The sequence below is a fragment of the Bacillus cereus group sp. BfR-BA-01356 genome (assembly GCF_022663635.1).
Lineage (GTDB): Bacteria > Bacillota > Bacilli > Bacillales > Bacillaceae_G > Bacillus_A > Bacillus_A cereus.
In genome coordinates, this window is record NZ_JAKUFX010000027.1 from 1 (window position 1) to 53,648 (window position 53,648).

Here is a 53,648-nt window from a genome sequence, read left to right on the forward strand (position 1 = left end):
ACTTTATGAAGACGTTTAGCCACTTCCTATCGAATCCAGTGGATTTATTTTCAAAATCCTCTAGCAATATTTTTTGAAAATGTCCCCTTGACTTTTCATAGTTGGTCTTTCAGATATAAAAAAGAAGCCGTTTATCGTCATGCTTAGGACGTTTTAGTTCTATATTTCTCTTCTACTAAACGATATTTGGCTTCAACTCGCTCTTTTTCATTTTCTATTTCATCTTCAAAGATTCCCATAATTTTCACATACAACCCTTGCTGCTCAAGATACCATTGAATTTCAGAATCTTTTATCTCCCCATTAGACCTCTTCCATTCAGCTTTAAAATAAATCCTTAAAAAGTCCCCTAACACCAGAACTTTATCATCAAGCTCTGTAAGACTATACAAATCATTATTTATATCTTTATCTTTTATCGACCTAAGGAGACTACTGATTAAATAAACAATAAGGTCGTTATTCTTATTCCCGTCCACGTTAGGACCAAAATAAAGAATTAATAACGTTCCATTTTTCTCGATTTCATTTTTTAATCCGATAAACTCTTTTTCTCTTTCCTCACTATATAATATACCATCACCATGAGCTTCAATATAATCGAACAAATTATAGCATGCAGACATAAAATCTACACTTTTCTTTCTAACCTCTTGAATCCATTCAATTCTCGATTTAGCGACTATATTCGCCTTAAAATTAGACTTATTTGTTTTATAACCGTTGAATATGTTTATTAGTGCTGCTATAAAAGCCACAATTGCGGCTATACTTGCCCATTGAAAATTTCCAGTAGACTGATCAAAAAAAATATCAAACCAATTTCCAGTAGACTTAGCATAAAGAATATTAAGCAAATACATTTATATCATCTCCTTTACTACATCATAGCAAAGAATATACAATAGAGCATACCAATTTATCTCTATCTATAAATATCATCTAAATATTCATCGTAATCTTCATCTGGAATAGCATCTTCCATCATATTCAATGTTTCTTTATGACCAATTAACATGGCCACAAACCCATCGATGTGCTCCGGTGATTTACGTTTTGATGGTGTTTTTAAATTATTTATGTTTGTTATTATTTTCGCATTGCTTGCACAAAAAATAAGTAAAGGATTATCCGTTTTAATTCGGTCCTGGAGCAATAAAATTTCAAAGTCATCAAACGGTTCATTCATATGAGTTGGATATTGCGGAACTTCGACACATTGAATACCAAGCATTTCCCACTTTTCAACAAGTTTTTCAGCGAGGGCTGGATCATAGTTTATTTGACGTAAATCAAAGTTCTCAAATACCCATTCCACATATTGATTTACCATTTCTTCATCAACTGTTTTCCCAGGGCAAATTGTAACGAATCCTTTTTCAGCTAATGATCGGTATGGAACATTCCTTTGCTGCTCTTTGTCTTCAATACCAAACTCCGGAATAAAATACATTTGCTTAACGTTTAAAATCGCATGACCATCATCATCGTATGTAGGGATGTTTATCGATACACAAGTTAAATCGGTACGCCTTGATAAGTCCACACCAATAACACAAGTTAACCCTTCCACATCTTTTAAATAATCCACGAGCATTTTATCCAATTGGTCCTTATCAAAATAAGTCTCTGCATAGTTAACGAAAACATCCAAATGCTTTGATAAGAACTCCGCCTTATTAAAGCTATTATTTTGAGCTTCTTTAAATGCATTTTCAAGAAACTCCATGTTAACTGATACATCCATATTCGGATTAACCATCCGCCAAACATCACGGTCTGTCCAATCGAACTTTTTGTTCGGCTTATAGATCATCATGAACCAAGAATCATCTTTATCATCTTTTAAAACTTCTTTTGCATAGGTATAAATTTGTGTTCCGAGCGAACCGGTATTTTTCCCTGCTGTGGAAGTGATGATATTGAGTGGTTCTTCTTGAGCTATTTGGGCTGAACGTAAGTTATCGTATTGTTCACGGTCCATTTGAGCATGAACTTCATCAAAATAATTGATATACGGGTTTTTACCTTCGTTACCAGCATTATCTTTTGTAAGAACCTTGATTACATTTGCATATTTAATATCTTCTTCCACAAATGTGTATTTTATTGACTTTATAGTATCCTCTTTACCTTTATAGATACGCGTATCCGGACGTAAATCAGGACTATTTTCAATCGTTAAAGCAATTGGCCCAGCTGCATTTTGACATTGTTCAAAAGTATTAGCGGAAATATAACAATCAGCGCCTTTTACACCTTCTCCGTACATCGCATAAATGACTGGTGAACCGCCCATAATTGTTTTCCCGTTTTTCTTTGGAACCTGCAAATAAGCCGTACGAATCACTCGCACCGCTTTACCATCTTCATTATATTTTTGCCATCCATAGATGTTAGCAAAGTAAAACTTTTGCCAGGATTCTAAAATTAATGGCTGCCCTGCCCATTTTCCTTTTGCATGTTTTAAGAATGTTTCTGTGAAATAAATCATTGCATTTGCTTTTTCAACATCGAACCAAATATCTTTTCGTTTCTTCCATTTCTTATATCGTTTGATTGCTAACTTAATAGAATCAGGATATAAGTGTGGGGCTGCATCTACTTCCGAAACGAATATATCAGCATAATTTGTTTCAGAATCAATCATCGGTTCATCCTTTGCCTAAACTGCAATAACTTGTTGGTATCAGTAGGCTCAATGGACTCTTTCTCTGCTTTTCCTTTTTCGAGAAGAACCCCACTTTTTTTAATTAAATCTTTGTTCTTTCCGTCCAGTCCTAATTGCCCCAAATACTTCGCTTTTTGTTTGGACCAAACTTCTACTTGTTGAGCTAACGGATGCTTTGATTCCTTCACATCACCATTTACATTCTTTGTTTTTTGGACTGTTGGAAAGTTGGAATTCTTCCACAACCCATATTTGACGCTGTATATCTCAACTGCATCAAGATAAACTTCAATCAATGGATCAAGCGCTGGCGAATAAGTTCCGGCTTCAACCAAAACATTCATAATACGCTGCGCTTCTAATTCTTTTTTCTTTTCAGCTTCAATTACGACCTTCGATTTTCTGGCCATTCCTTAAATCACCACCTAAAAAAACGAATTTTTTTCAAAAAATCAATTTGAGGTGCGCGTTTGCACCCCCACTCCCTATCCCCCCAGATGGATAAAGTCAACTTTTTTGATAGGGGGGCTTATAATTTCCAATCAAACTTTTTCTTCTTTTCATATTTTGCATTTGTTTCTTTTTCTACAATTGGATGACATTTAGAACATAGTGTCATGATATTAGTTGCTTCTAATCTCAATGAAGGATTGATTTTAATTGGAACAATATGATGATGGTGTGCTCGCTTACCAAAGACAAACTTCCCACATCGTTGACACAAACCTTTGTCTCGTTCATAACAGAATGACTTTAAATCTTCCCATGCTTTTGTACGATAGAATGATCTGTTCTTCGAATAAACGACTGTCTTCTTTTGTTTGCGCTTATGATTTAAACAGTACCGTCCTTTATCGATTAATGTCTTGCAGCCTTGTTCAGCACAGTACTTCATGATAGCAATTCAATGATGTCTTCTTTCTTTTTAACATCAGCTGGAATCTCAACATTAATCGATGCAGCATACTCATGTAATTGTTTCACTGTCATACCATTTAAATTGATTGCTGTTTTATCAGGTTCACTTGATAAGTCCATACCAAGGATCATACTCTCTGGATTAACAGTCACTTCGAATCCTGGTTCTTCACCAGTTGGTACAAATAGAGTCTTTTTCTTTTCATTATCCCAATACTCTGTACCTGATATTGTTTTTCTAATTTCAGTAATCATTTACTTAACACCACCTATGTAATTTTCATATAATAAAAAGCACTCCATAAGGAATGCTTCTAGCAACTACTTATAACTTATTAACCTAGTATTTCTACAAAGACTTCTTTTAAATACTCATTGAATACATCTTCTGTGAAAGTCACTCCACGTCCTGTGCAATACAATTCATTTTCTTGTAAGATGATTTCATCTAATTTAGAAGAGCCTGAGTTATCTTTCTTACTAACTTCAATTACATTTGTTTCTTTATTAAGATGTAATTCCAGCTTAACACCTTCAATTTCTACAAACTTCGTATCCGTAATCCAGTCAGTCTTAAAAGAGTTTTTCTCTGTCTCATTTAACTCTACATACATCTTGTGGAAAACTGAGTCAAACTCCTTAAACTTCCCTCGTAACATTCTTTCCTCAGCATCTTCACCCAAATATGCTTTGAATGTTTTAATAGTTTGATCTAAATTACTCACCTATGCAACAATCCTTTCTACAATTATTTTTGGAATTATTATCCTATATAATTATAGCATGCATAGAACGTACATTCCTACAATAAACTATAATAAAAGAGCAACCGTGCACCAGTTGCCCTTTCGTCAATTTCTTATGTTATTACTATAATCGATATTTTCAAGAGTTAACATTCATAAAGCTGGGTGTCAGTAAAGTGCAAGTTTTTCAGCAAACTTTATCCTCCTTACAATCTCAGCATGTTTCTTATAGATATAACTAGAACTATAATTCATATCCTCAGCTATTTCTTCTAATGTCATTCCGTCCACATACTTCATTTTTACAACCTTGTTTTCTAATCCTTTAAATTCACTAATCAACTTCAATAAATTATGCATTTCGTTCATCTTATATGCTAAGTTAAGCTCGATTACTTCAAGACGTTTTTCAACCTTAGCACCCTCTGATTCAGCAGTTAAACGTACATCTTGTAAATCACCACTGATCCAGCGTTTCAATTCAGCTTTTGTTCTATCCAAGTTATACTCTAATAATGAAATATCTTCTTCTAATTTCTGATAGTCTTTCAGCCAGTCAAACAAATGATGATTCACCTACTTTCTTTGGACCTTCCACAATCTAATTCACAATACCAGCTTTTACGAAGATGTTTCTCCATGCTTTATTAGTTTGGTATTTATCAACGACTTTTGCACGTTTAGCAAGACGTTTCTTTAATTTCTTTTTCTTATGATTATTCATTGCTATCACCATGCACTTTCAAATAGTTTTGAGCAAATCGTAATTGCTGACCAATATATTCATCGTTTTCTTCTCCACCACTTACGATCCAATCTCTTATGCGATTATTGATATCTTGTAGAATTGGTAAAGGTAATTTAGATGCTATTTCATTAATTTGTTGTAAATAAGTCATTCAATCACCTCACGCTTGAAGAACTTGTATTTTGCAATTGTTTTAAAGAACCAACTAGATCCATCCGCTTTTGAAAGTTCTTTATTTCCATTTTGGTAATAGATATTACTGATTTCACCCTTCAGGATTAACTCGAACACATCAGCTAGTGAAATTTCTTTATATCTTTCCATTTAAACTACCTACCTTTCTACTTAAAAACTCTAAATCTCGTAAAACACGTTTATTTTCGATTCTAAGATGTTTTAACTCTTGTACACCTATTTGTATTAAGAAAGAAATAAAACTTCAAATTACTACGATTCTGACAGTCATTTTTATGTCGAAACATGTCGACAAGATATGAAACAATGATTTTTAATTAATATTCACATTCTGGCAAATGAATTAGATATTCTTCTTCATCTTCAAAACACTCTAAGCATTTTTCACAGTGATACATAAGTCTCTCATCCTTTCAGATCCTGAGCCGAAGCCCAGGACAAATATTTATTTAGACACCGTCTCTTCATCAACAATTTTCAACTGACTAGGAGCAACTTCCGTTGTTCCATCGGGTTTAACACTGTACTCTACCCCTTCATGTGGCTCTTCAAAACTCATTTGTCCTTCTGGAACATCATCATTTTGTGGACGACTCTCCATTACTTCTTTAGGAGTTTGATAAGCGAAAGTTAAATCAATCAAGAAATACTGACCGTATTTGTTATATTTCTCTGCGATTTTGTGCATTTGAAGGTTGTCATTTTCTTTAGCAGCTGAAATAATTTCCTCCGCCTCTTCACGTGTATCTGCATAATGTTGTTCCTTTTGATTAAGTTGTACTTTTGCCATTAATAAATCCCCCTAATTAATAAACGTTTTTTGTTTTTCACGAGAATAAATCATTATTTATATGACGCCTTTTTTTAGATACTCACGAGCCATATATAAGAAATGATGATATATGTAATTACCTGTTGTAGCTGGCTCAATAAAAACTGTCGAAAATCCATATCGCACTTCAAATGTTTTTAAACTACCAAGTAATGCTTCTGGTTTGTATTGGCTTATATACTCGCCTTTTAATATTTTGTGATAGCCTTGTAGATCTTCCACAAGAAGAACAAATGGATGTTTAGCAGCACGAATCAATTCATTTTCAAATCTTGTACGATCTTTAATCGATTGAACCAATTCATCTACACCATTCTTACGTTCTACCCCAGCACTTAAATAAATATCTCGTGTAATTCCCATTTCAGGATTCTTAGGAATTACAGCTGAATAATCGGCTGTATCAATCTTTCTAAGTCTGAATGGAACATTCTTTTTGCGGAAATAATCAAGTACATGTTGGTTTTTCTGTTCCCTTGTATCTACCATGATTTCTAATGTATCCAGGATTTCTTTCAACTCTTTTTCTGAGTATCGATAATGTATAGCACTCATATTTATCGCTCCAATAACTCTGGGTTTTCGTATATATTTCCGATGACTTCAGAAACTGATTTAAACTGTCCAAGAGACTTGTATGCTACAAAGTCTGGACAATCAATATCCCAAGAACCAAACAAATCATTCCAAACAACTGGACCAATTTTATAAATATCTTTTTTGTAATGGAACTTAACAATATCCCCTTCATAAATCTCCTTGCCTTTCTCGTCTTGCAAGCTTGTATATTGTTGCGGTTCTAAACACGCCCACCATTCATCATCTTCATGATTTAATATCCGCCAAATGTCATTATCTTTTGATATACACTCGCTATAAATCCAGCTCTCCCCATTCCATGCACGAAACTCAATCTCTCTCATCTTCATGCTCCTTTCTTAAAGTGCGACATTGCACGATTGAATATTTCTTGTGAAAGCTCGTCCGTTAATTTATTTTCATAGTTGGCCACAGATTCTTTTACATATAACCAACCATTAAGCGAAAAGTTTAATGTTAATTCCATGACCAACCTTGCAGCGGCTTCATCCTGATTAAACCAATCATTTATTTTCAGATTTATGTCTTGCTCAACACTGATAAAAAAATTAATAATTTTATCTATCGTTTGTTTTACCGCATGATCTTGGTCCGAATAATTACCTTGCAAATATTTAATAATCCGTAGCTTGTATTCTTTAATAACTGATTCAATTTCAGGAGCAATCTTTTCATGGTTCTCAATATATAGGTCCTCGCCATCAAGAACGAGCTTCGCTCCCATTGATTGAACATCAGCACATATTTGTTTTGGATGCATATTACACCTCTTTTTTCTAAAAGGGTTATCGAGGGTTACTAAGTTTTTTATTCAGTAACCCACTACAAAACCAGTCGTATCAAGGGTTCAAGTTCAATTTGGGTTATCGGGGTTACTAAAGTTACCCGGTTTTCTATTAAAGTCCTATATATATATTATTTTTTTATTTATTTATTTTCTTATAGGCTGTTATAGGAAACTCAGTAACCTTAGTAACCCATAGGCTATAAACCCTTGATATAACAACATTTATATGGGTTATTAAAAAATAAGTTCAGTAACCCTTTAGTAACCCAACATCAAATCTTTTTCCTATTTATAGGAGTTATGTTACTTTCTTCTTTTTTATCGTCTGTTGAAAATAAACTTGCACTAGCGTGATTATTTAATGTCATGCCAATAATGAAGGTTCTATTCTTCGCACCCTTTTCTTTTTTAAAACCACGTATTTCTAATTGGCGATAAAAGGCACGATTCTTTAAATCCAATTCATTATTTTGAAAACACCACTTTGTATAATTTTCATATAGTAGCTTCGCTTCAATTTTCACTGAAGGATTCACTGTACAATTTTCATCAATAAAAGGTGCCAATATATCCATGTCCTCACGATATTCTGCAGTCGCTGCCTTCACAGCTTCAGGAGCACGCAACCCTTCGGCCTGCCACTTCATGCAACCCTCAACAGCCCACCGCAAAACACCTGGCATTTCTTTTGCTAATTTATCAGGCAGATCATAATCAATCTTGTCTTTCGGGATTGTTACAGTAAACGGAATAAGCATAATCCTTCTCCAAATACCTTCATCCGAACCTTTTACAATCGGCTTATGGTTGGTAGTGAAGAACACTTTAAACTCTGGTGTAAATTCAAAGTATTCCTGGCGTAAGAAACGAGCTGACATTTTCTCACCACCGGTAATTTGTTTAACCAGGGCTTCAGATAATTGTTGCCCTTCTTCACTCTCGACAGCTGATACAAAACGTGCTCCATCTAATCTGGCCACATCGTTATTAATACCTGAATCATTTCTCTTTTTTAAGAAAGTATCACTGTTCGTTTGCCTACCATAATCACCAAGTAGGTCTTGAATGATATTAATGAAAGTAGACTTACCATTACGACCATTACCGAATAAGAAAAACATTACTTGCTCTTTCGTTACACCGGTTAATGAATAACCAATTGCTTTCTGCAGGTAGTTAATTAGTTCATAATCCGGTTCACCTGCAGGTGTTTTAAAAATACTTTCTAAGAAAGCTTTCCAGTTTGGGCACTCGGCATTCCTGTCATACTTGATTGGAGAAATCTTTGTTAATAACAAGTCACGATCATGCGGTAATAATTCACCGGTCTTTAAATCAATAACTCCGTTATCACAATTAAATAAGAAGTTATGAGCATCTAATTCTTTCTTTTTCACTGATACCATCGGTCGCACATCCAAGATGCTATTTATCCGGATGGACCGTCTTTCGCATTTCTTTGCCCAATCATGTAGCAACTTTGATTGATATTTATCTTCTGTAGCCTTTGCTTCTCCATATATAGCTCTCAGTGTTTTAGCCGTGATAGCTTCAATCTGTCTCTTACTATCCTCATGCCAATGCTTACCGTTCCATATGAGCCATTCCAACTCATTACAATACCGAACATTCTCGCCATGATAATATGCAATCCGTTCTGCATTTCCTAACTCAGTTAAATGAAACTTTGGTGCTTCATCAATAATTTCCTCAGTATCTTCAATTGAGTTATCGGATATATAAACTTCATACTTTTTCTCTTCCGGCGGTTCATAATCAGCTATTGTGGAAGGCGTTGAAAGAATTGCTGTATCAATTGTCATTTGTCCATATGTACGACCATCACTTGAATGTGGCTTATCCCACTTCTCACGAAGTAAGGAGGACTCTCTAAACATTGAATCCATCTTTGCAACATCTTTATCTGTCCAGAATGCTAAATGATTACATAAGGCCATATCAGTTGAAGAATGATCACCGTTAATCAACATGCCCTGGAATAAATCTTTAATGGATGCACCGTTTTTACTGTCAAACATTCGCTCCCATAATTCTGCATTCGATAGACTAGTAATATCTTCTCGTTCAAATGAAGTAGCACTTTGTTTCTTTTCAGGCTTTGTCTTTTCTTTCAAATACTTCTCAAATAAAACTTTTAATTCATCCGTTCTATCTTCCACAGGAACTTGATCTAAGCAATCACCGGTGAAAGTGAAATACCTTCCATGCCTATATACTTCCAATCCGAGATCAACATTTTTCCTCCCTGTACCTGGTCCTTTTAATGGCAGCTTCCCTTTTGCAATAATGTGGATACCATCACCACTTGGTGAGTATTCGGTGTAGCTATTTACAGTTTCAATAACATCCTCAGCTAAACTTGTAAGAGCACCTTCCTGAATACAATGGTCAATATCTATCCCAATGAATGGATCATCCTTTGAAAACATGAATCCAATTCCGTCATAATCTCCTTGTTCATAGAATTTTATGATTGTCGGAAACGTTGACCAGCTACGCTTATTATTTGATTGAGCCATTTCCCCATTGATTTGATAAGGAACTTTTGTTTTCTTACCGTTTCTTACTTCTGACCGCCATAAGATCCAATGAGGAGTGTTTTTAAGCTCTGCCGGTATTTGATTAAATTTATATCTCATTTGATTTTCTCCCTTTGGAAAAGGGAGCCATTAGTAGCTCCCTCCTATTTGAATCTTGTTAATTAACTTTTAGAACGGAACATCCTCATCCGAAACTGTAAATCCAGTACTTGGAGCTGATGCTTCCGATTCTTTAAATCCATTTACTTGCGGATATTTTTTACCGTTGTATTCACGTTCACCTACAATTACACGAAGATGTTTATTTAAAAGTGTATCTGCCCATTCTTTGTAAGAAGCAAACTTCATTCCTGTTGGGAATGCTGCTGCCTTAGATATTGCTTGTAATCTCCACATTGATTTTTCAGTTACAACAAAATTATCAAATAAGAGCTTCTGTCCTTGGAATGCCTGGTCTACATCACTACGAATTTCATAATCTACAACAATCATGTTATTTCCTGATTCAGCTTGCTTTAAATCATAATTAACAACTGTTACCTCGTATTCTCCTGGTTTAATTTGTTCAAATCCTTTAGCTTGTTCATGATCTACTGTAAACATTATTTATTCCTCCAATTTTTTTAATATGGTATTACAGCAAGGATGTTGTGCGGATGGAGCGATTCTCCATGACCTACAACTAAAATCCCTCTGTATTTTTCATAATGATAAACATCAACTTTTTGCATAAATTGACCTGCTAACTTTTTTTGAATTTCAATAAGTTGCTCTGGTGTCATGCTTTTTCTCCAGATTTACTAAATGGTTGCAATCTCTCTAAAGCAACGCTTAAGAATTTCATATTGAAATCTTCAAGTTTTTGATTAGTTTTAAATTCAATTTCAGATAGCATCTTAGTTGCATCTTCACTCGTACTAGCAATCTCTTTAATTTGTGCAATAAGATTATTTCTTTCTTTTTCTTCCTCGCTTTTCACATCCACACCCAACTCAAGCCATTTGTACAATTTGCGGCCTACTTCAGCAGTAATCTTCTGTGGATGTCCTTCGAACATTTGCGTATTATCCTTTGAAGTATCCGCTATATGGTCAATATCGATTACAAAATTAAGCATGAATTCATATTCCATTTCATCCTTTTGTACCGGCTTAGTACCAACTTTACGTGGAGCCATTTTCCCTTTTGCATCTGGTTCTACTACATACTCAGTTTTAGTTCGTAAAGTTGCTAAAATATGAACATTATTCTGAGTTAACGTTTTTATTAATTTAGTAGTTTCAGATGAAAGCTTGCCCCAGTTTTGAAATGAGTTACCAGACATTTCACCATGTGTTTCTATAATGCCACCTTCACCTTGCCAGTTATGCGATAATGAATCGATGATAAGTACTTCAGCACCAGCATTCTTCATAACTCGAACAGCTTCGTTATATCTTTCAGTTGTGTACGGTGGAGTGAAATTAATATGAAGGAAGTTCCCTATTTTTGTTTCTCCATACACAAGACCTACATGAAGTTTTGAGCGTTCATGCTCTGTATCGATAACACCAATCTTCTTCCACAATTCTTCTTCTGATAAGTTAGGATATGCTTCTTGCATCATCCCAAAAGCTACAAGTAACGAACTACCTGTTTTACCAGAACCACTACAACCGATAAAACCAATTACAGCTTTCATCTTTTCGCGTTTTGCTTCTGTTACTTGAAACATCTTTATACCTCCACACTATAAGAAATAGATTCAGGTTTAACCGTAACCCCTGGGACAATTTGTCCATTTTCATCTACAACAACTTTTTCATCACCGATTTGAACGATTTTCAATGTTTTCTTTAAATCAGCCCATTTCACACTATTTTTGATGAACTCAGCAAGGTCATTTTGAATGACATAATCTAAAAGTAATGCTTCATCACCTTTATCCGGCGTTTCCTTACTCTTACGAGTTTTGGATTTACCGTAAGGCGTACTAATTGTTTTCTGTTTTGGATCCGCTGCAAGCTGTTCCGCGTGGTAACGTTGAACATGGCTTTCAAAGAAGGTAATACTATTGTGGACGGAAATTAATTCGCCTTTTTCCCATTCAGCAATGCGATCACGTTCAACATTTGCTAATTGATTGATTTCCTTTTCCTTTGCTTTAAGAGCTGTTAATTTACGGAATGCCCAATTTAATTGATTGATATCCGTAATTTCAAATTGTTGTTCCGCATCTTGCAATTGGTCCACTTCTAATAATTCATTTTGTTGTAATGCATTCATCGATATTACCTCCAAATGTATTTTTATATTTCTCTGCATTGTAAACAGCAAAGTATGTGAAGCTATTTTTTGTGAAATTAACTTGAATAGGATATTCCACACAATCGCGTTTCACTACTTCTAAATCTCCTTCTTCATTTAGAAGCTCTTCTAATAATTGATAATTCACATGCACTTTGTTGTTATATGAAAGACCTAGAATGCCGCTGGCATAAGCTAAATTCATAGCTTGTACATATTCTTCAATTGCGTTAATATCCATTAGAATTCCACCACCCTGGCATATTCCACTGTTTTGCGGATTACTTCTCCACCAACATCATTGGCTACTTGCTTTGACATTTCATATCCGAATTCCATTGCACTTTTGGGTAACCTCGTTACTACTAATGGTTTTGGATGACTAACAAATAAATTACCTACACTGACTAGATACGTAGTTTTAGCTTCTAATTGTTTATCCATTACGTTTCTCCTAATCTATGAATTTGGAATTATACGAGTAGCACTAGTAAAACGATGTACAAGGTGCAATTCCTCATTTACTTTTTTATAAATCAACCAATGTTCTGGATTTAAATTGAATGACTGAATATGAATCTTTTCACGTTTGTTTGGCTTTTTACCATTCTTCATGCTTGTCCTCCTTTATCATCATTGGAGTAAGTTCAAATGTCTTATCAACAATACTTTTTATATCAATCGTTGATTCACAAAATGTATTTTGCTTTTCATCATAAAAACCGACTACAATACTTAATGGTTTTACAGACTTAATAATGCAAGGCGTGCTGATTACTGAATATCTTCTATAGTCATATTTGTTTAACCAATATGCGGTACCACTTTTAATGTTTTCCGTATCAAATTGCGGTTTATTTACTATCATGTATTCCACTCCTTTACACGAAATCAATTCATGCTATAATGACCATGAACTATGTTTTTATTAGACCGTCAGCCCCAACTGGCGGTTTTTCTTGCATGTTCGCTTTCCTAAGAAAAATGTTCTTAAGTTTAACGGTTTATAATTAGGATTGATTTTGAGAAATGCTTCATTTTTCTTTTTATTCAATGTGGATCTACCCATCCCAAGTTTCACTGCAATTTCTCTTTCGGTATATCCCTCACCTACGTGCAGAATGATTACTTTTTCCTTTTCTTCCAGAACACTCGTAACCTCTTCAAATTCAACAGATAACAGTGCTTCTTCTTCCACATTAATAGGAGAAACTACATAAAATTCATTTACTGTTTCTTCATCTTTATGCAAATCAATCGAATGAATATTGATTTGATTTCTTTCCTCATGGCTCACTTTTCTGCTTACTTTAAAAGGCGTTCCTTTCATATGCAGCTCATCACTCATTGCCCATTTCATGCCTTTCATAACATAGGCATTGAAGGTTTCCGCCTTCTCTGCATCATATTTCACACAACAAGCCCATAAATGCATACGACCAACTTGAATTAAATCGTCCAACTCCATATTGTTCATTTCTGCAATTTGCGTGGCTCTTAGCATACTTCCAAACCTTTGTTTAATCGCAGCAAACACTAGATGTTGTTTTTCTTCAAACAAATCATTTGCCAACACTTTTTATCACCCTTTCCTTTTTATACAGCTCGAAAGCATTTAACATTTTGTTGCTCAATTAGGTATGCTGCTAAATTTTCTTCAAGTACGGCATACTGACCAAACATAAAATACTTATCATCCCACTTAATTTCACAACCATAGAAATCTTCAATTGGATGATCCGGTTCTTTAATGGATTCCTCTTCAGCAATGTCTTCCACAAATATTGCGTCGATATTACTTGAACAAATGTGAGTTGGCGCCTTTCCAATAGCACCTTCATATTCAATTCCCGATAAAAAACCAAAATTATTTTTAAATGTTTTAAATTGTTCAGCTGTAAAACTAACCTTTGCACCTGATTTAAAAACCATTGTTACTTCCTTCAATTAACTCACCTCCCTTCGAGCTGAAACCTTACGGTTCATTTTTTCTAATTGACGCTTTCTCCGCATGTCTTCCACAAACATTTGTGTAGGACTGTTCTTCGCTTCAGCACATCTTTTTCTTACTTCATGCCCTTTCATAATTCTTGTTGCCACAAATACTCCGTTCATGATTTTCACTCTCCTTAAGATTTATTGATCTAATGGATATATGTAAAACTTGCTTTTATTTACTCACAATCTGATTAAAATGTTTTTCAAGAAACTCTTGCATTCTATCAGCTATAAACAACCACTTTTTCCCTCTAGACTCTGGATAATAAACAAATCCACCATTATTAATATCTAAGATTCTTTTATAGCAAGGTTTATAAAGAATATTTTCCGTTAACCAGCCATAGCTATACCCTGTCGCCTCTTTTAAATCTTTCATTTCCCACCATGTTTTTTTCTTTTCCATTTAACTAACCTCCCTTATATTTTATTGTAGCGTTTTTGCGACTAAGCTACCAAAAAAAATTTCTGTAGCTTCCTCCATTGTCAAGGGTACTTCTTTCGCGATACTTCCGGCTTCTTCTATAGTAAATACACCACCCTTCTTCATCTTCCTATAAAAGGTACTTCTGTCCATTCCGATAGCATTTGCAACGGCTTGTTGGGTAGTCCCTCTTTCTACTATTAAACCTTTTAGTTTTTGGGTATTAACCATTATTAATTTCACCTCCTGTCGTCGCATTTTTGCGATTCCGTGAATTTAATATACAATAACAAAAAGTAAAGGTCAATAAAAAAGTTGCATTTATGCGATTTATTTTGTTGCAAAAATGCAACGATATATATATAATAAAAATACAAATTAAAGGAGATGAAACAAATGAACGTTGGTGAAAGAATCAAAAAAAGAAGAAAAGAATTGGGCTTGAGTGCCGATTTTGTTGCTGATAAACTAAACGTTTCCCGTTCAACTATATTTAGATATGAAAAGGGAGATATTGAAAAACTCCCTACTTCTATATTAGAGGACATATCTAATATTTTACAAACAACGCCCGCATTTCTAATGGGGTGGGAAAATGAACAAAAAGGTATTGGTATCGGTCATTACCAAAACGTTATCGGTCCAGCAATTAAATATGTAAGAGAATTTCACAAGATATCAATTTTCGAATTAAGTGTAGCAACTGGATACAATCAATTCACTATTAGCGGGCACGAAAATAGAACTATTCCTCTTGACGAAATTGATATCCGTAAATATGCTGAAACTTTAAAGGTATCGCCTCAAACATTTTTTACAATAGCTGAAAAACTCGAGAACAGGGCATCAATTACTGACGATGATGTTTCAGGGATTATTCCTGTAAACAAGGTTCAGAAAACAAAGGATGATTCTCATATGGTAATCGCAGCTCACATGGACGATAACTTAAGTGAAGACGAATTACAAGAAGTAATGGAATTTATTAATTTTGTTAAAAGTAAAAGAAAATAGGAGTGTTGATATGAACAAGTTGGAAACACTTATAACACAATTCCCAGAAATAACCTTCAACTTTAGTAATAAAATACCTAATTGCTTAAGTGGACTTTGTGTTGGTAATGAAATATATATCAATAATAATCTTAATCAAACCATTGCGGAAAAATATGTAACAGTTAGTGAGGAAATAGCACATTATGAGAAAGGTATCGGTAATATAATTAGACAAGAAACTATCACCGATCGTCAGCAAGAATTACAAGCAAGGAAATTAGGTTGCCTTCGAATAGTTACGATTGATAATCTAATACATTGCTATGAAAAAGGAATCCAAACACCTTGGGATATAGCGGACGAACTGGAAGTTACAACATCTTGCGTTATAGATGCATTTGAATATATCCGGATGACAAAAGGAATATCTTTTTACCATAAAAATTACCTGGTTCATTTCTTTACAGATACCCATATAAACATTCAAAAGTTCTAATGAATTTTATTTTGAATGGAGGAGAAAAACTTGGCAAGTTTTGAAAAAAGAGCAACTGGTTGGAGGTATCGCGTTTCTTATAAAGATGGTGGAAAATACAAAACAAAAACACAGGGTGGATTCTCAACCAAGAAAGAAGCAGCGATTGCGGCCAGTGAATTAGAAAAAAAAATAAGTCGTGGACATAATTTAAATGCGGAAGATAAATTGTTCTCAGAATACATGAGAGAATGGTTTGAGGTATATAAAAAAGGAAAACATAGTCTATCGCATGAAAAAAACCTTTTACAATCTGTAAAATTAGTCGAAGAGCATTTTATTGGTGTCCGTATGAAAGACTTAAATAGAGTTTTATATCAAAACTTTTTAAATGAATTATCTAAAAAACGTGCTAAAATGACCGTCAAGAAAAAACATAACTGTGTTAAAGCCTGTATAAAATATGCAATTGAAGATGGAATTTTGCATAGAGACCCTACTTACAAAGCTATTATACATGGAGAGAACGAAACTAAATCAGAAGAATTAAAGTTCATCAATCAAGAAGAGATGAAAAAAATAGTGGATGAATTACACACAAATTTGACATCGCAATACATTTCAAGATATATAATTCTTTTTGCCATAGCCACAGGGGCAAGATTTGGTGAAATAATGGGGATGACATGGGACTGTGTAGACTTAGAAGAAAGAACGATTACAATCAATAAGACATGGGATTATCGTGATAAGAATGACTTTGGTAATACTAAAAATTATCAATCTGTACGTACAATAACAATTGATAAGGAAACAGTTAGTATGTTAAAAGATTTACAAAAACACCAAAAAGAACATGCTCTGAAAACAGGTTTAAGGAATACTAAAAACTTGTGTTTTATTAATAATCAAATGGAAGTCATAACAAATAACGCTGTAAACAAAGTTCTTAAAAAGATTTGCACAAAATGCAATGTTAAACCTATAACATGTCATTCATTACGTCATACACACGCATCTATACTCTTATACAATGGCGTTAATATAAAATACATTTCAAGAAGACTTGGCCATAAAGATATTGTAATTACACTACAAACATATTCACATGTCTTAGATGAAATGGAACAAAAGGAATCTAGAATCGTTGATCAAACTATGTTGAATTTATTCCAATCAGTTATATAAAACGTGCAAAAATCGTGCAAAAAAATTTCTAAACGTATAAGTTTATTTGAAATAGATAGTTCCTACAAAATTATATAAGCCCAGTTATACCAAGGTTTCAAGAAAAAACATGTAATTATTTAAAAATCTAAAAGCGCGCCCAGAGGGATTCGAACCCCCGGCAGACGTGGTACCGGAAACCACCGCTCTATCCGACTGAGCTATGGGCGCATGAAGATTATGATAATATCAACGGTTTGCCTCCGTCTTGTTTCGATTTGTTCTTACCGAAAGTTTAACGTAGGACACGAACTCCATCGCTTAGGTGTTCGCTTCTTTACATATGGATATTATAGCCTGTCGTCTACCTAATACGCAAGCATAAAAATCTCTTCTATCCTATATATAATGCGCATTCTCTCGCTTTCTTCGTAGTCTTCGTACTCTGCATAAAACAGTATAGAGCGCATTTAGGTGCACGCTAATACGTTAACTTAATTCTAATCGCCTTGTAGTGCATTTCTCGGCGTAACCTTCTCGTTCATAGGCATAAAAAAGAGGTGTAGATACTAAGTCCACGCCTTCGCTTTTATTCTGCGCTCTACGTCGTTTTGCGCAGACTACGAAGAGCGCATTTGAATTTATTTAGCTATAGCTCACATTCTTGTTAAACAAAATTCCGTAAGTAACCTCTTAATCTCCCTATTATCTTTTGTAATTGCATCTATTATTTCATTTTGATAACTCGATAAATTCCCAGGAAAAATCTTTCCATTTTGAAGTATCCATGCTGGCTGCTCTTTACCATCAATCGTTACTGATAACGTTATACTTTTTCGGTCTGCGGGTTGCCCCATTACTCTCGCACTAATATTACTCATTTTTATTCACTCTCCCTCTAAGATCATTATAATCTGCACCATATTTCTCAAAAAAATCAAATAACGCAAGTTCAATGACGTCTTGTTTATGTACACGATACCTATTTGCAAAGTCGTCCAGAGCCGTTCCCACCCCTTTATTCATATTTATCGTCTTCCTAACCTTCATCTGCACTCCTACTTCATTCTTAATTCGATTATACAACTCATTAATTGAATGTACAGGCTCATCTTCCTTGAATAATGCAGGCTCATTGCCGTTAGATATAACATTTACAGCCCTTTTAATACTCTCCCATTCGATAAGTAAATTCCGTAGACTATTCTTTTCGTTTTCAGTTAATATGGTAGGTGCTTCTTGAAAGTTCATATAATCCCTCTTTCTTTTTTGTTCCCTTTTAATTATAATGTTTCGCAATTTGCGAAATGGGCATAAATTTAATATTTTTTCTTTCATGTATCCAACGAAAAAAAGAGAGTGCAACAAATACGCTACACCCTCACTTTCGCTTCTCGTTAAATCCCCCTTGCTCGTTGTTTTTGGCGCTGTAATCTCGCCAATTCCTCTGCGATTCTTTGTACATCGGCTTCCTCTCGAACTTGCATTCCGTTAATTTCGAAGTGGTTACTGATAGTAGTTCCGCCGCCTTCGATTTGGCTTTGCTCCTTAATTGCGCTCATAGCCTTACCACCGTTGAACGTTCGAATCATGTTGAATAGATTCGCTTGCTGCGCTTGTGTTAATACCATTTCGTTTTTGAGTAATCGTACGTCTACTTCATCGAATTTCGGACGGTTAGGACGTTGTGCGACAGGTGAACCTCCATTATGATACTTAGGTCTAATAGAGTTTACAGTACCGCCATTATGTCGCTTGTCTTTACTGCCGAATACGGATTCCCATACCTTAACGAATACGTTTTTCTCTTCCGATTTCGATGCTTGACGACTTAGCTCTAGTACCTTAGACATTGCGCCGCCTGTTTCCGCATCTACTTCCTTTACTTTCTTTTCCAGCGCTTTATAGTCCGCTTCTGAAATCTTTCCGAGCGCATTTGAGTTGTCGCCTAGAATTGGTTTAGTTTTCTTCTCTTCCGCCTTCCTGTTTGTCTCGTTAATCTTAGCGAAAGCGTCGATAGGATTGCCGAGAATTGGCTTAACCTTGCCCGTCTCTATATCTCTGTTAGTTTGTTGTATTTTAGCGTTTGCTAGCGTCGGGTTTCCGTCGATAGGCTTAACTTTCTTCTCTTGCGCCTTTAGGTTTGTGTCGATAATCTTAGCGTTAGCTAACGTTGGGTTAAGGTCTAGCGGCTTCGTCTTACCCTCTTCCGCCTTCGCATTCGTATTATCTATCTTCCCGTCGGCTGCCGACGTATCAGCGTTAACCTTTTTCGTTTTCTCTAGCTCTGCGAGTCGGTCTAAGATGCTGACCTCTTCTTTAGCACCTTCAGTCTCCGCATTAACCTTTTTATCAACAGGTTTATCTAAAACCTCTTGTAGTTCGCCCGCCTCTCGCTTACCATCACGTACTGTCATATTGAAGTTTTCTTGTTCGCTTTTATTTTGTTCGATAGCGCCCTTTAACTCTCCATACTTGCTTACATTTTGGTTAGCTGCGTCTAACTGCTTTTGTTGCTCTTCACTTAAACCACCATTCGCACTCTTAACTTCGTTGAGTTTGTTAATCTTTTCTTGCTCTCCCGCAATAGCTGCGTCGATTGCTTCGATTTCCTTACCCTTTTCGTAGTTAATGCCCGCTTGCGCCATTTTAATAGCTGAAATTTGGTCGAATGATGCGTTCCCCTTTTGTAACGCTTGTTCCGCTAAGCTTACTTCTGCTTGTTTCGAGTAGATTTTCGCCTTGTGTTCTTGTAGCTCTTGCTTAGATGTATTTAGCTGATCTTTGGCTTTATCTACGATTTGCTGCTGTAACGCTATCTGTCTTTCTGACCCGTTCTGTCGCACCTTTGCCAAGACTTCCTCACGAGTAGCAAGGTTAGATTGCGCCTCTTCTACTTTTTTAACTTTGTTTGGTGTATCGTCGATAAGGTCATTTACTGTCTTTATCGAATCCTTGTACGTTGTTAAGTCTTTATGTAGATTTTTCATAGCATTAGCTTTCTGTAGCTCTAACTCTGCTTCTTTCGCCTTGTTTAACTCCTCTACATACTGGCGTGCAGCCTCTGTACTTGTAGCAATGGCTTGCCCTCTATCGTTGAACGAGCGAGCTGTCCCCGGTGCTTGTTCTATAACCTTATCCGAAAGTTCGATAGTCTTTTGAATTTGGTCGTTATTTGCACCGCTCTTTTGTATAAGCGCATCTAGTGCCTGTTGGATTTCTTGTTTAGCTCTTGGGTCTGTTGCACGTTCTAAGTCCTGCTGTAAGCTGCGGTATTTTAAAAGCTCTTCGTTGCTTAGATTCACCTTACTTCGAAGATTGTCATACTCGTCTGCCGTACTTTTTAACCCTTCGCTCTGTTGGTCTAGCGATTTATAAGTATCGAAAGATACCTCTTTAAACTCTTCGGTTTCCTTTTTTACACCAACGAGAACACCCGTTAACGCACCTACTGCTACTGAGATACCCGCAATCCATGCTGTAGCTGGGTTACTTATTAGAGCCACACTAAGCGCACGTACCGCCGTAATAGCTTTAGTAACACCTACCGCAAACAACGCTACACCTGCTGCCGTGCCCGCTGCGGCTAAACCTGCGCTTACCATTTGCGGGTCTAATTTTGCTAGTACATCTACGAAACTAGTAGCACCCTTTACTAAACTAGTAAATGCTGGTAGCATTTTCTCACCGATTCCGATAGCTAAACCTTCTGCGGCACTCGTAAGCTCTGTCCACGCACCTTTTAAAGTGTCTTGCTGAATTTTCGCTACTCGTTCGGCTGTGCCTGCGCTGTTTTCTAAACCTTTCGAGTACTCACGTAAGCCCTCTTCGCCGACTTTTAATAAGGCTACGAATCCACTCGCTGCCTCTGTACCTACTAAGTGGGCTGCTGTAGCTGTCTTTTGTGAGTCCGTCATGTCCTTTGTCTTTTCGTTTACTCGCCCTATAATCTCGGGTAACGGAAGCATATTTCCGTTCGCATCTTTAACGCTAAGACCTAGCTTTTCGAACTCTTTCTCTGCTGCACCTACTGGGCTATTTAACTGTAGTAACGCTGTACCTGCCATCGAACCTTGAATACCTGCGTCGGACATCTTCGCTACTGCTGTCGCCGTATCTTCCATCGAAATACCTAAACTTGCTGCTACTGGCGCTACGTACTTCATAGCGTCACCTAACATTGGTAAGTCGGTGTTTGCGCTTGTCATTGTTTTTGTAAGTACGTCTACGGCGTGTCCTGTATCATTCGCCGAGATTCCGAACCCAGTCATGATATTGGAAACGATATCCGCACTTCGTCCTAAATCCAGTTGTCCCGCTGCCGCTAAGTTAAGTACTGCGGGTAATGCCGCTACGGAATCTTTCGCCTTGAATCCCGCCATTGATAAGAAGGAAAGACCTTCGGCTGCCTGTGTCGCACTAAATTGAGTGCTAGCCCCCAGTTGTTTAGCTGTATCAGATAGTAGCTTGAACTCTGAATCTGTCGCATTACTAATCGCCTTTACACGAGCCATACCTTGCTCAAAGTTCGCTGCTGCTCCGACACTTGCGCCGATAGCCGCTACCATTGTCGTACCTACTACGGCACTAGCTGTAGCTAACTGCGACATACCTTGCGCTGTTGATGTAGCACCTTGTCCTAACCCTCGCATATCGTTTCGGGCTTGTTGTACCCCTTGTCTAAACTGCGAGTTATCGAGGACGAGCCTAGCCCGTACCTCACCCGCATTTGCTGCTCCTGCCATTTAGTTTCCCCCCTGTTGTTATGTAAATTCCTCATAAAAAAGAGCGCTCACAGCGCCCTCTATTCGCATTAATCCGTTTTCAGTCTTGCAACTACTCCTTGTAACTCTCGAACTTTAGATAATGCCTTTAGTAGCACATCTTCTGTTACTGTTGCCCCTTCGTCATATAAGATGATTTCCGCAACATCTAGATAGTCACTATCGTCAATATACTCTCCACTAGACAACTTATGTCCGATTCTCTCGATAGTTACTGCGTTCTCTAAACTTAATAAGGTTTTCTTTACCTCTACCATTATTACTCATTCCTTTTCGTTAGTTATTTTTTATATTAAGTCGAGAACGCCGCCGATTAAGTGCGACGCTTCCCGCCTTTGCTTCCCTGTATTGTGATAAACATGTCGCATAAGTCGTCATGTGTTTTATGATCTTTTTTCATACTCGCTCGCCTCCCCCGTCTTATTCGCTAAATAAGTCGTGTCCGAATCGCTTATGATTCTCGATTTTCTTTTCGACTAATGCGGCTGTGTCTGCGTGGTCTTCGAAGTATTTAGCAGGTTCATTTACGTATTGCCCCGCAGTATGTCCAAGATTTTCCGTAATAGCCGTTTGTACTTGTCCGACTGCGAATGATGCTGAGCGCATATGATTAATATTATCTAGCTGCTCTTTAATTTGGTCGAAGTTCGGTACTTGCGATGCATTCGTTAGTTTTTGGCTCATACCTAATAAGAGCGGGCGAATATGTGGCAAGTTTTCACCTTTGCCGACTAGTTCCGCTAGTTGCCCCGTGAAATAGCCCTGTAATTCATGTGCTGTCTTGCCGTTCTTGCTCGCTACATCTACCATTCTCTCTAGGTATTTCATAGCTGTATCTTGATTAGGCGCTAGTAACACCTTTGTTTTTAAGTCGCTGATTTCAGCATCATATAAAATACGGTCGGCTTCGTTGAGGTCTTCGAATTGTGGCGTTAATAACGCTCGTGTTTGCTTCTCGGCTTCGTCTAATAGCGCATTATACTTGCTTCGGCGGTCTTTCATTTCATCTAAGAATACGTGTGTTGCTACTTTCTTAATTCGTCCTTTTCTTGCTGCCTTACCTTGCTCTGTCAGTTCTTGATTTTCCCCTGTCTTGCGAATTTGCTCGTTAACTCCGCCATCTGACATTAGTAACTCACGTACGTAACTCGCTGTACCTGCTTTAATATCTCGTGCCTCGTGCATTAGTTCTACCGCTGTTTTTGTATTTGTCATTTTTTTCATTTCTCCTTTGTTTGTTAGTTTAGTAGTTTATATAGCTTCTTTCCCATCGTTTTAAAGATTCGCTTTAACTTTTCTCGTGCCGATTTTTCTTGCTGCGTCGCTTTCCCCTCATCACTAAAAAACTTCGCATCTATGGTAGCTAGGTCATGTATAATTTCCTCGCATTCCTTACATTCAGATTCCATTTGTACTAATACATACGCACTGGAAAGTGCTTCTTTATAGATAATGTCACTACAGGTATGCAAGTCGTATGCGATTGGCTTTTCTCTCCCGCAGCTCCCTTCGACTATCTCTGTAATCTTTCCAGCCAGGTTCGTGATTTCTTCCACCAGTGTTACTACTTTTCCGACTGTACGTCCTTTGTCATGAACGTGCGTAACAAGTAAAGATACGCCTTTATAACTAATAATGTCCGCCCTTACTAGCGGTCGACTAGTTCGATTTATCTGCATACCTGTCTTTCCTTGTATCGTGTCTTGGATAACATCATTAATCATTGTTTAAATCCCTCCTTTCCCTTTGCACTACCGTCTTTCCTTGTATTTGTAGTTCGTACGGCTACTTGCGCCCTAACTGAATCTTTTAGCGCTTTTAGCTCCTGCTCGTACATGAATGCATCTATTTTCGCAAGAACCTCGTCACCTAATGCCGTTCGTATTCTTCTCACACTATCTTTATTTGGGCTTTGTAAATTATTCTCCCATCGAGTTACTGCGAGCTGATTGACTCCTACCATATCTCCGAACTCAGTTTGAGTTAAATCTAGTAGTTGTCGTGTAAATCGGATTGTTGCAGCGTTCATTCCTATCGCCTCCTATCTCTGCGTATAATTTATATGGTTAATATGTAAAAAAAGTAACTAGAGATGTCCCTCTACTTATTTGTAGATAACATAAGGTGGCGCCAACGAATTTAGTGTTAGCGCCCGAGTACTTTTGGCATAAAGCTGCTTTAGACAAGGGTACTATCTCCCTTCACTTATATGTACGGCTGCCAGTGGTTTTCTTGCATAGTGATATAAACTTTTTTAAGCTTTTTCGTAGTGATCCGCTTTGCCCTTACAAAGAGATAGGCGCAGCTAGTCGTTTATATTGGTCACTTTTCTGTAAATTGGCGGTATAATCTCTTAACCTCGCTTTCTAGCGGGTTATTTAATACGCCTCTATCACATACATACGGACTGATTACGTAACCTCGTCCCTTAACGCCAGTCTTCGCACCGCTTACCGATATCATCGCCCCGTCATTAATAAGCGTTGATAATAGATTGCGTGTCGAGTTGCTTGCGATTCCTAAAATCTTCGCTATATCACAAGAACTTAGAATCTCTACGTTTGACGGCTCGAACTCTTGCGGATTCTTGCATAATACATATGTATCCTTATGTGCGTATGGCATTAGTTTGAAGATAGCGCCCGCTTGTCGGTCTGATAGTTTCGATAGAAGTTGTTTTGCTTCTTCTTTGTACACCTTCGTAAAGTTGACGAATGCGCCGCCAGTGTTTCCGCATCTTACTAAATCCTCGTTTATATAGTAGAGCGTTGGGCGCTGCGAGTTATCACGAATGACCGCACCGATCTTTTCTAATTCTTCTAGCGCTTTAAGAGTCGATTTCTTACCTCGCTTTAGTAGTTTCTGCATGTCCTTTGTTGTTAACGGTCGAATGCCGTACTTACCTCGCCCAGTATCGTGCATTAATAAACCACCCGCATTCATTTGCAGGTATAATGATAATTTGAAGAAGACGCCTAGCTGATTAAGTGTTACATGATTGTATCGCTCTCCTTCGTTACCATTAACCATTACGAAGCGGCGTGTGTCTTCCTTACGTGACTCTTTGTATCGAATCGCATCTAGTTCGGCTTGTGTGCGTACTCTTTGAGCCTCTGCAATCGCTACCGCCTGTTTTAGTACTGTTTGCTGCGCTTCTGTTAGTCCTTCGATTGAGCTGCCGTGTACAATGGCGCTTACTTCTTCGAATAGATTGCCTGTTTTCTTCATTGTGTTTCCCCTCTCTCGTTGTAATTGAATGTAAACTTGTCACTTATTTGACACCTTCGCCATTGAATTTGTCACTTATTTGACTCCTTCAAAAATCGACTTCAACCTTAGAGCCGCAAGCGATGTAAACAGATTCGCCTATCAAAGTACTCTGTTATCTGTGTGGATAACGAAACATCTTTTGACGCAGCAAATACATAGCGTCACGGCTCCTTAACGTCGCCGATTAACGTTGTGGGTAATGCGTTTAATTAAAAAAAGATCCTACGCAGTAATAATTGATGTGAGAGCTAATGCGAATCACTCGGAGCGAAGCGCCGATATATCTTTTATCGTTTTAACCCTTACACCGAAATAGGCGCACTAAAGTCGCTGTATTGGTATCTTGCTGCGATAATATAGACACATTGAGTTTAGAATTTTGCATACGAATTTTTTAGATGTGAGGATTACGGCATTATAGAGAGACTCAGGTAAACGTGAGGACGGCACTAATGACTGCGCTGAGATTCGAAGTGCTTCGATAGGTAATGTGCTAGAGGCATGCGTTAGGTGTTAGCGACTGTTACGCCCTGAGTTCAATTTTTGTATTCGTAGTTTTAGTACGGCTGCTGCTGGGGTTGTTGGTGGCAGCATGGGGAGATGAAGCTTTTTCGATTGGGTGTGACACCGTGACGCCGTGGCTTGTCTTCGCTCAAACTAAACGCTAGCCACCACAAACAAGCGCTACTTTCCTTCCCTTCAATTTCAGACGCAGAAAACAAACAAAGGAAAACAACTTCGATAACATTTAATAACTTTCAATGCGTTTCAATCAAATGAAGCACAACGAAGAAACAACTTTAATTATCTTTTATTTAATTACAATTAACTTCGCTAGACTTCGCAGCTCAATCGAAACAAAGAACGAATCAAGAAAGACAACGAAAAACTTCACGAACTAAATGCGATTCAATTAAAGAATTAAAGAAAGATCATAAAATGAAAGAGCGCAGCAATACTGCATGACTACATACCATACGATACCTATAGCGATGCTGTGTGCCGTACTGGTACACCGTGACGTGTTAGCCTGCTGGTATATAAATGTGTCTCCTGTATCCTGTGACGTGCCTAGCGTTGTGACTATACGCATTAAGTAACATTGATAGAATAGAAGTAGCGTGACATATAACGTCTGTGTATGTCAGTATAGTGCGGGCTGTTACGTCGGCTATGGTATCGGGCTATTGGTCTATAGTGCGGTGTGTTGGTCGAATAGGTGCGGCTATGTGTGGCGGTGTATTAATGAGAAGACATGTACAAGGGTATTCGTATTCAAGTGTAATAGTGGGTATTGTCCTAGGTCATAAAGCTCTATTTATCGAATGTATGAATTTAAATAAAAACTTACATTCATTTCATTGGATTTATTGACTTTATGTAAAAATAGCGGTAATCTATAAATAACTTAAAAAAACGTACATTCAAAACACTGATTTTACTGAGATTATAAAGGGCGGGATTTTGATGAATCAAATTAAAGATGTGCAACCTATTCGCAGCAAAGAACAAATAGAGGATATGAAGTGGTCACTTAAGCGTCACTGTTCGGAACGTGACTACATTATGTTCCTAATCGGATTAAATACAGGGCTGCGTGTCGGTGATTTATTAAAATTAAAAACTAGCGATGTTAAACGTAAGAAAAAAATTATCATTCAAGAAGGAAAAACGAAGAAATCCCGCACAATTAGCCTTGCAAATATTTACGATGATGTGCAGACATATGCGAATACAGTCGATTCAGAATGGCTATTTCCTAGCCGCAAAGGCGATAAGCCTATCACAACAACGCAAGCCTACAGACAGCTAAATAAGGCGGCTGAAATGGCAGATATTACGGAAGGTATCGGTACTCATACAATGCGTAAAACGTTCGGGTATTGGTTCTATAAACAAACGAAAGACATTGCGAAACTGCAAGCAATCTTAAATCATTCACACCCACAAATTACGCTTACTTACATCGGGATTACCGAAGAAGAGATAGAGGATAGCTTAAATCAGTTCGTACTATAAACAACAGGGCGCTAAATAAGGCGCTCTTTTTTGTTGTATCTGCGTGACCCCATGAGTTTCAAACCCCCCCTCCAGCAGAACGAGCAGCAGGTGTAGCCGCCATTCACAGCGCCACACACACGCCAATCTGACGATATTTCCCCCGTGGTATCGCTTATTTTGTAAATAGATGTAACTATTTATGTTACATAAAAATCAGCGTAAACACTACAGTCGCAAGGAATTCGCTATTTCATCGAAAAAAATCACACGAGTTTACATTGAGGTTAGCGCCAACGAAATGTTTAAGCATAGTTAATAAACGTCGATACTATGCGACATACCTTCCGCCTTTTCTTATTCTTAGACTTTGCTTCTACTACCGCTTTTCCATGTCTCTTTTCTCGTATAATTAACAAAATTGAACAAATAGGCGTATTCTCAACGTTATACACTACATATCACCAGCGGAACGTCCCCTTCGAAACAGGAATTATGTCGGAAGTTTACAAAAGTACAAGTGATTAAGACATATTTTATCAAAGAAGTACTAGGCTCGCTGTTCTGTTTTCTTTAAAGATGTTAAAATTAGGATATGTTAATGAGGGTATTTGGAGGGATTTATGTCATGGGAACTAAAATGAAAAATGATGTAATAAAGCTACTTGAAGATTCTCTAGATCAATTAGAGAATCAAAAAGGAAGTGTTTTAACAGGAGTGCAAAAACTCTCTCGTGCTGCTAAGATTTTAGATGATAAGGATACTGTTATTTGGTGTGAAATCCAGTTAGGAAATAAACAATATACAACAGATTTAATAAAACTTGTAACATTATTTAGAGAACACGGAGAGGATGGAAGCCTCTCAGATGATTCATTAGAAGAATCTTACAGAATTATGGATGACTTAGAGGCAAAAGGATTAAAAGATGAACTCCATTTCTCTATAGAGGAACTAAATATAAAATTGAATAAACGTGGAGGCGGTTATAAAGGAATCGGTTTTATTGAGGAAAGATATAATGACTTAGTTCGATTAAAGCGTTGGAACGATGGTATATTTTATAAAAGTAACTTAATTACTCATATTAGTTATGTTAAGAGAGTGGCGCATGAAAAAGTGACGGCACTTTACACAAAAATTGCTTACACAGACAGTGCGCAAACGGCTTTTGATATTTTAAAAAATGAAGTAGACGATAGATTACTTGATTTAAACCCAGAATTAGCTGAACAATTAATGCTCACATTTAAGTCTGTATCAACTGATAGCCCCGAAGCATGGTCACAAGCACTAACTACATGTAGAAGGTTTATCGAGGGTTTAGCAGATGAATTATTTCCACCAATAGATGAAGAAGTAAACGGAAGAAAATTAGGTAAAACTCAATATATCAACAGATTATGGGCGTTCATGGATAAATCTATTGAAAGCAAATCCAACAAGGACTTAGCGAAGGCACATGTCGATATTCTAGGGATTTATCTTCAGCGTGTACACAAGTTGAGTAATAAAGGAGTTCATGCAGGCTTAGAAAGAGAAGAAGCCGTTAAAACTGTATTTCATACATATTTAATGGTGGCTGATATTTTGAAATACCTTGACCCTTCAATACAAACTAAACATGATAAGTTAAACATTAACACAGCAAGTTTAGATGAACTCGAAAGCTTACTAGGAATTTCACGTAATACAGCAAAAGAGATAATAAAATTGAGAGTCAAAGAAGGAGAATTAACACTAGAACTTCTAAGCAATATTAAAGGAGTAGGTCCTAAGACAGTAGCTTTAGCACAAGAAGAGTTTGCTTTTGAGACAATAGCTTAAAAGTGACATAAAAATCGAAGCACTACGAAAGGCATACCAGACTTACAATATAGCGAAAGAATTATAAACGAGGCTACTCGTTAAGGTAGCCTCGTTTTTTAATGCCCGTACTTCTAGCGAACTCTATTACGCTTTTAAATTAGTAGAGAAAATTACAAATCTATTAAATTATGATTTTTATGGCAAATCGCCCAAATAAATGTAGCCTTGAACTCTATAAATCGGTATAATAGAGTCATGATTTAACGACAAAAAGCCTAATACGTATTGGTAGTACGTAATAAGCTCATCATCTAAGAAAGGTGGTGAGAGAATGGATTTACAAACAGTTATCGCTTTGTGTGCAGTTTTAACTGTGATCTTTACTGTAGTGTTTGGAATTCTTAACCTACTAGTAAATATTCTCACCAAAAAATAGCATTTATTATTTATTAGCTTCTCAGTGTTGGTAGCACCGAGGAGCTTTTTCTATGGTTTATGTTTTTTAAATATGGAGTAAACACATCGTTTACTTTACGGGCATAAATTGCCTTCAATTTTAACTTATTAGCAAAGTTTCCTCTCAGGAAACCTATAAGTAAAAAAATAATACAATTCACTTTACTGAAACCTACCTAAAGTTTACTCTAAGTAGCCTTCTATTGAAAAAAAATATTTGTAGAATCCGTAAAAGTTCTCTTTTTGCGAACATCTAGCTTAAAATTTTTTTCCGATAAGAAACTTTAACATCAAAATTTATCAATTTGACAAAACTAATAGTAAAAAAAATTGACTATTAGTCAAGTTATTAACAAAACGATACAAGTTGTATCACTATAACGATAACTTTATTATACGTAACTCACCTCTCTAACACAACCATTTTGTGCACATTTCTCCGTTTCATTTTCAGCGCATCTCCTGCGTATCTTTTTTCGTTCATCTTCTGAAAAACTTTTTTCGTTCATTTTTTACAAAATGTTTTTTGACGTATTTCTCATTCACAAAAAAACAGCTTCTCTACGTTACAATTTTTCGCGCTATTTAACAGCACTCATTTTCGCTTCTTTGTAGTCACTTAATTACCGACTGTACTCTCGATAATTCATGTTAACTCTCATCCAACTTACCCGCTTTCTCACTTATCGTGTATTCTTTCTGCGTTTCCTACGACGTTCTGTTAGAATCGCTGCACCTATCGCGGTAGATATCAATAGGAATAATACGGCGATAATATCAACGATAATGCTATCGAACTTAGACGAGACACCAACAAATACCAGAGCTATTGTTAATACCGCTAACATGATTAAAGATACCGTATCTTCGCTCATACAAATTCCCCGCTTTCTGATATATCTTATTTTACCGTATATCGTAGCCTTTAGGATATCGCTCTCTTACTCTTATGTTTAATAAATTCCTTCGCTAATTCTTCCATGACATCGTCGAGTGTTCTGTAAGCATCTCTATTCATATCATTGTAATTTGCACCCACGCCCTCCTTACTAAGTAACTTAGCATTCTCTTCTAATATCGTATTAATATCATACTTCTCCTCGGTAAGTGGCGACATCTTCACTAGTACTGATGATAACGAACAAATAACCGCTAGTTGCTGTTTTCGATTTAATTTCAATTTCAATGTAATTTCTTTCATTTCGTACTCCTCCAATTATTAGATAAATAGTGCGTTTCCTTTATGATCTTACTCTTTCGTTTTATTTTCGTTTATCCCTATTTGCACTTTCATTGCAATATTATTTAAGTTATATACCTTCAAATCAGCCCTACACCTCTTATAACGCCTGTGTTATCCTCCGATATTCAACTAACTTCCGCTAGTGACGTTCATACCGAATTTATGCTATTGACAATCGGTGACACATCGACTAGCAGAGGCGAGGCAGTCGTAGGAAGCTGGGCGCAGTTTGAACCCCTATTTTGCATAGATAAAAAAAATAACGAAGCGTTTAAACTTCGTCATAATTTCGTAGTTTCTATGCGAATAGAGGTAAGGCGTTAACAACTAGCGTCGGCTCGTTGTGTGAGGTTTTCAGTAACGCATTCCCCGTCCTTGTGCTTTCGCACATATCGACTTTCTACACTACAAAACGTCCCATAGTGCGTAAATCTTTCGATACACCCTGTTACCGTAGTAACAACGTATTTCCACCCTGACCTTTAACGGCAGTCACCACCTAGACCTATACGACGCACGGGGAATGATATGCGTTGAGTTGTATAGCGCTAGTGGTTGCGGCGGTCTAGCTACCCTTTTACGTTTTTATAGCGGTACGGCTTCCGCTTTTTGACTTACCACAGCTGCCTAAAAAAGGCATCACTAAAGACAACTTGCACCCTTCGAATTTTTTCGATAGAATGAAGCTAGCGGCGGTCTAATATTAAATTGTTAGATAGCAAACAGTTTGTTTTGAGTCTCCAGTTGGCGCTGGGGACTTTTTATTTATCTCTATATTCCGTAGTCGTTCTTAGCGGCTACTTTTTCATATTGCTCTTTTACTGCCTCATCGTTCAATCGGACATATCGCATAGTCGTCGTGATGTCTGCATGTCCCATAATCCGCATTAATGCGTTAACACTTCCACCATTCCGTAAGAAATTCGTAGCAAAGGTATGGCGCAAACTATGAGGAGACGGACGGCATTCTTTTAAAAGCCCCGCTAACGTACCATAGCGATACATACGCTTACGTAGTAAATCATTATCTATCACTTTGCCTTCCTGCGTTAGAAAGACGTTTGTAATATCTTCAAAGTACTCTCGACTTTCGTCTATAAGCATTCGTAGCTCTTCAGCCACCTTCTTCGTCATAGGTACAGCCCTAGTTTTACGGTTCTTATTCTTAGCGCCTGCTAACATAATCGTAAGGTTATCAAAATCTATATCGTTAGCCTCTAGCTGGTTTACTTCATTCACACGCAACCCGCAGTGCAGCATAAGCAACATGGCGCAGTAATCTCTATAGCCTGCGTAAGTCGTCTTATCTACCACACGAAAGAGACGCTTTATTTGATTGTTATTTAGCGTGAAAATCGGCGCTTCATCGGTACGTAACTTCACAAAATCTACAGCAGGATTGCTTTTAATGTAGCCCTGTTCATTCAATCGCTTAAAGACCGATTTCAATGCCGATATACGAATATTTACAGTAGCAGGTGCTAACTCTCGTTTAAGCAGCTTATTAATATACTTTTGTACATGTGCCGCCGTAATGATCTCGACGTTCTCAATGTTCAATTCTCGCATGAAATAACGAAAGAACTTGCTATAATCATCTATAGTACGATTCCTAAAGCCCTCTGCTCGGAATGCCTGCGCAGCAATAGTTATCGCCACTTCTGTATTTAGCGCTTCCGCAGTACCGAGAAAATCGACTACTTCTTTTCGTCTTTTTACTACTCGTCTACTTTTAGACATAATAAAAAAGAGCCCCCTATCTGAAATAAATTCCAGACGGAAGCTCTCCGCATATGTACTATCATTATCTTCATTTGGTTACACGTAGCATCTTCTTACTATGCGACAATAATTCGCCAATGCCTACGTAGGACGTTTGCGGTTTGTTCCCGCTCAAGTTAAGCGTTAAAAACCCCCGACAAACAGCTTTATACCGCACCCTAAAGCGTATTTAGTTTCCTTTGTCATGGCAGACGTGGTACCGGAAACCACCGCTCTATCCGACTGAGCTATGGGCGCATGATTATAGAAAACACTTCATTTTCTTCTCATAATAATAGCAATAAAATCCATCTAAATCAATAAAAATATCCCCATAATACCTTATGCACCTTAGCTAAAAGCATATAAAATCTATTCCACTCCTAAATTTTCCAATCATAAATTCACCCCAACTCACAAATTATAATCTTTGAATTGATATTCCAAAGGGGGCTTCATTCAATGACTGTAATTACAAAATTAAAGCAAACTGTTTCTGGATTAAAAAGTGCACAAGCTAGCTTAGAGGGATTCGCTCTTGATACGGATAACCAACAAGCGAAGCAACTTTTCCAAACAGCTGCGCAGCAAACACAAACGATTATCGATTCTTTAAACCCACGCGTTGAAGAAGTCCAACAAGAAGAACCACAATACTCACAGCAATAACGAATCGGTCTTGCTGTGAAATAGAAAAAGGATGATATGCAGTCATCCTTTTTCTATCACATTACATATTGCAATAGAAATGGAATGATAATTATGCGAAAACTCGGCCTCATAACCGCATTATTTGCACTTCTATTTAGCTCTTTTACCGGATGTGATAATAGTCCTTTAGATAAAAAAGTAAAAGAAGAAGCAAAACGAACGGAGAAAGAAAAAGGTCCAAAGTTAACAAAGACGAGTACGGAATCCTTTAATCAATCTATATCACAAGGAGCGAAAAAAAGAGCTCTCGCTATGGATGAAATTATAAAAAGCACAGCAGTGAATTCAAATTTAGATCTCTACATAGCAGTTACACCTGAGCATCACGAAAGGTTTGGATTAAAGCCGCTGCGTAAAAAGCTTCAAAAGCAACTAAGTGATGAGCACCCTACTTTCGATGTTCGTGTCAGTACAGATAAAAAAATCTTTATGTTACTCGAAAAACTCGAAAGAAAAATTAAGGAAAAAGAAGTATCTAAAGATGAAATTAATAAACAATTAAAATTCATTGGTAAAAAAATGGAGTCTAACACTTAACGCTTTTTAAAAGAAAAGGAAGGATTGCAATGGCTAGTAAAGATAAAAACTTAACCCCTGTACAACAGGAGTATAAAAAATTCGAACAAGAACGCGAACCGAAACGACCTGTCTTAAAAAATTGTATAAAAGCCTTTTTCGTCGGTGGTTTTATTTGCTTCATCGGACAACTCATTTCTACTTTTTACATCACATATTTTGATTTCACTGAACGCTCAGCAGGCAATCCAACAGTCGCAACTCTCATTTTCATCTCCATGTTACTAACTGGATTTGGTATATACGATCGTTTTGGACAGTTTGCCGGAGCAGGTACAGCTGTACCTGTTACTGGATTTGGTAACTCTGTTATTGCCGCATGTATTGAGCATCGAACGGAAGGATTTGTCCTTGGCGTTGGCGGCAATATGTTTAAACTAGCTGGTTCTGTTATTTTATTTGGTGTATTTTCCGCTTTCGTCATCGCACTTATTAAAACTATTCTCGTTCAATGGGGAGGGCTATAAATGTTACAAGGACACCGAACGTGGGTATTTGAAAACAAACCAGTCATTATCTCAACAGGGGTTGTCGGTGGACCATTTGAAGCAAAGGGGAACATCCCAGAAGACTTCGATATCCTTCATGAAGATTTATGGCTCGGACAAGATTCCTATGAAAAAGCACATAAAATTTTATTCGAAGAAGCTTGTAGTCGCGCTACTGAAAAAGCAGAGCTTCGTAAAGATGATATTCAATTCATACTCGCAGGAGATTTAATTAATCAAATTACTCCAACAAGCTTTGCTTGCCGCACACTGGGTACTCCTTATCTCGGATTATTCGGGGCTTGCTCTACTTCTATGGAAGGTTTAGCACTTGGGGCAAGTATCGTAAATGCAAAAGGTGCAAAATATTTATTAACTGGAGCTTCAAGCCATAATACTGCTGTAGAAAAACAATTCCGCTACCCTACCGAATACGGTGGACAAAAGCCGCCTACTGCACAGTGGACAGTAACCGGAGCAGGAGCCGCTATTTTAAGCGATACTGGCCATGGTCCAAGAGTAACATCTGCAACGATTGGGCGAGTTGTTGATATGGGATTAACGGATCCGTTTAATATGGGAGGCGCAATGGCTCCAGCTGCAGTTGATACAATTGAAGCCCATTTACGTGAACGCCAAATTGATGCCTCTTACTACGATTTAATCGTAACAGGCGATCTCGGACATGTAGGACGCGAAATTGCTTATGACTTACTACATAAACACGGAACGAAAGTAACGAGCGAACAATTTCAAGATTGCGGAATTATCATTTATAGAGAAGGACAACCTGTCATAGCTGGTGCTAGTGGGCCTGGATGTTCCGCAACAGTCGTGTACGGTCATTTATTAAACCGAATGAAAAGAGGAGAGTTCAAAAAAATACTTGTCGTTGCGACAGGCGCTTTACTATCTCCACTTACATTCCAACAAGAAGAAACGATTCCGTGTATCGCTCATGCCGTTTCGATTGAATTTGGAGGTGCAACGCAATGATTTTTTTCTGGGCTTTCGTCATTGGCGGACTCATATGTGTAATCGGCCAACTTATGTTTGATGTCGGCAAACTAACACCCGCTCATACAATGGCAACACTCGTTGTTGCTGGAGCTATATTAGATGGATTTAATTTGTATGAGCCATTAATTGATTTCGCTGGAGCCGGGGCAACTGTACCTATTACAAGCTTTGGTAATGCCCTCGTTCATGGCGCAATGGAAGAAGCTGCAAAACATGGCATCGTTGGCGTTATTACCGGCATGTTTAAAGTAACGAGCGCCGGTGTATCAGCAGCTATTATTTTCGGCTTCATTGGAGCATTATTATTCAAACCGAAAGGATAAAAGGTGTTTATATGACTGTTATCGCTAGCGTAAAAACTTGCCTTGCTAGTGTAAGGGGCGCCCAAGCAAGTTTAAGCTCCCTTTCATTAAATTCACAAGACGAAGAATCAAAACGCGTATTTCATGAATGTATGTTAGAAATGGACAGCATCATCGCTGATTTAAAGGATAGAATTTCAGTATTAGAACGTGAAGAACCTCAATATAAAGGGTTTTAAGTAGACTGGAGGAAACGACTATGTCTCACCTGCCGGAATGGACACTTGTCATTCTTCGCTCTGTATTCATATTAATTATTTTATTCGCTATTACGAAATGGTTAGGGAAAAGACAAATCTCTCAGCTTTCCTTTTTTGAATACATAGCCGGAATGACGATTGGTGACATCGCTGCCCAAGTATCTACAGGGCTCGATTCAAAATTTTTTCACGGCGTCTTTGCGATACTCATTTTCGCTGTGGTACCTTTTTTAACAGGAATCCTCTCTTTAAAGAACAAAACAGCTCGGGACTTCTTTGAAGGGAAATCTACCGTATTAATAAAAGACGGAAAGATACTCGAAGATAACTTGAAGAAAGAAAAATATACGAGTGACGAATTACTGGAACTTCTCCGTGGAAAAAGTGCGTTCAGCGTAGCTGAAGTCGAATTTGCTGTCTTAGAACCAAGCGGAGAATTAAATGTATTATTAAAGAAAGATTCCCAGCCACTTACAGCAAAAGACATCGGTTTAAAAGTACCAAACGAGAAAGAACCACAAACTGTTATTATGGATGGAAATGTACTAGATGAACCTCTTTCAGCAAGCGGACATAACCGCGCTTGGCTACATTCAGAATTAGAAAAACTCGGTGTTGTTATTGAAAATGTCTTCCTCGGTCAAGTGGATTCATACGGACAACTTACTATCGACATTTACAATGACAAACTCCAGATGCCTTCTCCTCAAAACAAACCTTTATTATTAGCATCTTTAAAAAAATGTCATGCTGATCTTGAACTATTTTCCTTAGAAACAAAGTCGAAATCAGCAAGCGAAATGTATAGTAAAAACGCGAAACAAATCGAAAAGATTTTAAATAAAGTAACCTATCTTTTAAAAGACTAATTATCGAAAGAACGCTTCAGTTAAAAGGCGTTCTTTTCTTTTTTCTCCAGTTTTCATAACGTTTAAATTTATGTAATTCGGTTATGATGTTGAAGATACATAAGCAGGGAATTTCGAAAACATAGCGAATATTTCATGGTACAACTACATATTTTTTTGATTTAAAGTGGTTTCGTTTGACCTTTATTGACCATAATTGTATTATAAGACTAAGAAAGCTTTATAAGGAGGAAATAACAGATGAATTTAATTCCTACAGTAATTGAACAAACAAATCGTGGAGAACGCGCTTACGATATTTACTCTCGACTATTAAAAGACCGCATCATTATGCTTGGTAGTGCAATTGATGACAACGTAGCTAACTCAATCGTTTCCCAGCTTTTATTCTTGGAATCTCAAGATCCAGAAAAAGATATTCACATCTACATCAACAGCCCTGGTGGTTCTATCACAGCGGGTATGGCAATCTATGATACAATGCAGTTTATTAAACCACAAGTATCAACAATCTGTATCGGTATGGCTGCATCTATGGGTGCATTCTTACTTGCAGCAGGTGAAAAAGGAAAACGTTATGCACTTCCAAACAGTGAAGTAATGATTCACCAACCACTTGGTGGAGCACAAGGTCAAGCGACTGAAATCGAAATCGCTGCAAAACGTATCCTATTCTTACGTGAAAAACTAAACCAAATTCTTGCTGACCGCACTGGTCAACCACTTGAAGTACTACAACGCGACACAGACCGCGACAACTTCATGACAGCAGAAAAAGCTTTAGAATACGGTTTAATCGATAAGATCTTTACAAATCGTTAATAACTAAAAGCGAAAGCGGCTTGTTTAGAATCGCAGGGCGATGGAGTCCCTGATTCCGAGGCGCTTTTTGCCTCGAATGAAGGGGCGAAGCGACCGGAGATTCTAGCCGCTGGAGCTGGATACATAAAAAAGCGCCCTATTACAGGGCGCTTTTTTATTATCATGCACCTCCGTCTGGATACCCACCCTGGTATTCACCTAAATATATCAACGATTTTTCAATTATATCGAACAAAACTTAAATTATATCAACGATTTTTTTAATATATCAACGGTTCGACACAACATATCGATTTACCGACAATCTACGACAAGGACAAACCACCTACATACCCCCTATCCCAAAAACTCCCTTTAAGTAAACCGCAAAAACAAAAAGCTATCGCATATACGCGATAGCTTCTTATTGTACATATGCAGCTAATGCTTCTAAAGCCTCTTCTGCATCTGAACCTTCTGTTGTAATTGTTATCATGCTTCCAGTTCCAATTGCTAAGCTCATAATCCCCATTATGCTCTTTGCATTTACTGTCTTTCCATCTTTCTCGATGAAGATATCTGCATGAAAGCGATTTGCCTCTTGTACAAACAACGCAGCCGGACGTGCTTGTAAACCGTTTTTTAATGAAACCTGAACTCGTTTTTGAACCACAGCTCCATTTCCCCTTTAACCTCTTATTTTTTTACTAACGTTTCCCCCGCGCGTAATTTCTCTGCGATTTCATCGATTTTACGCAAACGATGATTAATACCCGACTTACTAATCTTCCCCCCGGATACCATCTCACCTAACTCTTTCAATGTTACATCTTGATAATCTCTTCGTAATTGTGCAATCTCTTGTAATTTATCCGGCAAAATATCAAGACCAACTGTCTCATCAATATAACGAATATTTTCAATCTGTCTTAGTGCTGCACCAATTGTTTTATTTAAATTAGCTGTTTCGCAGTTCACTAAACGATTTACAGAATTACGCATATCACGTACGATTCGAATATCTTCAAATCTTAAAAGTGCATTATGAGCACCTATAATATTTAAAAACTCTGTAATTTTTTCTGCTTCTTTCAAATACGTAATGTACCCTTTTCTTCTTTCCAACGTCTTACTATTTAAATCAAATCCGTTCATCAGTTCACATATAGCATCATTATGTTCCTTATATAACGAAAAGATTTCTAAATGATAAGATGATGTTTCTGGGTTATTTACTGAACCACCTGCTAAAAATGCGCCACGTAAGTACGATCGTTTACAACATTTCTTCTCAATCAATTCTTGTGATATATTTCGAATAAATGAAAAGTCATCTCGAACGATATGAAGATCAGCTAATATTTCGCGAGACTTCTCAACAAGCCGCACAATATATACATTATTTTTCTTCAAGCGCATTTTTTTACGGACAAGCAATTCTACCGTCACGTCATATCCTTTTTTCAAAAGCGTATAAATCCTTCTTGCAATTGCCGCATTTTCCGTTTGAATATCGATAGATAGACGACGGTTTGAAAAAGAAAGCGACCCGTTCATTCGAAGTAACGCTGATAATTCTGCTTTCTCACAGCATTCCTTCATCTCAAGATTCGTCAACTCTTTCTTTGTTTCTGATGCAAATGACACAGTCAACACCTCCTTATACGATTATTATGGAACAAAATTCTTGTCCTATATGAATGAGGAGCGCTACCTCAAACGAGGCAACGCATATTTATAACAATGAATATAAAATGGACGCTAACTTTAACGTATCATGCCTTACAACATGATCATCATACTTCGCTAATCCCTCTTGAATAACATCAATATTATTTTCAACAAAACGTTCTTCATCCACTACAACTGGTGTAGACATTTCTTCCTCATATGACTTGCGTAATTCACAAGGAATCTCACGGTTATTTACAATTGCAGTATTGATAAATGGTTGCCCTAAATGATCGTGTAACGCCTGCACATGATCAAAAGCAGTATATCCCATCGTTTCACCCGCTTGTGTCATAACGTTACATACATATACCTTCTTCGCCTTTGCAGCAAGAACAGCGTCTCCAATTTTGTTAACAACTAAATTGGGCAATATACTCGTATACAAACTTCCAGGACCGAAAACAAGTAAATCAGCTCGTTTAATCTCAGCCAACGTTTCATGCAATGGCTCTACATCTTCTGGAGTTAAAAAGACACGATTAATCTTCTTTCCGTAATAAGGAATCTTTGATTCACCTGTTACAATTTCCCCATCTTCAAGTTCCGCATGAAGTACCGCACTTTGATTCGCTGCTGGTAATACACGTCCTCTGACATTTAATACTTTACTTGTTTCTGTAATTGCATGGAAAAAGTCTCCTGTAATCGAGGTCATACCTGCCAACAATAGATTTCCTAACGCATGACCTTTCAGTCCGTCTCCTGTTGTGAAACGGTGCTGAAATAAAGCTTCCACCAGTGGCTCTACATCCGATAACGCAACAAGTACGTTACGGATGTCACCTGGAGGTGGAATTTCTAGCTCATCACGTAATCTACCCGAACTGCCACCATCATCAGCAATTGTAACAACTGCTGTAATATCAACAGGATATTGCTTTAATCCTCTTAATAAAACAGAGAGTCCAGTTCCGCCTCCCATGATGACAATTTTAGGCTTTCTCTCTTTTTTCATCCCTTAATGGCCCTTTCTCTTCTCCACATCACGATGAGATACATGAACACTATACTCTGGTTTCAAATGTTTCCCAAGGTATTCTGTAAGCGTAACAGAACGATGCTGTCCACCTGTACATCCAATTGCAATTACAAGTTGACTTTTGCCTTCTCTTTTATAATGAGGCAGCATGAAAGTAATCAGATCCGTCAACTTCTCTAAAAACTTATGTGTCTCATTAAATTTCAGTACATACGAAGAAACTTCTTCATCTAGTCCTGTTAATGGCTTCATGTGTGGAATGTAATATGGATTTGGTAAAAAACGAACATCAAATACTAAATCTGCATCAATTGGAATACCGTACTTAAATCCAAATGACATAACATTTACACGAAATGCTTGCTCAGTTTCTGTTGAGAACAAGTGAACAATTTTTTCACGTAATTCTTTCGGTTTTAAATCCGATGTATCAAGCACAATATTCGCTCGCGCCTTCATATCTGTTAATAAATTACGCTCTGCTTCGATTCCCTTTAACGGCAAACCAGTTGGTGCAAGTGGATGCGAACGTCTCGTTTCTTTATAACGAGTTACAAGCGTACTATCTTTCGCATCTAAAAATAAAATATGAGGAATAATCCATGTACGTTCTGATAAATCATCAAGTGCTCCCCATAAATGTTCAAAAAACTCGCGGCCACGTAAATCAATACCAAGTGCCACTTTATTCATTTTCCCTTTTGAATCCGCCATAAGCTCAATAAACTTCGGCAATAACATCGGTGGTAAATTATCCACACAAAAATATCCTAAATCTTCAAAACTTTGTAAAGCTACTGTTTTTCCAGCTCCAGACATCCCTGTAATAATTACCATTTTTATATCATTATTCTCTGTCATTGTATCCTCTCCTTGACGGTTTAACTCGGATCTAATCGATATGAAAGCAACTCAAAATCTGGGGTATATACAAATGTACCGTAGATTATGCCATTTCCTTTAATTAAATAATCAATAATGTGATAATCTCCTGGCGCCATTGCTAAATCATCAATTTTATCAAATGTATGCCAACCAATGATGCCTTCTTCGCTCTCTAGTTTGTTTTCTCCTGCAAAATCTGTCGCTAAAAAGGAGAACATCATCCATTCAGAAACAACTTTATCACCTTCTTGGATGACAAAGGTGAAGACCCCCTTTAACGCTGGGTTTTTCAAATAAATACCTGTTTCTTCACGATACTCGCGAACAACGGAATCTCTTACAGTCTCACCACGCTCCATTTTCCCGCCTGGTGCAACCCACCAATTTCGGCGAGGTTTTTGGAGTAAGAGTACTTCATTATCTCTAATTAACACACAGTTTGTCACTCTTTGCATGTTTCTTCACCTCAGCTACTTGCAGTAAAATTCCTCACTGCATACTTCTTTCATTATACTATCAAAAACAGTTTGCTACAACGAAGGAGCCAGTCCTCTTTCGCTAAGCATATGCTACTCAGCAATTTTAAAAAAGCTTTCTATAACAAGCAATGTAAATGCTTAGACTTTTAATGAATAGAATGAAAAATCCCCTTAACGCTTTTTATCGCCAAGGGGATTAAAGTACTTATTTCTTACCGAAATAAGTAACAATCGCAAATCCTAAAACAAAGGTAATAATTGAACTTATAATTGAAAATCCGCCAGTCGGAATCCCAGGGAATACAATTACAATCGAACCGATTACAAGTCCAATAATTGCCGCAAATGTCATACTTTTATAACGATCTAATAAAAAACTAATGCCTTTACTACTTACAACAAATCCAACCATAACACCAGCACCGATAACCACGATTAAAGGTAAGTTAAGTGTAGTTAAAGCGTTAATTGCTGTTGGATACACACCAATAATTAATAAAATAAACGATCCACTAATTCCAGGAAGCAGCATGGCCATACTAGCCATCCATCCTGCGAAAAATAAACCAATTGCATTTAAAATTGTTAACGTCGTAATTGGATCTACTGCCTTATCTGGTTTAAAGAAAGCTGTAATCGCAACAAGAATTGCTGCAACTATTAATAAAACGATGTGCTTACCTTTAAACGACGACTTTGCATCAGCTTCCCTCATTAACATCGGTAATATACTAATAATTAAACCGAGAAAGAAAAATTGAGTCGGTTCATAATGATTTGCAAGTAAATATTTAATAACGTGACTTAACGTTAAAAATGCCGCTGCCACACCAGCTGCAAGTGGAATTAAAAATCCTAAATGTTTTTTCCATTCACGACTAAAGAATCCACTAATTGCCGTAAGCAATTGTTCATAAATCCCTAACACAACAGCGATTGTACCGCCGCTCACACCAGGAATTAAATCACTAACGCCCATACAAAATCCACGATATATATTACGCCATTCCATACTGAATAAATTCCTCATTTCTTATAGTGATTTTTTCCGTAAAGTCCAGTATATCAATAAGAAAGCTTATAATCCTTATATTTTTTGACAAAACTTTGACATTTTCACACAAAAAAAGAAGAAAGCTCCTGTCGGTAGCTTTCTTCTCACAAGGTATATTATCCCTTATTTTTCTGATACAGTTTTTAATTCCTCTAATAATTCTTCTACGTAATGTTGTGCACTTTGCGCTGCAATACTACCGTCACCTGTTGCAGTTACAATTTGACGAAGCATTTTTTCACGAACATCACCAGCTGCGAAAATACCAGGAATTTTCGTTTCCATACGCTCGTTCGTTTCAAGGTAACCATTTTCATTTGTAATACCTAGTTCAACAAATGGTTTTGATAAAGGTAACATACCGATGTATACGAATACGCCGTCAGTTTTGACTTCTTTCTCTTCTCCACTATTTACGTCCACAAGTGTTACACTTCCTACTTTACCACTTGCTTCGTTGATTTCTTTTATCGTGTGGTTCCAAATGAAATCTACTTTTTCGTTTTGGAAAGCACGGTCTTGTAAAATTTTCTGTGCACGAAGCGTGTCACGACGGTGAACGATCGTTACTTTTGATGCGAAGCGCGTTAAGAACACACCCTCTTCAACAGCAGAATCTCCACCGCCAATTACGATAAGTTCTTTTCCTTTAAAGAATGCTCCGTCACATACTGCACAATATGATACACCGCGGCCGCCAAGTTCTGTTTCACCCGGTACACCAATTTTTTTATACTCTGCACCGCTTGCAACGATAATTGCACGTGCTTTATATTCTTTTTTACCAGCAATAATTGTTTTGTATTCCTTACCATCGATGACTTCTTTCACATCACCGTATGCATATTCAGCACCAAATTTCTTCGCATGCTCGAACATTTTATTTGATAAATCTGGTCCTAAAATAGACTCATAACCTGGGTAGTTTTCTACATCTTCCGTGTTTGCCATTTGGCCACCTGGAATACCACGCTCAAGCATTAATGTGCTTAAATTTGCACGAGATGTATATACTGCAGCTGTCATACCAGCTGGTCCTGCACCAATAATAACGACATCATAAATTTTTTCTTCTGACACACTATTCACTCCTATCCATTCCTACACAATTAAGTTACCCTCATTATACTGTTAGCATCATTTTTTTCCCAATGATTTGCTTATCTTATGTGTGCGTACGCTTAACAGCTTGCACATACTTTCGGACAGTCGCTACAGATACATTATATACATCTCCAAGCTCCGACTGTGTCATTTTATTTCCTTGTTCGCCGCGTACAATGTATTCAATCGCAGCTGACCAGCCGTACACATTTGTAAATATGTCTCCAGATGTATATAAACGTATGAACGTACAAAACCAAAAGTGTAAACACTCTTCAATTAATTCATCATCTTTTTTCGTATAATTGTATAATGCATCCGCGATTCTCGCGCACTGCTCAAATTGCTGTAAATCAGCTGGAATACTCTTATGACTATTAAGTAAAAAGAAGTACTTTGCAAGTTGTGATACGATGGGAACACCGTTCTTCGCTTGCGTTATATCAAAGAAGAATCCCACCTTCTCCGGCGTTGACAATTCATTCATTAAATATAAAGCTAGCATTTGTTCTTCTAGCGTCGCACTTTGCTGAAATGATTTTCGTAATTCTTCAAATAACACGTTTTGTCCTTCATCTGCTAAATTCAGCGCATTCCACGGTTCTTTTCCCTTTTTATCAGGATGCAATTCCACGACATATTGCCACATTTTTTCAGCTAGTTGCTGATCTTTCACCATATAAGCAGAATATGCAAACCAATAATAAAAACTAACGTCCCCCTCATATCCTTGACGCTTTAATAGTTTGAACCATTTATATGCATGCTCGAAATAACCAATTGTTGCAAGTGTAGTTCCCAGTTTCAAACGATGTTCAAATGAAATCGGATATACCGAAACTAGCTGTCCCGCTAACGCTTCTACTTGTTTATGCTCTCCAATTGAATATAGAAAAATAAGCGTATTACAAAGCGCATGTATATTACCAGGATTTTTCTCTAAAATCATTTCTGTTAACTTCAGTGCTTTGTCTACATTACCAGATTGAAAATGTGCAATGGCTAAATTATTATGACCTGACCAAAATTCCGGATAATCTTTCGTAACAATTTCTAATGTAGCAATTGCTTCTTCCAATTGTCCATTACGAATATAACGATTCGCTTCTTCCTGCATAACAATTAAATCATCTTCATCTTCAATCTCTTCCGCACCCATTGCTTCTTCTTCCATAATCTCAAGAAGTTCTAATGTATCTTCTACGAATTCCTTCTCTTTTGCAACTTCTAAATAGCGATCCGCATATTTCTTCGCCTGTTGAAATAACCCCATATATGCATAATTATTTGCAATAAAATAATAGCACTGTTCAAGTTCTGGATTAGATCTAACTAACTTTAAGAAGATTTGATTCGATTCTTGATATTCACCAGCCTCAGATAATACTGATGCTAATTGACATAAAATAAACGGCTCCTTCTCACTTTGTGCCGCTCTTCGAAAATATTTAATTGCATCTTGCAATTTTTGTCCTTTGTAAGCTCTCATCCCTTTTTTATAAAAGAAGTCCGCTAATTGATTAAAAGAGATAACTTGTCCGTTCTCCTTATATATCCTTTGATTTTTCCCCATATATCCTCCAGTTTTTTGTTTTCTTCGTTCACACATTCTTCTATCTATAAGTATAAACGATTCCGTAAAAAACAAAACAGTATATTATACTCAATTATTTCCTTTTTATTCATAAAAAAAGAGGAGAAATGTTACATTTTCACCATGAACCTTCTCTGGCGGTCATTTGCTCTTTCGTATAAATAATACGCATTGGATTTCCACCTACGAAAGCACCGCTCGGTACATCTCTATGAACAAGTGTGCCAGCTGAGACAGTTGCACCGTCTCCAATTTTCACACCTGGTAATATTGTTACATTCGCTCCAATCATCACTTCATTTCCAATAACGATTTCCCCAAGTCGATATTCACGAATTAAATATTCATGTGCTAAAAGCGTTGTGTTATAGCCAATAATCGAATTCTCTCCCACAGTTATCTTTTCTGGGAACATAATATCCGGCATTACCATAAGCGCAAATGATGTTTTCTTTCCTACTTTCATCCGTAAAAAAGTGCGGTACAACCAATTCTTCACAGATAAAAATGGCGTGTAACGTGCAATTTGGATAATAATAAAGTTTTTCATTACCTTCCAAAAAGACACTGTTTTATACACATTCCATAATGAATTTTCTCCTGAAACAGGATAGCGCGTTGTCCGTCGCAATTAGCTCGCTCCTCTACTAACTTACTTGGACCTTTATGAACGGTTCATATTAGACAAAATCGGTAGCAAATCACTCATTTTATCTAGCATAAAGTCTGGCTTGTAAGCTTCTAAATAAGCTCTACCTTTCAACGTCCATGAAACCGCAGCTGTTTTCGTCCCCGCATTTTGACCACCGACAATATCATGATGATTATCCCCAACCATCAATGCTTCTTCTGGTTTAGCATCTAATAATTCAAGCGCTTTTTGAAGTGGCTCTGGATGTGGTTTCACATGCTCTACATCATCAATTGTCACGACAACATCAAAAAATTCATCAAGCTTTGACAACTGTAATCCCATCTCAACGGTTTGTCTCGCTTTCGTTGTAACAATACCCACTTTATAACCTTGCTTCTTCAACTCTCGAACTGTTTCATATACAGTTTCATATTCTTCTACTAATTCATCATGATGATCATGGTTAAATTTACGATAGCTTGTAATCATCTCTTCAACCTTATTTTCATCAATCTTACTGAAAGTATCATGCAAAGATGGACCGATAAATGGCAACACATCTTCACGCTTATATTGATTTGGATAATATGTATTTAAAGTATGTAAAAAAGAAGAAATAATAAGTTCGTTTGTATTAATTAAAGTTCCATCTAAATCAAATAACACTGTATTTATTCTCATCGCCTTAGTCCTTTCGCCTTCCTGAATATGAAAGAAGCAGCATCTTATAATAAGATGCTACTTGTCTCTAATTTTCTAAATATCTTTTATCAGCTTGCCCCATTTTTCGTCTCACAATAATGAAAATAATAGAAATAACAACAAGTCCAATTGACATTACTTGTGCAATACGAAGTGGTCCTAGCATTAAACTATCTGTACGTAAGCCTTCTACGAAGAAGCGTCCTACTGAATACCAAATTAAATATGTGAAGAATAACTCCCCGCGACGTAAATTCACTTTTCTTAATGCAAGTAGTAAAATTACGCCTGCAAAATTCCATAATGATTCATATAAAAACGTCGGATGGTAGTACACACCCTCAATATACATTTGATTAATAATGAAATCTGGTAAATGAAGACCTTCTAAAAACTGTCTCGTTACTTCATCACCATGCGCCTCTTGGTTCATAAAGTTTCCCCATCGGCCAATTGCTTGTCCTAGTAAAATACTTGGTGCAGCAATATCTGCCAACTTCCAGAAAGAAACCCCGCGTCGCTTCGCAAAAAGAACACCGGTAATAACAGCCCCGATCAAACCACCATGAATCGCCAAACCACCTTGACGAATATTAATAATTTGACTCGGATTTTGTGCGTAATATTCCCATTCAAAAATAACATAGTACATTCTCGCAAAAAGAATAGCGATCGGCACTGCAATTAATACAAGGTCAACAAATGTATCTTTTGGAATACCTAGCCTTTCTCCCTCGCGAGTTGCCAGCCAAAGGCCTAATAGCACACCTGTACCGATAATAATCCCATACCAATACACAGGAAACGGCCCAAGTTGGATAGCTACACGGTCAAGCTGTGGTACAGAAGCTAACAGCATATGTATATGACCTCCCTCTCCAAAGTTTACTCCTGATTTCCTAACTCAATTGCACTCATTAATCGTTCAGAGAACTGCTGTGCTGCATTGACTCCCATACGTTTTAAACGGAAGTTCATCGCTGCTACTTCAATAATAACAGCCAAGTTTCGACCAGGACGAACTGGAAGTGTAATCTTCGTAAGTTCTGTATCAATAATCTTCATCTTCTCTTCATCAAGACCTAAGCGATCGTAATTTTTCTTTTGATCCCAAATTTCAAGATTAATAACAAGTGTAATACGCTTATAATTTCGCACTGCCCCTGCACCGAATAACGTCATAACGTTAATAATACCTAGACCACGAATTTCTAATAAATGCTCAATTAAATCTGGTGAACTTCCGACTAACATGTCTTCATCTTCTTGACGAATTTCTACACTATCATCCGCAACAAGGCGGTGACCACGCTTTACAAGCTCAAGAGCTGTCTCACTTTTACCAACACCACTTTGACCTGTAATTAAAACACCAACGCCGTAAATATCTACTAACACACCATGAACAGCAGTTGTTGGTGCTAACTTACCTTCTAAATAGTTTGTTAAACGACTTGATAATCTAGTTGTCGTTTGAGAAGAACGTAATAAAGGCATACCTGATTCACGTGATGCTTGTAATAACTCATCTGGTACATCTTGATTACGAGTCACAATAATACATGGCGTCTCCTCAGTACAAAGCGCTTTCATTCTCTCTTGTTTTTGCTCTGATGTTAACGTGTCAAAGAACGTAAGCTCCGTCTTTCCAAGAAGCTGCACACGATCTGCTGGATAATATGTAAAAAATCCTGCCATTTCAATTCCAGGTCGTGATAAATCACTTGTATCAATCGGACGATGAATGCCTTCTTCACCACTGATTAACTCCAATTGAAATTGTTCAATTAAATCTTTTGTCCTTACTTTCGGCATATGTATAAACCTCCACTCCGCTGCGGGTTCAGTCTCGTTTGATGTAAAATTCCATTCTATCGGATATTGTACCATTTTTTTCTGGAAACAAGAAATACGGTTTCTAATAAATAGAAAAAAACATTTCATACGAATAATGAAATGTTTTTCTTTTTGTCACTTTCTCTTTTTTTCATATAGAGGTTCAACAATTGCCTTTTCAATTATCATATTAAAAATCGAAATACAAATTGCCGCAACAATCGCTACACCAAATCCTGATATATTAAAAGCATCTCCTAATAATGAATCTGCTATTTTTAACGTAATCGCATTAATAACAATTAAGAAGAAGCCGAAAGTTACAACAGTAATTGGTAGCGTAATTAAAATTAAAAACGGCTTTACGAACACATTTAAAACCGCCAATATAATACTAGCAATAATTGCAGTTTGTATATTTGCTACGTAAAATGCATCTGGTGCAATCCCTTTTAAAAGTCCCGATACAGCGATTAACACAACGCTATTTACAAGAAGTGATACAATCCATCTCATTTCGTCACACATCCTTTTAAACATATATATTTCATCATACGCTAATAGATAATAAACGCAAGTATGATACGAACACTTATATCAACTTATTCTATCTTTCATGCTTGTATACCTACTAACACTTCCTCGCAAAATAAGGACCACACCATCTATGCTCATGTGTTTTTACAAAAGTCCAAGTGAAATCTTTATCTACAATATAGATATCGCCTTTATACATATCGTCTGTCTCCCGTAATATATCATCCATATGTAATAAACTCGCATCTTTTATTAGCAGTACATCTTCACAATGTTGATAGAATATATAGCAATCCTTTTTCACTTCATTATGAAACGCGTTTTCCGCTTCTTTACCCTCTAAACACTTCTTTTTCTCATAACTAAATATGTGCCATAGATAACCACATGCATACTTATCTCCATAAAGAAAAATATCTTCTTTTTCTTTATCACTTAAATGATTTGCAAAGTGATCCTCCCAGCGCTTGCGAAAATATACACCCCAACTTTGAAACTCTCTTACCTTCATATGTTTCTTCCTTAACACCTCTAAAAACTCCATCTTCTCCCCCTATACAATAAAAACCGAGCGTCATTTCCACTCGGTTTTCATCAATAAACTTATTGCGATAACTCTACTTCTTTTATTTTCTCTTTCATTCTTGCTTTATCACGATTTAAAATCTCTTTTAAATACTTACCTGTGTATGAGCGCTCTTCTTTCACTACTTGCTCTGGCGTTCCGGAAGCAACGATTTGTCCACCTTTATCTCCGCCCTCTGGTCCAAGGTCAACGATATAATCAGCTGTTTTAATTACATCTAAATTATGTTCAATTACAAGTACCGTCTCACCGCTCTCAACAAGACGTTGCAGCACTTCTAGAAGACGTGCAATATCATGCGCATGCAAACCAGTCGTTGGCTCATCTAAAATGTATAACGTACGACCTGTAGAACGACGGTGTAATTCAGAAGCTAATTTCACACGCTGTGCTTCCCCACCAGATAATGTTGTTGCTGGTTGACCTAATTTCATATAACCAAGCCCAACATCTACAAGCGTTTGAAGTTTACGCTTAATTTTAGGAATATTGGCGAAGAATTCTACTCCATCTTCAATTGTCATCCCTAACACTTCAGAAATATTCTTATCTTTATATTTCACTTCTAACGTTTCACGATTATATCGTTTACCGTGACAAACTTCACACGGAACATACACATCTGGTAGGAAATGCATTTCGATTTTAATAATTCCATCACCACGGCACGCTTCACAACGGCCACCTTTTACGTTAAAGCTGAAACGTCCTTTTTGATATCCGCGCACTTTTGCTTCATTCGTTTGTGCAAACACATCACGAATATCATCGAATACACCTGTGTACGTCGCTGGATTAGAACGTGGTGTACGACCAATTGGTGATTGATCAATATCAATTACCTTATCTAAATGTTCAAGACCTTTAATCTCTTTATGCGTACCTGGCTTCGCTTTCGCTTTATATAACTTTTGAGCTAACGATTTATATAGTACTTCATTAATCATCGTACTTTTACCAGAACCAGATACCCCTGTTACCGCTACAAACGTACCGAGTGGGAATGACATTTTCGCATTCTTTAAGTTATTCTCTTTTGCGCCGACAATCTCTACTTTACGTCCATCACCTTTACGTCTTTCAAGTGGAACTGGAATAAACTCTTTACCACTTAAATACTTCCCTGTTAATGAATTCTCATCTTGCATAACTTCAGCCGGCGTCCCCGCTGAAACGACCTGTCCACCATGAATACCTGCACCAGGCCCTATATCAAGTAAATAGTCAGCAGCCATCATCGTATCTTCATCATGTTCAACAACAATTAACGTATTGCCTAAATCACGCATTTCTTGCAATGTACGAATAAGACGATCGTTATCACGCTGGTGTAAACCAATTGAAGGCTCATCAAGAATATAAAGTACGCCAGTTAGACGAGAACCAATTTGCGTCGCTAAACGAATACGCTGCGCCTCACCACCTGATAAAGTTCCTGCGGCACGACTTAACGTTAAATAATCTAAACCAACGTTCACTAAGAACCCAACGCGCTCCTGAATTTCTCTTAAAATTAAATGAGCTATTTTTTGTTGCTTCTCCGTTAGCTCTACATTCGAGAAGAATTCTTGTACTTCTTGAACTGAATACTTCGTTACGTCAGCAATCGTTTTATTGCCAACAAATACAGCTAAACTCTCAGGCTTTAAGCGTCCACCTTTACACTTTGGACAAGCTTGTTCTGCCATATACTTTTCCATTTGCTCACGAATGTAATCAGAACTCGTTTCACGATAACGACGTTCAATGTTTGGAATAACACCTTCAAATAAAATCTCATTTTCCTTTACTTGACCAAATTCATTTACATAGCGGAAATAAACTTTCTCTTCCCCGCTTCCGTACAACACTTTATCAAATAAATCTTTCGGTATATCTTTTACAGGCATATCCATATCAACGCCGTAGTGATTACATACAGATTGTAAAAGTTGTGGATAGTATTGTGAACTTGTCGGTTCCCAAGGTGCAATCGCATGTTCATTTAATGATAAATCCCAGTTCGGGATAACAAGCTCTAAATCTACCTCTAGCTTTGAACCAAGTCCATCACAAGAAGGACATGCTCCGAACGGACTATTGAATGAGAACATACGCGGCTCTAATTCTCCAATTGAAAAACCACAATGCGGACAAGCGTGATGTTCACTAAACAGAAGTTCCTCTTCTCCCATAACATCGATTAACACTCGTCCCCCGCCAAGCTTTAATGCACTTTCAAGTGAATCAGCAAGACGGCTTGCGATCCCTTCTTTTACAACAATACGGTCAATTACAACTTCAATGGAATGCTTCTTGTTTTTATCTAACGCAATATCTTCAGATACATCAAGCATTTCACCGTCAACGCGAACACGAACATATCCTTGCTTCTTAATATCTTCAAGTACTTTTACATGCGCACCTTTACGCCCAGAAACGATAGGCGCTAACACTTGTAATTTCGTACGTTCAGGATATTCAAGAACACGGTCTACCATCTGCTCTACTGTTTGTGACGTAATTTCAATGCCATGATTCGGACAAATTGGCGTACCAATTCGTGCAAATAATAAACGTAAGTAATCATAAATCTCCGTTACCGTTCCAACAGTTGAACGTGGGTTACGACTCGTCGTTTTTTGATCGATTGAAATTGCTGGTGACAATCCTTCAATCGTGTCCACATCCGGCTTATCCATTTGTCCTAAAAACTGGCGCGCATACGCAGATAATGATTCTACGTATCTGCGCTGCCCTTCTGCATAAATCGTATCAAATGCTAATGATGATTTCCCCGAACCAGACAATCCCGTTACAACGACAAGCTGATTTCTCGGAATGGTTACATCAATATTTTTTAAGTTATGTGCTCTAGCACCTTTTACAACGATAAAATCCTTGCTCTTACTCACTTTTTTCACCCTTCCGCTTTTAATTCTAATAGTAAATCTCTTAGTTCAGCTGCACGCTCGAAGTCTAACGCTTTTGCTGCTTCTTTCATCTCTGCTTCCATCTTCGCAATTGTCTTTTCGCGCTCTTTTTTCGTCATTTTCTTAGCAGGAGTTGCTTCGTATGTTTCTGTCTCTTCAGCAGCTGTCGTTGCACGGATAACATCACGAACGCCTTTTTGAATCGTTTTCGGCGTAATACCATGCTCTTCATTGTAAGCTTCTTGTATACTACGACGACGCTTCGTTTCTTCAATCGCAATTCCCATAGATTTTGTTATACGATCTGCATACATAATAACGCGGCCGTTTTCATTACGCGCGGCACGACCGATTGTTTGAATTAATGAACGTTCTGAACGCAAGAACCCTTCCTTATCAGCATCTAAAATAGCTACAAGTGATACTTCCGGAATATCTAATCCTTCTCGCAATAAGTTAATGCCGACAAGTACATCAAATTTACCGAGGCGAAGATCGCGGATAATTTCAATACGTTCTAACGTTTTAATTTCAGAGTGAAGATAGTTAACTTTAATTCCTACATCTTTTAAGTAATCCGTTAAATCCTCTGACATTTTCTTCGTTAAAGTCGTAATTAATACACGTTCATTTTTTGCAATACGATCTTGAATCTCTCCTAATAAATCGTCAATTTGCCCTTCAATTGGTCGTATATCAATTGGTGGATCTAAAAGCCCTGTTGGACGAATAATTTGTTCTATTACTTGTTAGTGATAGGTAAGGATTTGAAGTTATCTCTACCTTTTCCCCCACTCCACACCGTACGTGAGACTTTCACCTCATACGGCGCTCCATCTAATTTGTTTATTGTTTAATT

Annotated in this window: 69 protein-coding genes, 1 tRNA gene and 1 pseudogene; 15 read left to right on the top strand and 56 right to left on the bottom strand. The window is 37.2% G+C overall.

Features of this window, described 5'->3' with window-relative positions; all coding sequences use genetic code 11:
- Positions 1-143: 143 nt before the first annotated feature.
- The 28 genes from MR168_RS11930 to MR168_RS12065 form a co-directional block, all read right to left on the bottom strand.
- Complete coding sequence (locus MR168_RS11930; RefSeq protein ID WP_242291267.1) at positions 144-863, bottom strand: hypothetical protein; 720 nt, start codon at positions 861-863, stop codon at positions 144-146.
- A 62-nt stretch (positions 864-925) separates the two neighbouring features.
- On the bottom strand, positions 926-2,650 hold the full coding sequence (locus MR168_RS11935; protein ID WP_242291268.1) for a terminase large subunit: 1,725 nt from the start codon (positions 2,648-2,650) through the stop codon (positions 926-928).
- Positions 2,647-3,081, bottom strand: coding sequence for a P27 family phage terminase small subunit (locus MR168_RS11940; RefSeq protein WP_242291269.1), 435 nt, complete (start codon positions 3,079-3,081; stop codon positions 2,647-2,649). Before MR168_RS11940 ends, MR168_RS11935 begins: the two co-directional genes overlap by 4 nt.
- A gap of 119 nt (positions 3,082-3,200) precedes the next feature.
- Entirely contained in the window at positions 3,201-3,566 is a 366-nt protein-coding gene (locus tag MR168_RS11945; RefSeq protein WP_242291270.1) for an HNH endonuclease, read from the bottom strand.
- Complete coding sequence (locus MR168_RS11950; protein ID WP_098953744.1) at positions 3,563-3,844, bottom strand: hypothetical protein; 282 nt, start codon at positions 3,842-3,844, stop codon at positions 3,563-3,565. Before MR168_RS11950 ends, MR168_RS11945 begins: the two co-directional genes overlap by 4 nt.
- An 80-nt stretch (positions 3,845-3,924) precedes the next feature.
- Entirely contained in the window at positions 3,925-4,314 is a 390-nt protein-coding gene (locus MR168_RS11955; RefSeq protein WP_242291271.1) for a DUF3942 family protein, read from the bottom strand.
- 189 nt (positions 4,315-4,503) lie between these two features.
- Entirely contained in the window at positions 4,504-4,899 is a 396-nt protein-coding gene (locus MR168_RS11960; protein WP_098179465.1) for an ECF-type sigma factor, read from the bottom strand.
- 37 nt (positions 4,900-4,936) lie between these two features.
- On the bottom strand, positions 4,937-5,059 hold the full coding sequence (locus tag MR168_RS11965; protein ID WP_242291272.1) for a DUF3983 domain-containing protein: 123 nt from the start codon (positions 5,057-5,059) through the stop codon (positions 4,937-4,939).
- Positions 5,052-5,234 (bottom strand): DUF6877 family protein, encoded by a 183-nt coding sequence (locus tag MR168_RS11970; RefSeq protein WP_242291273.1) that lies wholly within the window; start codon positions 5,232-5,234, stop codon positions 5,052-5,054. The genes MR168_RS11965 and MR168_RS11970 overlap by 8 nt, the downstream gene beginning before the upstream one ends.
- Positions 5,231-5,407 (bottom strand): hypothetical protein, encoded by a 177-nt coding sequence (locus tag MR168_RS11975; RefSeq protein ID WP_242291274.1) that lies wholly within the window; start codon positions 5,405-5,407, stop codon positions 5,231-5,233. Before MR168_RS11975 ends, MR168_RS11970 begins: the two co-directional genes overlap by 4 nt.
- 316 nt (positions 5,408-5,723) lie before the next feature.
- Positions 5,724-6,068, bottom strand: coding sequence for an organic solvent tolerance protein OstA (locus tag MR168_RS11980; protein WP_242291275.1), 345 nt, complete (start codon positions 6,066-6,068; stop codon positions 5,724-5,726).
- A 57-nt stretch (positions 6,069-6,125) separates the two neighbouring features.
- The gene (locus MR168_RS11985; RefSeq protein WP_242291276.1) at positions 6,126-6,665 is read right to left on the bottom strand and encodes an ERCC4 domain-containing protein; all 540 of its coding nucleotides are present in this window, start codon (positions 6,663-6,665) and stop codon (positions 6,126-6,128) included.
- A 2-nt stretch (positions 6,666-6,667) separates the two neighbouring features.
- The gene (locus MR168_RS11990; protein ID WP_242291277.1) at positions 6,668-7,033 is read right to left on the bottom strand and encodes a YopX family protein; all 366 of its coding nucleotides are present in this window, start codon (positions 7,031-7,033) and stop codon (positions 6,668-6,670) included.
- Between the two features lie 2 nt (positions 7,034-7,035).
- Positions 7,036-7,470, bottom strand: a complete 435-nt coding sequence (locus tag MR168_RS11995) for a hypothetical protein (RefSeq protein WP_242291278.1) — start codon at positions 7,468-7,470, stop codon at positions 7,036-7,038.
- A 299-nt stretch (positions 7,471-7,769) separates the two neighbouring features.
- On the bottom strand, positions 7,770-10,157 hold the full coding sequence (locus tag MR168_RS12000) for a phage/plasmid primase, P4 family (RefSeq protein WP_242291279.1): 2,388 nt from the start codon (positions 10,155-10,157) through the stop codon (positions 7,770-7,772).
- 69 nt (positions 10,158-10,226) lie between these two features.
- Entirely contained in the window at positions 10,227-10,661 is a 435-nt protein-coding gene (locus MR168_RS12005; RefSeq protein ID WP_242291280.1) for a DUF669 domain-containing protein, read from the bottom strand.
- Positions 10,662-10,681: 20 nt separating this feature from the next.
- Positions 10,682-10,840, bottom strand: a complete 159-nt coding sequence (locus MR168_RS12010) for a hypothetical protein (protein ID WP_242291281.1) — start codon at positions 10,838-10,840, stop codon at positions 10,682-10,684.
- Positions 10,837-11,772, bottom strand: a complete 936-nt coding sequence (locus MR168_RS12015) for a DEAD/DEAH box helicase family protein (protein ID WP_242291282.1) — start codon at positions 11,770-11,772, stop codon at positions 10,837-10,839. The genes MR168_RS12010 and MR168_RS12015 overlap by 4 nt, the downstream gene beginning before the upstream one ends.
- 2 nt (positions 11,773-11,774) lie before the next feature.
- Complete coding sequence (locus MR168_RS12020; RefSeq protein WP_242291283.1) at positions 11,775-12,323, bottom strand: host-nuclease inhibitor Gam family protein; 549 nt, start codon at positions 12,321-12,323, stop codon at positions 11,775-11,777.
- Entirely contained in the window at positions 12,301-12,585 is a 285-nt protein-coding gene (locus MR168_RS12025; protein ID WP_242291284.1) for a hypothetical protein, read from the bottom strand. Before MR168_RS12025 ends, MR168_RS12020 begins: the two co-directional genes overlap by 23 nt.
- The gene (locus MR168_RS12030; RefSeq protein WP_242291285.1) at positions 12,585-12,788 is read right to left on the bottom strand and encodes a hypothetical protein; all 204 of its coding nucleotides are present in this window, start codon (positions 12,786-12,788) and stop codon (positions 12,585-12,587) included. The genes MR168_RS12025 and MR168_RS12030 overlap by 1 nt, the downstream gene beginning before the upstream one ends.
- Before the next feature lie 15 nt (positions 12,789-12,803).
- Complete coding sequence (locus MR168_RS12035) at positions 12,804-12,959, bottom strand: DUF6906 family protein (protein ID WP_242291286.1); 156 nt, start codon at positions 12,957-12,959, stop codon at positions 12,804-12,806.
- Positions 12,946-13,212 (bottom strand): hypothetical protein, encoded by a 267-nt coding sequence (locus tag MR168_RS12040; RefSeq protein ID WP_242291287.1) that lies wholly within the window; start codon positions 13,210-13,212, stop codon positions 12,946-12,948. Before MR168_RS12040 ends, MR168_RS12035 begins: the two co-directional genes overlap by 14 nt.
- A gap of 60 nt (positions 13,213-13,272) precedes the next feature.
- Positions 13,273-13,920 carry a sigma-70 family RNA polymerase sigma factor gene (locus MR168_RS12045; protein ID WP_242291288.1) on the bottom strand — a complete coding sequence of 216 codons (648 nt, stop codon included), beginning with the start codon at positions 13,918-13,920 and terminating at the stop codon, positions 13,273-13,275.
- Between the two features lie 20 nt (positions 13,921-13,940).
- A complete protein-coding gene (locus tag MR168_RS12050) occupies positions 13,941-14,291 on the bottom strand; it encodes a YqaI family protein (protein ID WP_153602628.1) in 351 nt (116 codons plus the stop codon).
- The gene (locus MR168_RS12055; RefSeq protein WP_242291289.1) at positions 14,292-14,459 is read right to left on the bottom strand and encodes a hypothetical protein; all 168 of its coding nucleotides are present in this window, start codon (positions 14,457-14,459) and stop codon (positions 14,292-14,294) included. It lies immediately after the preceding gene.
- Positions 14,460-14,514: 55 nt separating this feature from the next.
- Positions 14,515-14,748 (bottom strand): DUF771 domain-containing protein, encoded by a 234-nt coding sequence (locus MR168_RS12060; protein ID WP_153602627.1) that lies wholly within the window; start codon positions 14,746-14,748, stop codon positions 14,515-14,517.
- Between the two features lie 21 nt (positions 14,749-14,769).
- Positions 14,770-14,997, bottom strand: a complete 228-nt coding sequence (locus MR168_RS12065) for a sigma-54-dependent transcriptional regulator family protein (protein WP_153602626.1) — start codon at positions 14,995-14,997, stop codon at positions 14,770-14,772.
- Positions 14,998-15,162: 165 nt separating this feature from the next.
- Here MR168_RS12065 and MR168_RS12070 point away from each other — a divergent pair, with 165 nt between their 5' ends.
- The 3 genes from MR168_RS12070 to MR168_RS12080 are packed head-to-tail and all read left to right on the top strand — an operon-like array spanning position 15,163 to position 17,425.
- The gene (locus tag MR168_RS12070) at positions 15,163-15,780 is read left to right on the top strand and encodes a helix-turn-helix domain-containing protein (RefSeq protein ID WP_242291290.1); all 618 of its coding nucleotides are present in this window, start codon (positions 15,163-15,165) and stop codon (positions 15,778-15,780) included.
- 10 nt (positions 15,781-15,790) lie between these two features.
- Positions 15,791-16,258, top strand: a complete 468-nt coding sequence (locus tag MR168_RS12075; protein ID WP_242291291.1) for a hypothetical protein — start codon at positions 15,791-15,793, stop codon at positions 16,256-16,258.
- Between the two features lie 30 nt (positions 16,259-16,288).
- A complete protein-coding gene (locus MR168_RS12080; RefSeq protein ID WP_242291292.1) occupies positions 16,289-17,425 on the top strand; it encodes a site-specific integrase in 1,137 nt (378 codons plus the stop codon).
- A gap of 134 nt (positions 17,426-17,559) precedes the next feature.
- On the opposite strand, the gene MR168_RS12085 is transcribed toward MR168_RS12080, so the two are convergent.
- The 9 genes from MR168_RS12085 to MR168_RS12125 all read right to left on the bottom strand — a co-directional run bounded on the left by MR168_RS12085 (position 17,560) and on the right by MR168_RS12125 (position 25,416).
- Positions 17,560-17,635 (bottom strand) — tRNA-Arg (locus tag MR168_RS12085).
- A 425-nt stretch (positions 17,636-18,060) separates the two neighbouring features.
- Positions 18,061-18,285: a hypothetical protein gene (locus MR168_RS12090; RefSeq protein WP_086412833.1), complete on the bottom strand. Its 225-nt coding sequence runs from the start codon at positions 18,283-18,285 to the stop codon at positions 18,061-18,063.
- Positions 18,278-18,655, bottom strand: coding sequence for a hypothetical protein (locus MR168_RS12095; RefSeq protein WP_086412832.1), 378 nt, complete (start codon positions 18,653-18,655; stop codon positions 18,278-18,280). Before MR168_RS12095 ends, MR168_RS12090 begins: the two co-directional genes overlap by 8 nt.
- Positions 18,656-18,801: 146 nt before the next feature.
- Entirely contained in the window at positions 18,802-22,149 is a 3,348-nt protein-coding gene (locus MR168_RS12100; RefSeq protein WP_242291293.1) for a phage tail tape measure protein, read from the bottom strand.
- Positions 22,150-22,217: 68 nt separating this feature from the next.
- Positions 22,218-22,445 carry a hypothetical protein gene (locus MR168_RS12105; protein WP_086412830.1) on the bottom strand — a complete coding sequence of 76 codons (228 nt, stop codon included), beginning with the start codon at positions 22,443-22,445 and terminating at the stop codon, positions 22,218-22,220.
- Between the two features lie 163 nt (positions 22,446-22,608).
- The gene (locus tag MR168_RS12110; protein WP_086412829.1) at positions 22,609-23,403 is read right to left on the bottom strand and encodes a hypothetical protein; all 795 of its coding nucleotides are present in this window, start codon (positions 23,401-23,403) and stop codon (positions 22,609-22,611) included.
- Positions 23,404-23,426: 23 nt separating this feature from the next.
- A complete protein-coding gene (locus MR168_RS12115) occupies positions 23,427-23,912 on the bottom strand; it encodes a hypothetical protein (protein ID WP_086412828.1) in 486 nt (161 codons plus the stop codon).
- Positions 23,909-24,217, bottom strand: coding sequence for a helix-turn-helix domain-containing protein (locus tag MR168_RS12120; protein ID WP_086412827.1), 309 nt, complete (start codon positions 24,215-24,217; stop codon positions 23,909-23,911). The genes MR168_RS12115 and MR168_RS12120 overlap by 4 nt, the downstream gene beginning before the upstream one ends.
- 293 nt (positions 24,218-24,510) lie before the next feature.
- The gene (locus MR168_RS12125) at positions 24,511-25,416 is read right to left on the bottom strand and encodes a hypothetical protein (protein ID WP_086412826.1); all 906 of its coding nucleotides are present in this window, start codon (positions 25,414-25,416) and stop codon (positions 24,511-24,513) included.
- 803 nt (positions 25,417-26,219) lie between these two features.
- On the opposite strand from MR168_RS12125, the gene MR168_RS12130 reads away from it, so the two are divergent.
- The 4 genes from MR168_RS12130 to MR168_RS12145 all read left to right on the top strand — a co-directional run bounded on the left by MR168_RS12130 (position 26,220) and on the right by MR168_RS12145 (position 29,284).
- Positions 26,220-26,360 (top strand): hypothetical protein, encoded by a 141-nt coding sequence (locus tag MR168_RS12130; RefSeq protein WP_236093386.1) that lies wholly within the window; start codon positions 26,220-26,222, stop codon positions 26,358-26,360.
- Positions 26,361-26,610: 250 nt separating this feature from the next.
- The gene (locus tag MR168_RS12135) at positions 26,611-26,832 is read left to right on the top strand and encodes a hypothetical protein (RefSeq protein ID WP_242291294.1); all 222 of its coding nucleotides are present in this window, start codon (positions 26,611-26,613) and stop codon (positions 26,830-26,832) included.
- A 93-nt stretch (positions 26,833-26,925) separates the two neighbouring features.
- Positions 26,926-27,477, top strand: a complete 552-nt coding sequence (locus MR168_RS12140; RefSeq protein WP_242291295.1) for a tyrosine-type recombinase/integrase — start codon at positions 26,926-26,928, stop codon at positions 27,475-27,477.
- 607 nt (positions 27,478-28,084) lie between these two features.
- The gene (locus MR168_RS12145; protein WP_086412824.1) at positions 28,085-29,284 is read left to right on the top strand and encodes a ComEA family DNA-binding protein; all 1,200 of its coding nucleotides are present in this window, start codon (positions 28,085-28,087) and stop codon (positions 29,282-29,284) included.
- A gap of 1,121 nt (positions 29,285-30,405) precedes the next feature.
- Here MR168_RS12145 and MR168_RS12150 read toward each other — a convergent pair.
- The 3 genes from MR168_RS12150 to MR168_RS12160 all read right to left on the bottom strand — a co-directional run bounded on the left by MR168_RS12150 (position 30,406) and on the right by MR168_RS12160 (position 32,705).
- Complete coding sequence (locus tag MR168_RS12150) at positions 30,406-30,597, bottom strand: hypothetical protein (protein WP_086412823.1); 192 nt, start codon at positions 30,595-30,597, stop codon at positions 30,406-30,408.
- A 50-nt stretch (positions 30,598-30,647) separates the two neighbouring features.
- Positions 30,648-30,923 (bottom strand): hypothetical protein, encoded by a 276-nt coding sequence (locus MR168_RS12155; RefSeq protein WP_086412822.1) that lies wholly within the window; start codon positions 30,921-30,923, stop codon positions 30,648-30,650.
- A gap of 813 nt (positions 30,924-31,736) precedes the next feature.
- Positions 31,737-32,705, bottom strand: coding sequence for a tyrosine-type recombinase/integrase (locus tag MR168_RS12160; RefSeq protein WP_086412821.1), 969 nt, complete (start codon positions 32,703-32,705; stop codon positions 31,737-31,739).
- Positions 32,706-33,188: 483 nt separating this feature from the next.
- Here MR168_RS12160 and MR168_RS12165 point away from each other — a divergent pair, with 483 nt between their 5' ends.
- The 8 genes from MR168_RS12165 (at position 33,189) to clpP (ending at position 37,774) form a co-directional block, all read left to right on the top strand.
- Positions 33,189-33,395, top strand: a complete 207-nt coding sequence (locus MR168_RS12165) for a DUF1657 domain-containing protein (protein WP_000216166.1) — start codon at positions 33,189-33,191, stop codon at positions 33,393-33,395.
- 93 nt (positions 33,396-33,488) lie between these two features.
- Positions 33,489-33,974, top strand: a complete 486-nt coding sequence (locus MR168_RS12170; RefSeq protein WP_001228545.1) for a YhcN/YlaJ family sporulation lipoprotein — start codon at positions 33,489-33,491, stop codon at positions 33,972-33,974.
- Between the two features lie 29 nt (positions 33,975-34,003).
- Positions 34,004-34,480, top strand: a complete 477-nt coding sequence (gene spoVAC / locus MR168_RS12175) for a stage V sporulation protein AC (protein WP_000146953.1) — start codon at positions 34,004-34,006, stop codon at positions 34,478-34,480.
- A complete protein-coding gene (spoVAD, locus tag MR168_RS12180; RefSeq protein ID WP_000938968.1) occupies positions 34,481-35,497 on the top strand; it encodes a stage V sporulation protein AD in 1,017 nt (338 codons plus the stop codon).
- On the top strand, positions 35,494-35,844 hold the full coding sequence (spoVAE, locus tag MR168_RS12185) for a stage V sporulation protein AE (protein WP_000575919.1): 351 nt from the start codon (positions 35,494-35,496) through the stop codon (positions 35,842-35,844). Before spoVAD ends, spoVAE begins: the two co-directional genes overlap by 4 nt.
- Positions 35,845-35,855: 11 nt before the next feature.
- The gene (locus MR168_RS12190) at positions 35,856-36,062 is read left to right on the top strand and encodes a DUF1657 domain-containing protein (RefSeq protein WP_000215907.1); all 207 of its coding nucleotides are present in this window, start codon (positions 35,856-35,858) and stop codon (positions 36,060-36,062) included.
- A gap of 20 nt (positions 36,063-36,082) precedes the next feature.
- Positions 36,083-36,952 (top strand): DUF421 domain-containing protein, encoded by an 870-nt coding sequence (locus MR168_RS12195; RefSeq protein WP_000018924.1) that lies wholly within the window; start codon positions 36,083-36,085, stop codon positions 36,950-36,952.
- Between the two features lie 240 nt (positions 36,953-37,192).
- The gene (gene clpP, locus MR168_RS12200; RefSeq protein ID WP_001049162.1) at positions 37,193-37,774 is read left to right on the top strand and encodes an ATP-dependent Clp endopeptidase proteolytic subunit ClpP; all 582 of its coding nucleotides are present in this window, start codon (positions 37,193-37,195) and stop codon (positions 37,772-37,774) included.
- 403 nt (positions 37,775-38,177) lie between these two features.
- On the opposite strand, the gene MR168_RS12205 is transcribed toward clpP, so the two are convergent.
- The 16 genes and pseudogenes from MR168_RS12205 to uvrB all read right to left on the bottom strand — a co-directional run.
- Positions 38,178-38,426: an HPr family phosphocarrier protein gene (locus MR168_RS12205; RefSeq protein ID WP_000250307.1), complete on the bottom strand. Its 249-nt coding sequence runs from the start codon at positions 38,424-38,426 to the stop codon at positions 38,178-38,180.
- 23 nt (positions 38,427-38,449) lie between these two features.
- Entirely contained in the window at positions 38,450-39,400 is a 951-nt protein-coding gene (whiA, locus tag MR168_RS12210) for a DNA-binding protein WhiA (RefSeq protein ID WP_000006558.1), read from the bottom strand.
- An 88-nt stretch (positions 39,401-39,488) separates the two neighbouring features.
- A complete protein-coding gene (locus tag MR168_RS12215; RefSeq protein ID WP_000712188.1) occupies positions 39,489-40,442 on the bottom strand; it encodes a gluconeogenesis factor YvcK family protein in 954 nt (317 codons plus the stop codon).
- Between the two features lie 3 nt (positions 40,443-40,445).
- Positions 40,446-41,327 (bottom strand): RNase adapter RapZ, encoded by an 882-nt coding sequence (gene rapZ / locus MR168_RS12220; RefSeq protein WP_000138459.1) that lies wholly within the window; start codon positions 41,325-41,327, stop codon positions 40,446-40,448.
- A 20-nt stretch (positions 41,328-41,347) separates the two neighbouring features.
- Positions 41,348-41,806 carry an NUDIX hydrolase gene (locus MR168_RS12225; protein ID WP_001190080.1) on the bottom strand — a complete coding sequence of 153 codons (459 nt, stop codon included), beginning with the start codon at positions 41,804-41,806 and terminating at the stop codon, positions 41,348-41,350.
- Positions 41,807-42,035: 229 nt separating this feature from the next.
- The gene (locus MR168_RS12230) at positions 42,036-42,842 is read right to left on the bottom strand and encodes a DUF368 domain-containing protein (protein ID WP_086412820.1); all 807 of its coding nucleotides are present in this window, start codon (positions 42,840-42,842) and stop codon (positions 42,036-42,038) included.
- A 165-nt stretch (positions 42,843-43,007) separates the two neighbouring features.
- Positions 43,008-43,964 (bottom strand): thioredoxin-disulfide reductase, encoded by a 957-nt coding sequence (trxB, locus tag MR168_RS12235; RefSeq protein ID WP_001288078.1) that lies wholly within the window; start codon positions 43,962-43,964, stop codon positions 43,008-43,010.
- 85 nt (positions 43,965-44,049) lie between these two features.
- Positions 44,050-45,561: a tetratricopeptide repeat protein gene (locus tag MR168_RS12240; RefSeq protein ID WP_000517720.1), complete on the bottom strand. Its 1,512-nt coding sequence runs from the start codon at positions 45,559-45,561 to the stop codon at positions 44,050-44,052.
- Positions 45,562-45,700: 139 nt separating this feature from the next.
- Positions 45,701-46,213, bottom strand: a complete 513-nt coding sequence (locus MR168_RS12245; protein ID WP_001255070.1) for an acyltransferase — start codon at positions 46,211-46,213, stop codon at positions 45,701-45,703.
- 33 nt (positions 46,214-46,246) lie between these two features.
- Positions 46,247-46,897, bottom strand: a complete 651-nt coding sequence (gene ppaX, locus MR168_RS12250; RefSeq protein WP_001222402.1) for a pyrophosphatase PpaX — start codon at positions 46,895-46,897, stop codon at positions 46,247-46,249.
- Between the two features lie 67 nt (positions 46,898-46,964).
- Positions 46,965-47,777 (bottom strand): prolipoprotein diacylglyceryl transferase, encoded by an 813-nt coding sequence (gene lgt / locus MR168_RS12255; protein ID WP_000922850.1) that lies wholly within the window; start codon positions 47,775-47,777, stop codon positions 46,965-46,967.
- 26 nt (positions 47,778-47,803) lie between these two features.
- The gene (gene hprK / locus MR168_RS12260) at positions 47,804-48,733 is read right to left on the bottom strand and encodes an HPr(Ser) kinase/phosphatase (RefSeq protein WP_001127250.1); all 930 of its coding nucleotides are present in this window, start codon (positions 48,731-48,733) and stop codon (positions 47,804-47,806) included.
- A gap of 156 nt (positions 48,734-48,889) precedes the next feature.
- Complete coding sequence (locus MR168_RS12265; protein ID WP_001267308.1) at positions 48,890-49,270, bottom strand: phage holin family protein; 381 nt, start codon at positions 49,268-49,270, stop codon at positions 48,890-48,892.
- A gap of 115 nt (positions 49,271-49,385) precedes the next feature.
- On the bottom strand, positions 49,386-49,835 hold the full coding sequence (locus MR168_RS12270; protein WP_006918453.1) for a DUF4275 family protein: 450 nt from the start codon (positions 49,833-49,835) through the stop codon (positions 49,386-49,388).
- Positions 49,836-49,894: 59 nt separating this feature from the next.
- The gene (gene uvrA / locus MR168_RS12275; RefSeq protein WP_000045561.1) at positions 49,895-52,771 is read right to left on the bottom strand and encodes an excinuclease ABC subunit UvrA; all 2,877 of its coding nucleotides are present in this window, start codon (positions 52,769-52,771) and stop codon (positions 49,895-49,897) included.
- 5 nt (positions 52,772-52,776) lie between these two features.
- Positions 52,777-53,538: pseudogene (gene uvrB / locus MR168_RS12280) on the bottom strand (excinuclease ABC subunit B); the annotation flags it as partial.
- Positions 53,539-53,648 lie beyond the last annotated feature (110 nt).

Bases quoted from the DNA above. Each gene is read 5' to 3' on its own strand.
- MR168_RS11930 (WP_242291267.1), bottom strand. From the start codon at position 863: ATGTATTTGCTTAATATTCTTTATGCTAAGTCTACTGGAAATTGGTTT.
- MR168_RS11935 (WP_242291268.1), bottom strand. From the start codon at position 2,650: ATGATTGATTCTGAAACAAATTATGCTGATATATTCGTTTCGGAAGTA.
- MR168_RS11940 (WP_242291269.1), bottom strand. From the start codon at position 3,081: ATGGCCAGAAAATCGAAGGTCGTAATTGAAGCTGAAAAGAAAAAAGAA.
- MR168_RS11945 (WP_242291270.1), bottom strand. From the start codon at position 3,566: ATGAAGTACTGTGCTGAACAAGGCTGCAAGACATTAATCGATAAAGGA.
- MR168_RS11950 (WP_098953744.1), bottom strand. From the start codon at position 3,844: ATGATTACTGAAATTAGAAAAACAATATCAGGTACAGAGTATTGGGAT.
- MR168_RS11965 (WP_242291272.1), bottom strand. From the start codon at position 5,059: ATGAATAATCATAAGAAAAAGAAATTAAAGAAACGTCTTGCTAAACGT.
- MR168_RS11970 (WP_242291273.1), bottom strand. From the start codon at position 5,234: ATGACTTATTTACAACAAATTAATGAAATAGCATCTAAATTACCTTTA.
- MR168_RS11975 (WP_242291274.1), bottom strand. From the start codon at position 5,407: ATGGAAAGATATAAAGAAATTTCACTAGCTGATGTGTTCGAGTTAATC.
- MR168_RS11980 (WP_242291275.1), bottom strand. From the start codon at position 6,068: ATGGCAAAAGTACAACTTAATCAAAAGGAACAACATTATGCAGATACA.
- MR168_RS11985 (WP_242291276.1), bottom strand. From the start codon at position 6,665: ATGAGTGCTATACATTATCGATACTCAGAAAAAGAGTTGAAAGAAATC.
- MR168_RS11990 (WP_242291277.1), bottom strand. From the start codon at position 7,033: ATGAGAGAGATTGAGTTTCGTGCATGGAATGGGGAGAGCTGGATTTAT.
- MR168_RS11995 (WP_242291278.1), bottom strand. From the start codon at position 7,470: ATGCATCCAAAACAAATATGTGCTGATGTTCAATCAATGGGAGCGAAG.
- MR168_RS12000 (WP_242291279.1), bottom strand. From the start codon at position 10,157: ATGAGATATAAATTTAATCAAATACCGGCAGAGCTTAAAAACACTCCT.
- MR168_RS12005 (WP_242291280.1), bottom strand. From the start codon at position 10,661: ATGTTTACAGTAGATCATGAACAAGCTAAAGGATTTGAACAAATTAAA.
- MR168_RS12010 (WP_242291281.1), bottom strand. From the start codon at position 10,840: ATGACACCAGAGCAACTTATTGAAATTCAAAAAAAGTTAGCAGGTCAA.
- MR168_RS12015 (WP_242291282.1), bottom strand. From the start codon at position 11,772: ATGTTTCAAGTAACAGAAGCAAAACGCGAAAAGATGAAAGCTGTAATT.
- MR168_RS12020 (WP_242291283.1), bottom strand. From the start codon at position 12,323: ATGAATGCATTACAACAAAATGAATTATTAGAAGTGGACCAATTGCAA.
- MR168_RS12025 (WP_242291284.1), bottom strand. From the start codon at position 12,585: ATGGATATTAACGCAATTGAAGAATATGTACAAGCTATGAATTTAGCT.
- MR168_RS12030 (WP_242291285.1), bottom strand. From the start codon at position 12,788: ATGGATAAACAATTAGAAGCTAAAACTACGTATCTAGTCAGTGTAGGT.
- MR168_RS12035 (WP_242291286.1), bottom strand. From the start codon at position 12,959: ATGAAGAATGGTAAAAAGCCAAACAAACGTGAAAAGATTCATATTCAG.
- MR168_RS12040 (WP_242291287.1), bottom strand. From the start codon at position 13,212: ATGATAGTAAATAAACCGCAATTTGATACGGAAAACATTAAAAGTGGT.
- MR168_RS12055 (WP_242291289.1), bottom strand. From the start codon at position 14,459: ATGAACGGAGTATTTGTGGCAACAAGAATTATGAAAGGGCATGAAGTA.
- MR168_RS12060 (WP_153602627.1), bottom strand. From the start codon at position 14,748: ATGGAAAAGAAAAAAACATGGTGGGAAATGAAAGATTTAAAAGAGGCG.
- MR168_RS12065 (WP_153602626.1), bottom strand. From the start codon at position 14,997: ATGGTTAATACCCAAAAACTAAAAGGTTTAATAGTAGAAAGAGGGACT.
- MR168_RS12070 (WP_242291290.1), top strand. From the start codon at position 15,163: ATGAACGTTGGTGAAAGAATCAAAAAAAGAAGAAAAGAATTGGGCTTG.
- MR168_RS12075 (WP_242291291.1), top strand. From the start codon at position 15,791: ATGAACAAGTTGGAAACACTTATAACACAATTCCCAGAAATAACCTTC.
- MR168_RS12090 (WP_086412833.1), bottom strand. From the start codon at position 18,285: ATGAGTAATATTAGTGCGAGAGTAATGGGGCAACCCGCAGACCGAAAA.
- MR168_RS12095 (WP_086412832.1), bottom strand. From the start codon at position 18,655: ATGAACTTTCAAGAAGCACCTACCATATTAACTGAAAACGAAAAGAAT.
- MR168_RS12100 (WP_242291293.1), bottom strand. From the start codon at position 22,149: ATGGCAGGAGCAGCAAATGCGGGTGAGGTACGGGCTAGGCTCGTCCTC.
- MR168_RS12105 (WP_086412830.1), bottom strand. From the start codon at position 22,445: ATGGTAGAGGTAAAGAAAACCTTATTAAGTTTAGAGAACGCAGTAACT.
- MR168_RS12110 (WP_086412829.1), bottom strand. From the start codon at position 23,403: ATGACAAATACAAAAACAGCGGTAGAACTAATGCACGAGGCACGAGAT.
- MR168_RS12115 (WP_086412828.1), bottom strand. From the start codon at position 23,912: ATGATTAATGATGTTATCCAAGACACGATACAAGGAAAGACAGGTATG.
- MR168_RS12120 (WP_086412827.1), bottom strand. From the start codon at position 24,217: ATGAACGCTGCAACAATCCGATTTACACGACAACTACTAGATTTAACT.
- MR168_RS12125 (WP_086412826.1), bottom strand. From the start codon at position 25,416: ATGAAGAAAACAGGCAATCTATTCGAAGAAGTAAGCGCCATTGTACAC.
- MR168_RS12130 (WP_236093386.1), top strand. From the start codon at position 26,220: ATGCGTTTCAATCAAATGAAGCACAACGAAGAAACAACTTTAATTATC.
- MR168_RS12140 (WP_242291295.1), top strand. From the start codon at position 26,926: ATGAATCAAATTAAAGATGTGCAACCTATTCGCAGCAAAGAACAAATA.
- MR168_RS12145 (WP_086412824.1), top strand. From the start codon at position 28,085: ATGGGAACTAAAATGAAAAATGATGTAATAAAGCTACTTGAAGATTCT.
- MR168_RS12150 (WP_086412823.1), bottom strand. From the start codon at position 30,597: ATGAGCGAAGATACGGTATCTTTAATCATGTTAGCGGTATTAACAATA.
- MR168_RS12155 (WP_086412822.1), bottom strand. From the start codon at position 30,923: ATGAAAGAAATTACATTGAAATTGAAATTAAATCGAAAACAGCAACTA.
- MR168_RS12160 (WP_086412821.1), bottom strand. From the start codon at position 32,705: ATGTCTAAAAGTAGACGAGTAGTAAAAAGACGAAAAGAAGTAGTCGAT.
- MR168_RS12165 (WP_000216166.1), top strand. From the start codon at position 33,189: ATGACTGTAATTACAAAATTAAAGCAAACTGTTTCTGGATTAAAAAGT.
- MR168_RS12170 (WP_001228545.1), top strand. From the start codon at position 33,489: ATGCGAAAACTCGGCCTCATAACCGCATTATTTGCACTTCTATTTAGC.
- spoVAC (WP_000146953.1), top strand. From the start codon at position 34,004: ATGGCTAGTAAAGATAAAAACTTAACCCCTGTACAACAGGAGTATAAA.
- spoVAD (WP_000938968.1), top strand. From the start codon at position 34,481: ATGTTACAAGGACACCGAACGTGGGTATTTGAAAACAAACCAGTCATT.
- spoVAE (WP_000575919.1), top strand. From the start codon at position 35,494: ATGATTTTTTTCTGGGCTTTCGTCATTGGCGGACTCATATGTGTAATC.
- MR168_RS12190 (WP_000215907.1), top strand. From the start codon at position 35,856: ATGACTGTTATCGCTAGCGTAAAAACTTGCCTTGCTAGTGTAAGGGGC.
- MR168_RS12195 (WP_000018924.1), top strand. From the start codon at position 36,083: ATGTCTCACCTGCCGGAATGGACACTTGTCATTCTTCGCTCTGTATTC.
- clpP (WP_001049162.1), top strand. From the start codon at position 37,193: ATGAATTTAATTCCTACAGTAATTGAACAAACAAATCGTGGAGAACGC.
- MR168_RS12215 (WP_000712188.1), bottom strand. From the start codon at position 40,442: ATGAAAAAAGAGAGAAAGCCTAAAATTGTCATCATGGGAGGCGGAACT.
- rapZ (WP_000138459.1), bottom strand. From the start codon at position 41,327: ATGACAGAGAATAATGATATAAAAATGGTAATTATTACAGGGATGTCT.
- MR168_RS12225 (WP_001190080.1), bottom strand. From the start codon at position 41,806: ATGCAAAGAGTGACAAACTGTGTGTTAATTAGAGATAATGAAGTACTC.
- MR168_RS12230 (WP_086412820.1), bottom strand. From the start codon at position 42,842: ATGGAATGGCGTAATATATATCGTGGATTTTGTATGGGCGTTAGTGAT.
- MR168_RS12240 (WP_000517720.1), bottom strand. From the start codon at position 45,561: ATGGGGAAAAATCAAAGGATATATAAGGAGAACGGACAAGTTATCTCT.
- ppaX (WP_001222402.1), bottom strand. From the start codon at position 46,897: ATGAGAATAAATACAGTGTTATTTGATTTAGATGGAACTTTAATTAAT.
- lgt (WP_000922850.1), bottom strand. From the start codon at position 47,777: ATGCTGTTAGCTTCTGTACCACAGCTTGACCGTGTAGCTATCCAACTT.
- hprK (WP_001127250.1), bottom strand. From the start codon at position 48,733: ATGCCGAAAGTAAGGACAAAAGATTTAATTGAACAATTTCAATTGGAG.
- MR168_RS12265 (WP_001267308.1), bottom strand. From the start codon at position 49,270: ATGAGATGGATTGTATCACTTCTTGTAAATAGCGTTGTGTTAATCGCT.
- MR168_RS12270 (WP_006918453.1), bottom strand. From the start codon at position 49,835: ATGGAGTTTTTAGAGGTGTTAAGGAAGAAACATATGAAGGTAAGAGAG.